Genomic DNA, 56,935 nt, shown 5'->3' with positions numbered 1-56,935 from the left:
GAGCAGCCTGCGATCAGACAGAAGGTGCATGCCAAGCACATCGTCGTGATGACGAGTCGCTTCTTGACTGACATAGGTCCCCTTTCTCTCTACTCCTTGTATGCGGATTCGGCTTCGGTTTGCATGGCCGGCCGTCTCAACCCGCTTCGTCCTGAACCCGTGGCGTCCGCCTCCTTTCCCCGTTGCTTTGTTTTGCGCCTATGGGTTGAATCTGATGGTATTCACGTTGGGCGACGCACGCCATCACCTAAAGGTCCGATTTGATAAATGCAGGTCATCGGTGCATCGGCCACTTTGGGCGATGTTCGGGTCCGCTGAACGACAGGGATGAATTTGCCTTCTTGGCGCCGTTTTATGATGCGCGGGGATGGGCAACGTGCCATAATGGTTTACGATGCGCGAGGCGGGTTGAGCTGCGGCGCGAGGGATGTGTTGGAAGGCGGGGAGTAACAGGCGAATGCGCATGCGCGGTGTGCATATGAATAGGTGTGCGGTGTTCGCGGCCGTTGGGTTGGGCCTCAATCTCGTGTGGTGTACGCTCATGGGCCACACGATGGGGTTCATGTCTTCGGCCGTCGGCATCGAAGCATGGGTCAATCCCCGTATATTCTTCTTGGCGGGCATTCTGGTTATTTCTGTCTTGTACGTGGTCGTTCCGCGCACCCTCAAACGGTCCGATCGGGTGCTGCGCTATGTGCTTCCGCTTCTTTCGGCATTCGGCACGGCCTGTTTCGGCCTCTCGTACCATCAGACGTTTTTCGATCCGAGCGCCCTTGCCGTGGGCGGCTTGTTCGTTGCAGGGATCGGGTATTTTTGGCTCGTCGCCCGCTACAACCTCATGCTCGCCCGCACGCAGGGGTTCTCGTGCGCGGTGTGGTCGGTCACGGGCGGCTTGATCGTCAAGCTCCCGATCCTGTTCGCGCTCAGTATGCTCATGGGTCCCGAGTGGCAGGTGGTCGTCGCCATTTCGCTGCCGATCATCTCGGCTCTGGTGTTCGAGGTCGCATGCGCGCTGGTCCGAACCGACGCAGAGCACGACGAGCACGCCGCCGGAAGCGAAGAAACGTCGAAGGTGCGCACCGTATACGGCGTACGCGCTAAACCGAAAACGGTCATGCCCGCATCGCAGACGTTTCGCCGCAACACCTACATCATGATGGCCGTATCGGCCATTCTGCTCGCCGTGATCAGATCGGTAAGCTATCTGGGCGTATGGGGGAACACCAATGCGAACATATCGCTCTCGACGCCATGGCTCATGGGCTTCATCGTGCCAGCGATCTTCCTTGTCGCATTCGCGTACTTTGCGCTCATCCGCATGGCGGACTTCACTCTGACCATGCGCTTTCAGCCGGCGATGCTGCTCATCTTGGTCGGCCTGTTCGTCGTCGCCCTGCAGGCGACGCCCGACAGCGAATCGCTGCCGTTTTTGACCGATGTCATCCAGATCGACGAGTTGTTCGCCCACCTGCTGTTCTGGACGGTCGTCATCACGGCGCTCGACGCCCTCGACACGCCCTCGTATCGGGTCATCGGCATCTCGGGCACGATATACGCGGCGGCGTCCATCGCGTGGGTCCTGATTCTCGGCAGCTCGGATATCATGAACAACATTTTCGTTCTGCTCGTCACCTATGTGGCTGTGATCGTCGCCATGTACGTGACGTGGCTCGGCGGCAAACGTCGCACGGGCGATTCTGCGGGGGCGTTTGCCGTCGAAGCTGCAGGAGCCGTTGCCGATGCCGCCCCCGGTGCTGCCGGCGGCGCGGGATTCGACGCTTCGCCTGCCGGTGCTTCGGCACGCCCGCCGCTCACGAAGACCGTAACCGACACCTGCCTGGCCATGGCGAGCCATTACGCGCTTTCGCCGCGCGAGACCGAGGTGTTCGTGCTGCTTGCCCAAGGGCGCACGCGTGCGTTCATCCAAGACGAGCTCGTGCTGTCGAGCAGCACGGTGAAGACGCACGTGAGCCACATCTACGCGAAGATGGAAGTCCATGACCGCCAGGAGATGATGGACCTCATCTGGCAAGGGGGCCGCACCTAAGCTTCTCGGTCGCTGTAGGCGGGGCTTCGCGCCATCGCAAGACTGCCGTTGGCGCGCCTCCTCGGGGCTCCTGGCGGCAGCTTGGCGCTTCGATGTTCGCTTCGCGATGCCGGGCGGTCGGGGCGTTCGGGCTGTTTACGAGACGGCTTCTTCGATGCGCTTGCGCAGCTCGTCGATGCCCGTGCCCTTCTCGGCGGAGCAGGGGATGACCACGTGGTCCTTTGGCAGGCGGAGCTGCTTGCGCAGCGCTGCGACCTGTTTGCCGCGCTGCATGTTGGAAAGCTTGTCGGCTTTGGTGAGCGCGATGATGAAGGGAAGTCCCGTCTCGCTCAAAAACTCGACCATGCCCACATCGAGATCGGTCGCGGGATGGCGGATGTCGATGAGCGAAACCACGAGGGCGAAGCGGCGCTCCTGGTTGAAGTATCCCTCGATGAGCTCCGACCAGCGCGCCTTTTCCGATTTGGCAACCTTGGCGAATCCGTATCCCGGCAAGTCGACGAAATCGACGTCGTCGACCGAGAAGAAATTGATAGTCGAGGTTTTGCCCGGCACCGAGGAGACCTTTGCGAGGGCCTTGCGGTTGAAGAGCTTGTTGAGAAGCGACGATTTGCCGACGTTCGAACGCCCCGCAAACGCCACTTCGGGATGCTCCGAGGGCGGCAGCTGCGAAGAGGTGCCGTAGGCGGCTTTGAATGCTGCGGTGTTGTAGTTCATGTAAAACCCTGTTCTGTCTGCGCGCTCTTGTGCTCGCCTCGACCGTTTGGCGGCCGTGTCCTGTACCGTGCTCTATGATACAGGATTTCGGGGTCGCATGCGCATCGGTTGCGTATCGTCGAAAAAGCGCGGATGGCGCGGGTTTCCGTTAACTTCGCTTCCCTTCTCGCGTTATCCGCGTGTGCTTGCAGCGCCAGTTTCTGCGCCGCACGTGTCGTCCGCATGTCGTCTCTTGCATTCCCGTATATCGGTGGTATACTTTGCAAGTTTCTAATTACACATGCGTATGCGACCCGGCACCGCCAGTGGCCACCTCGAAAAGGCTGCGGGACTGGGGATGACCATGCGCAGAGGACTAACGAATGGAGAGAACATGACTAAGGTCAGCATTAAATCGCTGCTTGATGCAGGCAGCCACTTCGGCCATCAGACGCGCCGTTGGAACCCCAAGATGAAGCCGTACATCTTCGGCAGCCGCGGGGATATCTACATCATCGATCTCAAGCAAACCCTCATCGGGCTCGACAGGGCCTACACCTTCATCTCCGAAACCGCGCGCAAGGGCGGCACCGTGCTGTTCGTCGGCACGAAGAAGCAGGCGCAAGAGGCTGTGGCCGATGCGGCGAACCGCTGCGGCATGCCGTATGTGAACGCCCGCTGGCTCGGCGGTATGCTCACCAACTTCGTGACCATCCGTTCCCGTGTGACCCGCATGGAGGAGCTTGAGGCCATGGAGGCCGACGGTCGCATGGAGCTTCTGCCCAAGAAAGAGCAGATCCTGCTTCGCAAGGAGCTTGCCAAGCTGCAGACCAACTTGAACGGCATCCGCAACATGAAGAAGGTCCCCGAGGCCGTGTTCGTCATCGACACCAACCGCGAAGCCATCGCGATCCACGAGGCCCGTCGTCTCGACATCCCGGTCGTGGGCACGCTCGATACCAACTGCGATCCCGATGACGTCGATTACGGCATCCCTGCCAACGACGACGCCATCCGTTCGGTCAGCCTGCTCGCCGAGTTCATTGCCGACGCGGTTATCGCCGGCGGCGTTGTGCCTGTGACCGTAGCCGACATGGCGGGCGACGCTCAGGGAGCTGCCGTTGAGGCCGAAGCCGTTGCAGCCATCGCCGAAACCGAGGCTGCGGCCGCAGTCGAAAAGGCCGCTGCCGACGCCGCCGTCGCCGAAGCCGCTGTCGAGGTTGCCGTCGAAGCCGAAGCTGCCGCCGAGGTTGCCGAGGAAAAGGCTGCCGAGTAACGCGCTTTGCACGACCGAAACGATACGACCAGAGCGCGGGCTCTACCCGCGCACCGTTTGATCGAGAAAGGAAACCACCATGGCTGAGATCACAGCATCTATGGTTAAAGAACTCCGCGAGATGACCGGCGCCGGCATGATGGAGTGCAAGAAGGCGCTCGTCGAGGCCGAGGGCGAAATCGAGAAAGCCGTCGACGTTCTGCGTACCCGCGGACTCGCTGCCGTTGCCAAGAAGGCCGGCCGCGCCACCAACGAGGGCACCGTTATGGCCATCGTCTCCGATGACTGCAAATCGGGTGCCGTTATCGAACTGAACTGCGAGACCGACTTCGTCGGCATCAACGACAAGTTCAAGGCCTATGCCGAGAAGATCGCCAAGGCCGCGCTTGCCGCCAAGCCCGCCGACCTCGACGCTCTCAAGGCCGCCGACGCCGAAGGCGAGACGGTGGAAGAAGTCGTCACCGACGCCATCCACACGCTCGGCGAGAACATCCAGCTTTCGCGCTTCGCGGTTGCCGAGGCCGGTGCCGTTTCGTCCTACATCCACGGCGGCGGCAAGATCGGCGTGCTCGTCGAGTTCGACGTCGAGGGCATCGATCCCACGTCGGCCGAGTTCGCCCAGTACGGCCGCGACGTCGCCATGCAGGTAGCGGCTGCGTGCCCCGTTGCCGCGAACCGCGACGCCGTCGACCCGGCCGTTGTGGAGCACGAGAAGTCCATCTACATGGCCCAAGCCGCCGAGTCCGGTAAGCCCGAGGCCATTCAGGAGAAGATGGCGACCGGCCGTCTGGAGAAGTTCTTCAAGGAGAACACGCTCACCGAGCAGGCTTACGTGAAGAACCCCGACCAGAGCGTGTCCGAGTACACTGCCGAGGTTGCCAAGAACCTGGGCGGCGAGATCAAGATCGTGAACTTCACCCGTTTCGTGCTCGGGGATGCCGAGTAGCTCTTAGGCGAAACGCAGCGCTTGAGCACCGTATGTCGATTCGAACGCCGGCGGCCGTTGTGCCGCCGGTTTTTTATTCCGATGGCGGATTACCGGATCGCCGGACCGTCGGACTGCGGGATCGCCGAATCGCCGGTTCGCTGGATCGCCGGATTGCCGGATCGCCGGATTGTCGGTGGCGATCCGTAGTGGTTTTCGGAAAATTCCGAAAATACGTCCGGTTCTGGTTGAGATTTACGATTCTGATCCGCTGAAGGTAAGATACGGTATTTCTGACCTGCGATTCTGCGCAGGCGCATACAATTATCGGTTTCGGATGCGTCTGAAAACCAGCTTTTGCGGGTCAGAATCGCAAATCTCAGCCAAAGTTAGGCGATTTTTCGAAATACACCTGTCGGCGACCGCCGAAGGAGCTGGCGACCGCCGAAGAGGCCGACGGCGGTGCAGCGCATCCGTCGAGTTTCGCGACCGTGCGCGTAGCCGTGCGGTCACGCGCAACTGCGCGTTGAAACCCTCTGCTTTCGTTGTGGATGTTCGATGGTAGGGCATGCGCATGCGCGTGCCTTCTTTTATGGTGGATACGGACTATTCCAAGCAGAAAGACGGGGTTATGCCAGAGGAAATCATCATCGTCAGGGGAAACTCAACGCTTGCGGGTACGGTTGCCGTATCCGGTGCCAAGAACTCGGCGCTCAAGCTCATTGCGGCGGCGATTCTCGGTCAAGGGGTTTCGGTGGTGCATAACGTGCCTCTCATCTCCGATATCAACATCATGGCCGACGTTATCAGACGTCTCGGCGCCACCGTCGAGCGCGACGGCCATACCCTCACCATCGATGCGACCGATATCGCGAAATACGAGACTCCCTACGAGCTCGTATCGAAGATGCGCGCAAGCATATCGGTGCTCGGCCCGCTCGTCGGGCGCTTCGGGCGCGCGCGAGTCGCCATGCCCGGCGGCTGCCAGATCGGAGCGCGTAAGATCGATATGCACATGATCGGCCTTGAGGCCCTCGGCGTGCATTTCGAGATCGAGCACGGATTTCTTGAGGCTACTACACCGAACGGCCTGCACGGTGCCCATGTCGTCCTCGAGTTCCCGAGCGTCGGCGCTACCGAGAACATGGTTATGGCGTCGGTCGTGGCCGAGGGAACCACGGTTATCGAAAACGCCGCGCGCGAGCCCGAGATCGTCGATCTGATGAACATGCTCAATGCGATGGGCGCGCGCATAAACGGAGCGGGCTCATCGATCATCGAGGTCGAGGGCGTACCGCTCTCGTCGATGCATCCGTGCGAGCACACCACCGTCGGCGACCGCATCGAAGCGGGCACGTTCCTTGCGGGCGCGGCGCTCGTCGGCGGTCCGGTTACGGTTACCGGTATCGATCCGTCGTTTCTGCGTATGGCTCTCATGAAACTCGAGGCCATGGGCTGCGATATCGAGGTAGACGGCGACGCCGTTACGGTTTCGCGCACGCGTCCCATCGGAGCCATCGATATCCAGACTTTGCCCCATCCCGGGTTTCCGACCGACCTGCAGGCGCAGTTCATGCTGCTCGCGGCGCTTGCCGAAGGAAACTCGGTCATATCGGAAAACGTATTCGAGAACCGGTTCATGTTCGCATCGGAGTTGGTCCGCATGGGTGCCGACATCACGATCGAAGGGCATCACGCGCTCGTCCGCGGCGTCGAACGGCTGCAGGGCGCTCCGGTTTCCTCGACCGACCTTCGTGCCGGTGCTGCGCTCGTGCTCGCGGGCATTGCGGCGGAGGGCGAAACCCATGTACACGAGATATCCCATATCGACCGAGGCTACGAAGACTACGTGGGCAAGCTGCGTTCGCTCGGAGCCGATGTCGTAAGGACGGTTCTTTCGTAAGAACCCGTCTGCCATAGACGTTAGGACCATCGTATGGCGTACAAGCCGAGGAAGGTTTCAGCTTCCCACTCGAACCGCACGTCGCGCAAGCTGCGCGATGCGACCATAGGCACTCACGTGCCGTCGGGCACCCGACGGACCGCCAACCGCGTTAACGGGGGAACGGTTCAGTTCTCGAACCCCCGCAAGTCAACGCGCGCCAAGCGGGGCGTCGTCGATCATGTGCTGCCCAGCACTTCGACGCGCGAGAGCGATTCCGCGTACTCGAAGCGCGTTTCGAGCCGGGGGTTCGCAGACGGTATACAGCGCCAGGCGCGCATCAGGGGCATTGCCATCGTAGTCGCCGTCGTACTGCTCGTTGTCTGCGTGGCGGGCGGCGTCGGCGTTGCCGCGTACTTCGGATCGGTATCGGACAAGATGGGACTCGGCGACTCGAACGCCAAAGGCGCACTTGTGTCTCCTGCAGAGGGGAAGGCGCCCTACGTGCTGCTCGTCGGCGAGTTCTCCAAGCCGGGGCAGGCTTACGACGGCCCCGATATGCTCATGCTCGCCCGCATCGACTCAGACAACAAGCAGGTTTCGCTCGTGTCGATACCCGCGAATGCGCAGGTATCCTTGAGCGACGGAAACGTGCACCGCATAGCCGAGGCGCAGCTTCTCGGCGGCGACGAGTACCTCGTGTCAACCGTTGCCGCCTATACGGGCGTGAGCGTTTCCCATCTCATCAAAACCGATGCCGATGGGCTCGGGGATCTGGTCGATGCCCTCGGCGGTTTGACGATCGACGTGAGCCAGGAGGTCGACGACCCGAACGCGGGCGACCTCTACATCCCCGCTGGCGAGCAAACGCTCGACGGCGATGCCGTGCTCACGCTGTGCCGCGCGCTCAACTTCGCGGAAGGTGACGAGACGCGTGCGGAGAACCAGCAGAAGGTCGTTCTTGCGCTTGCGGGCAAGCTGCTCGATACGAATGCATTCAGCATCGTTCCCACGCTCGATACGATTGCGGGAACGGTTCGCACCGATTATTCCGCCTCCGATGCCATGGGCCTCATCGATTCGCTGCGCGGCATCGACCTGACGCAGGTGCATGCGGTTCGCATGCCCGGATACCAGCTTACGAGCTCGTCGACGGGCCAGGAGTACTTCATCGCTTCCGACGACGAGTGGACGGCCATGCTCGCCGCCATCGAAGCGGGAGAGGATCCGACGCCGGCGGAGAGCGAGGGGCCGACGGTGGATCCCGCGAGTTTCACGGTCACCGTGCGAAACGGCTCGGGCATCACGGGTGGCGCGCAGCAGATGAGCGACGCGCTTGCCGAAGGCGGCTTCAACGTAACCGAAACCGGCAACGCCGACCAGTACGTGTACAACGAAACGTTGGTCGTCTACCAGGATAACAACTTCAAGGAAGCGGCGGAATCGATCGTGAATCATCTGGGGGCGGGCAGAGCCATCGCCTCGAACGGGTTCTACACGTTCGAGACCGATGTGCTCGTCGTACTCGGAAAGGATTGGCAGCCGCTGAATTGATCCGCTTGCCGCATCGCGAAGTGCAGCGCTTGCGGTATGCTACAATCGATCGGAACATTCTTCGAAGAAGGGATTTGCATCATGGTAGAGAAAAACGATGTGGCCGCAGTGCTCGAGCTCATCCGTCCGAGCCTCCAGGCCGATGGCGGGGATGTCTCGCTCGTCGACGTTGCGGAGGACGGCACCGTGACCGTCGAGCTGCAGGGTGCCTGCAAGGGCTGCCCCATGTCGCAGATGACGCTTGCCAACGGCGTCGAGCGCATCCTCAAGGAGCGCGTGCCGGGCGTAACCAAGGTAGTGCCCGCGATGTAGCCCGAAGGCTACCGCGAGCGATATAACGAGAAAGGTCGGCAGGAACATGGCTGTATGCTGGGAGATGCGGGGCTGCGACGACGAGATGCAATCGCGATGCCCTCACAACCAACCGGGCGAGCCGTGTCCTGCCGACTGCCATTATGCGGCATGCCATCGCGAGACGCATGCCGTAGCCACCGATTTCGAGCTTCTGCTCAATCCCGAACTCGACTACGAGGCCTCGGTCAAAGAGGTCTGCCGCTTCTGCGAGTTCTTCCTGTCGAGGGGTCCGGCGCTCGCCGACCGCGCGAGCGATGTTCCGCGTCAAGGAAATCCCAACCGTTTCCTTCTCTGAACGATCGTTCTGCTACAATGTGCTTGAGAGCACAGCACGCAGCGACGGCGAACGGGAGGAGCAGTGAGATCGATGACGGATAACCTGACCTGTCCCGCTTGCAAGGCAACCGATCTCGACGTATGCAAGTACGATTCCATGATGGTGCTGAGGAAGGATACGGCGCTGTTCTCGCTGCGCTGCCCTCATTGCGGCGCCTCGGTTTCTTCGGTTCATGCGATCCCCGCCCAGCTGCGCGAGGAGATCAGGTTCGCGGCCATCGAGGTGGGTGCTGGCATGGGCGCGGGGGAGTAGGACGTGCTCTTTTCGGCGTGATGCGCTTTGCGCGATACGCGTCGGCGAAACGGTGAAATGCGACGGCGCGCCGCTTGAGAGCGGCGCTTTTTCATGGAGGATGCATGCTCAACGACATCTATCAAAGCCTCGATCCGATAGCGTTCTCGTTCGGGCCCATCGTGGTCAGATGGTACGGGATAGCCTATGTGCTCGGCTTCGTATGCGCTGCGCTCGTGATGTACCGGGTCTCAAAGCGCTGGAAGGTCCGCATCGATGCCGATTCGCTCATTACGATTATGTTCTGCGTGATCATCGGCGTGATCATCGGCGGCAGGCTCGGATACGTGCTGTTTTACGGCAACGGCGAATACCTCAAGAACCCGCTTGAGATCCTTGCGTTCAGCCATGGCGGCATGAGCTTCCATGGGGGGCTTATCGGCGCGCTTGTCGCGGGCATCGTCGCAGCGAAGCTCACGAAGATCCCGTACCTGACGCTTGCCGATCTCGGGTGCATCGGAGCGCCGATCGGCCTGTTCTTCGGGAGGTGCGCGAACTTCATTAACGGCGAACTGTGGGGCGCGCCTACCGATGTTGCCTGGGGCGTGGTGTTCGGCGGCAGCGCGGGAACGATGCCCCGGCATCCGTCGCAGCTGTACGAAGCCCTGCTCGAGGGCGTGATCCTCTTTGCCGTACTCTATTTCCTGTCGCGCAAGCAGCCTCCTCGGCGCCGCGGCACGTTCCTCGGTCTGTTCCTCATTATGTACGGTTGTTTTCGGTTTGTCATCGAGTTCGTCCGCGAGCCCGATGTGCAGCTAGGATATCTGTGGGGCGGATGGCTCACCATGGGTCAACTGCTCTCGGTGCCCCTGATCCTTGTGGGTATCGGTGTGCTGGTTTATGCGATTAAGATGAAGCTGCCCCAGCAGGGACTTCCAGAATTGCTACCAGTAGAATAGCATATAAAGAAAGACGAAAACCACCGAGGAGGAAACCATGGACGTCAAGTTCTATCATTGCACCCATTGCGGAAACATCGCCGTGAAGCCGTTTGATTCGGGAGTACCGCTGGTCTGCTGTGGCGAGAAGATGGAAGAGCTCACCGCTAACACCGTCGACGCGGCGGTCGAGAAGCATGTGCCCGATGTGAAGATCGATGGTGTGAACGTTCATGTGCAGGTGGGAAGCGTGCTGCATCCCATGACCCCGGAGCACTACATCACCTTCATCTGCCTGGTGACCGAGAACGGCTACCAGATCGCCGAACTGACCCCCGAAAGCGCTCCCGTGGCCGATTTCGCCATCGCCGAGGGCGACAAGCCGCTCAAGGTGTACGAGTACTGCAACCTCCACGGTCTGTGGGTTGCCGAGGTGTAAGCAGCTCGATCCTGCTCGCTGCGGTGCTGCCGTAACGGGCGACAGGACGTCTGGCGAAAGCGCCGGACGAAATCGCGTGCATGAAAGCCGATGGCCTTCGGGCTGTCGGCTTTGCTATTCGAGGGAGCCTCGCCGCTCTGCGCCATACGCTGTATGCAGGCTTTGTGATGGAAGACGACGAATGGGCATCCGAGGGAAACGCTGAGCGCAATCGGTCGCGCTTGTGATATTATATGAAAGCTTGTCTTCGCCTTGGTCGGAAACCAAGGCCTGTAAAGGAGAAACCAATGAAACAGGGAATTCATCCGGATTATGTGGACTGCACGGTTACGTGCAGCTGCGGGAACACTTGGCAGACCCGCTCAACCAAGCCCGAGCTGAGGATCGACCTCTGCAACAAGTGCCACCCGTTCTTCACCGGTCAGCAGAAGTTCATCGATACCGGTGGACGCGTCCAGCGCTTCGCCGACAAGTTCGGTTCCGCCAAGGAAACCGTGGCAGCACGCGAGGCGGCAAAGAGGGCCGAGCGCCAGGCAGCTATCGAGGCAGCCGAGGCCGCCAAGAAGGCCGAGCGCGATGCGAAGGCAGCCGAAAAGGCCAAGCGCGCAGCCGAGTTTGCCAAGAAGGCCGAAGTTGACGCCGTCAAGGCAGAGCAGGAAGCCGTAGCTGGCGAGGTAGAGGCAGCCGAGGCCGCCATCGCCGAAGCCGAGGCAGCTCCCGCAGCTGAAGCCGCTCCTGCTGAGGAAGCCGCTGAGTAAGCGCGCTTCGACTGGTTCTTTCAAGCTCCAAGCTTGAAGGCCTCAGGTACTTAACGGTACACGAAAACGAACGCCGACGATTGAGTCCGTCGGCGTTCGTTGTTTCAGGGGCGAGCCCATGGTAGCGCGTCTCCGTGCAGGCGTAGGGCGAGAACACCCGTATCAGGTTCGAAATTGCGGGTGAGCGAAAAGGGTTGCGCGCGTGCGCGCAACCGATGGCCGACGGGATTTTCGTCAGGCGCGGCGCACCGTCATCATCTGCAGCGCTTCTCCGAACAGCTTGCCTGCCCCCGACATGACCGCAAAGCGCGTTTTCTCGGGGTCGGCAACGACGCTGCCCGCGAGGGCTTCCACGCCCCAGTCGAACAGGAAGGGCGAGGCTACGACGCTCGGGCCGACCATGACGGTTGCGGCGCTCTTCGTCAGATCGAGCAGCCTCGGCGCCGTCTTGTTGATGATCGTGACACCGGTGATGAACGCGAAATCGGTCGAGGGGAGCACGTATTCGCACGCAGGGTCGGGCGTATCGAGCGCTTGGGAGCAATTGCGTTCGAGCACGGTGAGCTCAGCGGTTTCGCCGATGCGCTCGACATGGGGAAAGTGCCCGATCACGGTAACCTTCTTGCCTTCCATGCGGGGAAGGTACACCTCGAAGGCGTCCATCTTGCGCGTGGTGCCGTCGGGCAGTTCGACCGCTTCGTCGTACACGGCACCGAGCGGGTCGAGCAATTCGGGACGCGAATACCATGCGTTGAGCGCGGCCACCCCGAGCGACGCCTCCTCGAAGCACCATGACTTCGAGAGTTCTGCTACGGCTTTGAGGGGCATTCCCCTCAAATCGCAGGTGTAGGAACGGCGTGCTCCTCCCTTGCAGGTAAAGCTTACGCCCATGCCGCACTCGGCTTCGACGTAGGACCAATGCGTGCCCAGGCAGTAGTCGGTAACGCGGATATCGTCGGGGATGCAAGCGATCAGATGGTTGTAGAACTTCCAAGGCGTGGCATGGTCGTAGGTGTCCGGAAAGGCGATATCGGTCTGGGTGGGGTTTGAGGCGCAGCAGTCTTTTTCGGGGCAGCCCATCGGTTTCTCCTGTCGTTTCGTTGTGCTGAGCGCCGGCATGAGCAAGGCGCATTGTATCCAATGCAGTATAATACTCCGAAAACGATGCGAGAGGAACTCTTCGATGCTCTTTATCCTGACGGGAGGCGTGCAAACCGGCAAGACCCGCTGGCTCGAACGCCTGGTTGCCGCCATGGCCGAGCAGGGCGTGCCCTGCTGCGGCGTGCTGGCTCCCGGCGTATGGCGGGTTGCCGATGCGGCGACGGAAACCGCGCTTGATGGCGGCGCGCCCGAGCGCGAGAAGATCGGGATCGACAACGTGCTGCTTCCCGGAGGCGATCGCGTGCGCTTTGCCATGCGGAGGGATTCGCTTGACCGCTCGCATAGCGGTGCGCTTCGGGCAGGGGTGGCCGACGATGCGGGGGCGGTGGGCGCTGCCGGTCTTTCGAAGGCCACCACGCAAAGCGACAAGGCTTCTCTGGGTTGGGCGATTTTCGATGACGCGCTCGCATGCGTCAACGCGCATTTCGAATCGTTGGCTTCGGAGTCCGAATTGATTGGGAGTGCGCCATCGGAATCGGCGGCGCCATGCGGTTTGCTCGTGGTCGACGAACTCGGCCGCCTTGAGCTGCAGGGTGGCCGGGGCGGTGGACTCGAAGCGGCCTTGCGCCGGCACGACAAGGGGCCGACGCCGCGGTTTCCCCACGCCCTCGTCGTAGTGCGCGACTGGCTCGTCGGCGAGGCCGAACGGCGTTTCGAACCCGTTTGGGGTGCACCGCGCGTCATCGTTCCCGATAAAGCTGGCCGCGCAGCCGTCGAGACGGCCTTTTCGATGCGCGCCTGCGGCTGGGGGCAAACTGCCGATCGGGGGTAGTTCGCCGGCTAACGTTGCCGGCTTTGTTGGCTCGCGGCAGCGGGATGGGCGGGCACCGAGGGGTCGGCGTCCTTTACGCCGACGAGCGGAATACCCGAACGCAGCAGTGCGAACCACGAGATTCCCGCGACGGCCATCGAGAGCACGATGATGGCGCCCACGCCGACGATGAAGTTCGGCCAGGGCAATACGGCGAGCACCATGCCGACGCACCCGATCGCCGTATGGGCGAAGTTGATGAGCGACGCTGCCGCACCCGTATCGCCTTCCTGTTGGGATAGGAGGATGTTCGTGCTGTACGGACGCACGCACGCTTCGGTGATGGCGAACACGAGGAACGTCGCGCAGAACAGGTACGGCGATAGCTCGCCGAGCGCAAGCATCGCAACACCGGAAACCAACGCGACGGCGATGATGATCGTCGTGAAGCGCCGCGTGCTCGTATAGCGCGACGCTTTGAGCCAGATGAGAGGTCCTGCGGCAGTGAGCAGGGCGGCGATTGCGAAGAAATAGCTGTACTCGAGTTCGCTCAACCCGAAGAACGTGATGTAGATATAGGAGCCTACGGCGATGTAGGCCATGAACGGCAGGTTGTACAGCCCGACGATGCACAGAAACGAAGTGAAGCCCTTGTTCTTGGCGACGGTGCCGAGCTGCGCGATGCTGCCGAAAACCGTACCTTGGTACCGCGCTTGCGCAGGAAGCGTTTCTCGGTAGAGCAGAGCGAGCACGGCGCACACGAGTCCGATTCCCGAGAGAACCCAAAACGTCATGTGCCAATCGGCAACCTGGAGGATCAGCGCGCCGATAACCGGTGCGAGCACGGGTCCGACCACGAACATAACCTGCACGATCGAGAGGATCGCTTCGCGTTTTTCGGGGATGATCGCGTCCTTGACGNGAGACCGGGTCCGACCACGACCATACCCGGCGCGATGGAGAGGATCGCTTCGCGTTTGTCGGGGATGATCGCGTCCTGGACGATGGCGGTCGAACCGGCGCTGCCCGCTCCCGCCCCGAGCGCCTGCACGACGCGCATGCCGATGAGCACCCAGATGTCGGGAGCCATTGCGCACAGGGCGCTCGCCGCCGTGTAGGCGACCATGCCGGCGACCAGCACGGGCTTGCGGCCGTAGCGGTCGCTTGTCGGCCCGAATACGAGCAGGCCGATTGCGAAGAAGAGGTAGTATCCCGCAAGCGTCAGGTTGACGGTGCCCGCGTCGGTTTCGAAGTACTCGGTCATATGGGGCACGGCGGGCGTGTACATGTCGAGCGAAAGGGGCGTCACGAGGCTTGTGACGACAAGCAGGGCGACGAGCCCGATGGGTCCGAGGTATTTTTGTGGTTGGACGAGCCACCGGTTCAGGTTCATAGAACATCTCCTCCTGTTCATAGAACGCGACCCGATTAGGGGATTACAAGGGAGGTACTTTAGCGAAACGTTGCGCCGACGCCGCGCAATCTGCCGATCACCATAAAGACACCATTTCTTCATGGGCGGTAAACGGGCAGATGAGAGACTTAGCACCTAAAGGAATATCTTCGGTTCGTGATAGAATAAACGACGGATTGCCGGCGGGCACGCAAGGGGGCGCAGCAGTGAAGAAACTCGGAATACTCGGTGGAATGGGTCCCGAATCGACGCTTATGTACTACAGGGAAATCGCCATGCGCTACAGGGAGCGTATGGGCGCCGACGAGTTTCCCCGCCTGACCATCGAGGCGCTCGACATGTACCGAGCCGTTGGTTTGTGCAAGTCCGATAGGCTTGACGAACTGGTCGAATACCTTGTCTCAGGGTTGGAGAGCCTCGAAGCGGCCGGAGCCGATTTTGCGGTGCTCGCGTCGAATACACCCCATGTGGTGTTCGATAGGCTGCAGGAACGCTCGTGCATTCCCCTCATCAGCATCGTCGAGACCGCATGTGACGCTGCGGCTTCTCAGCGGATCGGCAGGATCGCCTGGCTGGGCACGGGGTTCACGATGGCGCATCCCTATTTCGAAGAGGCGTTTCGCCGTCGTGGCATCGAAGTCGTGTCGCCGAACGAGGAGGATCGCATCCGCATCGACGGAATCATCGCCGACGAGCTCGAGTTCGGCATCGTGCGTGCTGAATCGAAGCGCGCGATCGACGCCGTACTCGAAGCCCTACGTGACGAGCGGGGCATCGAAGCGGCGGTTCTCGGATGCACGGAGCTTCCGCTCATGTACGACGGCGCATCGGCACCCGTCCCCCTGTTCGATACCGCACGGCTCCATATCGAGAGGATCATGGACGTTTTGTTCGAAGGGAATTGAAAGGACCAGCATGATTGACGTCAACGCGTTTCGCAGCATCTCCTATGGGCTCTATCTCATAGCTTCCCATGGCGACGGTGGACGAGCGGGGTGTACAGTGAACACGTTTGCCCAGGTTACCTCGGATCCTTTGCAGGTGAGCGTAGCGGTGAACAAGGATAACCACACCGCTTCGATCATCGAGCAGGCCGGCAGGTACACGGCGGTCAGCCTGTCTCGAGACGCGTCGATGGACCTTATCGGCAAATTCGGGTTCTTCTGCAGCCGCGATGTCGACAAGTTCGAGCCGTTCGCGGTCGAAACGGATGCCTCGGGCTGCCCATACATCGCCGAGCAGGCAGTGGCGCGCTTCTCGGTCGAGGTGACCGATTCGGTCGATCTCGGCACGCATATGCTGTTCATCGGAACCGTGGTCGAAGCGGAGCGGCTTTCCGACGACGAACCGATGACGTACGCGTACTACCATGCGGTCAAGGGCGGGAAAACGCCGCCGAAGGCATCGAGCTTCATAGCCGATCGCATCGAGGACGCCGTGCCCCCGTCTGCTTCCGGCGATGCCGACGCGCATGAGGACGCTCCGAAAACCCGCTACGGGTGGCGGTGCACCATCTGCGGCCACGTCGAAGAGGTCGACGAGCTGCCCGATGGTTTTTCCTGTCCGATCTGCGGGGTGGGCAAGGAGCTGTTCGAGAAAATCGAGCTGTAGACCGTCCGATCGAGCTGAAGATCGTCTGGAAAAGACAGGCCGCCTTCCGGGCGGCCTGCAAGCGGTCTGCATCTTATCGACGAGCGGTGTCCCATGCAAGAAACGCCCAGGTTACGATGCGCGTGCAATCGAGCTTGAACGGCTTTTGCGGCACGCCCTTCTTGTCGGGTTCGCCCGCCTCGGGATTGGCGACGAGGTGCTGTTCGGTCCATGTGCGAAGGCGGTCGAGCGCTGCGGAGGTTTCGGGCGACTCCTTGTCGGACACCGCGTCGAGCACCATGCGCGAAAAGCTGTCGTAGGCGTCGTCGAAGCTCTCGAACGTGTCGGTTCTCGTGCTTTTGATGTAGCTCACCTCGGGCATGATCCCTTCGCCGACGAGGATGTTGAACGCGTAGAGGAAATCGTTGCCGAACTCGTTTTTCACACCGATGTCAGAAAGGATGCGCTCGTCCATCCGCGGCGAAGAGCCGGTCGAGAGCGTGATGCACACGCGGCGGCGCGCTACCGAGGTCAGGCGCATGAGCGCGGCCTTCATGTCCGATACCGCGATCGAGCGCGATGCGATGGCCACATCGGCCATACCCTCGCGCACGCCGTGTGCCTCCCAGTCGTCCTCCCAGCTCATGAGTTTGGGGAACACGGTCGCAATGCCTTTCTCGGCGAGTTCTTCGTCGAGTATGTCGAGCATGCCCTGCGAGAAATCGGCGGCGACCACCTTATGGCCCTCGCGTCCGAGGGGGATGGAGAGCGCGCCTGTTCCGCATCCCATGTCGAACACCGTTTCGCCCGGTTCGATGCGGGCGAGTTCGAGGAAGCGGTTGACGTAAGCGTTCGGGGCGTCTTTGGTGGAGAACGTCTTCGAGCGTTTGTCCCAATACGCGGAGTTATCCGCTTTGCGTCGGGCGATCTGCAGGCGCTTCCATTCTTCGTTCCAGTCGGTCGTGGAAAGCAGAGGTGTGAAGTTTTGCGTCATGGGGTCCCTTTCGCCGTACGGAGCATCCAAGTTCAAGTACTATACTAGCAAACTGCGATTCGGTTCGCGCTCTCGGCGGCCGAACAATCTCTCGAACCGATTGGAGCGTACGAGCTAATGCAAGTCGAGCTTCTCTACCATACCCCCGATCCCGAGCGCGCCATCGCAACGGCGGCGCGGCTGTGCTATGCGCCTGTCGGCGCGTCGGAGCTCATGGAAACCATGCCCGAGGATCGGGTGAAAAGCGTGCTCTCGACGATCATGAAGAGCGGTCATTTCTCGACGCTCGAGCACGCCAGCTACACGTTCGCCGTTGACGGCGTGTCCCGTGCACTGACCCACCAGCTCGTGCGCCATCGTATCGCGAGCTTCAACCAGCAAAGCCAGCGCTACGTGAAGTACACCGAGGGCCTATCGGTTATCAAGCCCGAGAGCGTTGTTGCCGACGCTGCAACCGAGCGGGTTTTCGACGATGCCATCGCCGCGTCGCTTGAGGCCTATGCGACGCTGCTTGAAGCGGGCGTTCCCGCCGAGGACGCCCGCTACCTTCTGCCCAACGCCGCCGAGACGAAGATCGTCATCACCATGAACGTGCGCGAGCTTCTGCATTTCTTCGGCTTGCGCTGCTGCAACCGCGCGCAGTGGGAGATACGCGCGATGGCCGACGAGATGCTCGCGCTCGCGAAGCCGACCGCGCCCTACATCTTCATGGACGCCGGTGCGCCCTGCATCCGCGGAGCATGTCCCGAGGGTAAAATGACCTGCGGAAACCCCTATCCGCGCGTAACGAGGGATTAACATGGCCGAAAAGAAGAGCGATCTTTCGCGCGCGTTCAAGGAGGACGGCGCGCTCAAGACGCACGTGGGCGGCCAGGCGCTCATCGAGGGCATCATGATGCGCGGCAAGTACAATTGGTCGGTTGCTGTGCGCGAGCCGGGCGGCGACATCTACACCGAGGAGCACGATCTCAATTCGGGCAAGCAGAAGAACGGCTGGATGTACAAGCCGCTCGTGCGCGGGTGCCGCGCGCTCGTGGAGTCGCTCGTGCTCGGCTACAAGGCGCTCGAGATCGCCGCGCTCCACGCGTTCGCGGAGGAATCCGACGAGAAGGAAACCGACAAGGCGATGCTGGGCGACGAGTCTGCTCGGGCGGCGGAGCTCGCCGAAGCAGACGGGGAATCCTCGGGCACGGCGGCTGTCGATGGCGCCGTGGCGAAGGCGGATGCAGTATCCGATGCCGATGCCCCGCTCGGTGCCGACGGCGAAAAACCCTTCTCCTGGAAAGACGATTTCGGACGTCCCGATACGATGATCGACGCCTTGGGCGCGCAGGCCGAGCTCAAGGTCGAGCGTATCGAAGAGTCGGCTGGCGCGCGCGAAAAGCGCGCCGAGGAGATGGCCGCCGCCGAGGGCGCGCTGCTCGAAGGCGAGTTCTTTGAGTCCGATCGGGAGCAGAAGAAGTCGTTCATGGACGAGGAGGTCGAGTTCGGCAAGAAGGAGATGGCCATCTCGATGGTGCTCGGACTCGTGCTCGGCGTCGTGCTGTTTATCGTGGCCCCTGCTTTCATCACCAACCTCATCGTGGGCGAGTACGATCAGAACACGCTTCTGTGGAACGTGGTCGACGGCCTGCTGCGCGTGGCGGTGTTCGTGTTCTACATCTGGCTGATCGGTCGGATGGGGGAGATCAAGCGCATGTTCGGCTACCACGGCGCCGAGCACAAGACGATCCACTGCTATGAGCACGGCCTTCCCCTCACGCCTGAGAACGCGCGGAGCTTTCCGCGCCTGCACGTGCGCTGCGGCACGGCGTTTCTCATCATGGTCATGGTCATCGCGATCATCGTGTACACGATCACGCCCCTGAACGCGCTCATCGCTGCGCTCGGTGTACCCGACGGTGCGCCGAAGCTCATCCTGGTCATCTTCGTGCGCATTCTGCTTATGCCCGTGATCGCCGGCATCTCCTACGAGATCACGGTGAAATGGGCGGGCAGCCATCCCGACAATCCGCTCGTGAAGGTCATATTGTGGCCGGGCATGCAGATGCAGTACCTCACCACGAACGAGCCCGACGACGGTCAGATCGAATGCGCTATCGCGGCCATGCAGCTCGTGCTGGAGCGCGAGCGGGCCGAGGAAGCCGCGCTCAAGGGCGAGGCGGCGCCGAGCGAAAGCAAGCAGGCGGATGAAGCCGTTGCCGTGCGGGAGCCTGCCGAGGTTCGCGCCTGACATGCGGGTTCGCCCGATCCCGAGCGCGAGATGGCGGCGGACTGGGTGACCGAGGTTCGCGCCTGGCATGCGGGTTCGTTCCCGCGCAAAGCTCGCATGCGACGGTGAGCGTTTGCCTGCGGGAAAACCCGTGCGACGCGCGGGCTGCTGCGGAAGCGAGGGCTCGCGTCTGACGGCGTCCGTTACATGTACGAGGCGATCTTGCGCGCTTCGGCGAGGTCTTTCGCGAAGCGCGCCGCGTTCTTGGCGGGCAGCCCGTCGCGGTTGAGCCAGATGGGTTCGATGCCGAGCGAGGCGGGGCAGCGGTAGTCCCCGTCGACCGAATCGCCGATATGGACGACTTCGTAGGTCTTCAAACCGGTCTGATCGAGGGCGTAGCGGAATATCCGCGGGTCGGGCTTCGCGTAGCGCGCCTGCTCGCTGGTGAACACGCCCGCGCACGCGATGCCGTGGGCGGCCATTGCGGCTTTAACGTATTTGTCATCGCTGTTGGTGACGAGGTACACGGGCACATCGACGCTTTCGAGAAAGGGTTTCGCGTCGTCGTACAGCGGCGGTGCGCACCAGTGCTCCACCATGAGATCGCACAGTTCGGCGGGATCCTCGTCGGCATCGAAGCGCTCGACGGTCTCCTCGAAGCTCTTGAGCGCAAGCTCGTACTGCGGGCGGTAGGCGTCGCCCGAGAATTCGTCCATAAGCCGGTGGAACGAACGGTGCCAGTACCTGACGATGTCTTCGGCGCGCTCGGCGTTCCCGCTTTCGAAGACGCGGTTGATAACCTCGTAGGACTTCGGTCCGTTCTCGTGGACCAGCGTACCGTAGAAATCGCAGAACACCGCTTTAACCATTGCCATCCTTCCCTCGGTGCGACCTTTCGCATTGTACGATAAGGGCGCCGATCCGCAAAATCGACGCTGCGCGAGCTCGATCGGCGCTGCCGTCCGAGAGCGCCCGCCTATGCGGGGCAGCTGGTGGTTGGCTGGCGTTTTACTGCGTCGAACGGACGCGTGTCGGTTCTGGCTGTGCAGCAAAGGTGAATCTGGCAGAAAATTCGACCTGTGTCAATTATGGAACCAGCTACCATGCTATCGATACGGCAAATCTTCGAGAAATGCCTGGTCGCAAATTTTGCATGTCGTGAGCGGCAGATACTTACCCTATTATATTTTGACACAGGTCAAATTTTCTGCCAGATTCGGGCATCTCGCGGCTAAACCGCCATCGGAGTACGTCCTTTCGAAGCGCGAGATAGCTTTCGGGCGTTGCGGGGCCGTCGGCGGCGGTTTGCAACGGTGGGTGATTTTTCGAAAACCGCCGTCGCCGCGCGCCAACAAGGGCAGTATCGGCATTGGCTTAACGACGGGAGATCGACAACGGGAGCTAGCGAAGGGGTCCCTGAGCAGCGCCTGCATCGGGGGCGTCCCGATTCGGCAACGTAACCGTCAAGCCGCCGTTACCAAACGTGTTCCCTTGCAGCGCTACAATACGTCCATGCATTTTCGCTGTTTGGCGGCATGCCGCGTTTGGAGGCGGCTGCCGCGATTGCGGCGGTTTCGCCATACGGGCGTGTCGGACGAGTGTACGGGAGCAACCATGATATCAGTTCGCAACATTACGAAGAACTTCGGCAGGGTCGAGGCGCTCAAAGGCGTTTCGCTCGAGGTCGAAGAGGGGGAGAAGGTCGTCGTCATCGGCCCGTCCGGCTCGGGCAAGAGCGTTCTCATCCGCTGCATCAACGCTTTGGAGGTACCCGATTCCGGGGAGATCGTCGTCGACGGCATGAACCTTTCCGACCGCAAGGTGAATTCGCGCGCGCTGGCGCGCGAGGTCGCCATGGTGTTCCAAAGCTACAACCTCTATCCCCACAAGACCGTGCTCGAGAACGTAACGCTCGCGCCCGTGAAGGTGCTCAAGGTGGATAAGGCGGAGGCCGAGAAAACCGGTCGCGCCTACCTCGAGCGCGTGGGCCTTTCCGACAAGGTCGACAAGTACCCCGACCAGCTTTCGGGCGGCCAGCAACAGCGCGTGGCCATCGCCCGCGCCCTCAACATGCATCCCAAGATCATGCTGCTCGACGAGCCGACGAGTGCGCTCGACCCCGAGATGGTGCAAGAAGTGCTCGACGTCATCAAATCGCTCGCCGAAACGAACATGACCATCGTGATGGTCACCCACGAGATGGGGCTCGCGCGCGAGGCGGCCGACAAGGTCGTATTCATGGAGAACGGACTGGTCGTCGACCAGGGCACCCCCTCCCACATATTCGACGAGACAGGCAACGAGCGCATCCAGAGCTTCCTGTCGAAGATTCTCTAGGTGATGCGCATGCTGACCAGGAGAGATTTCATACGTTTTTCGGCGCTCGCCGCAGGAGCCATAGCCGTCGGCGGGGGCCTTGCGGGATGCGCGAGCGGTGACGTGCTGCGCGTGGGCACTAAGATCGACGTGCCGGGCTTCGGCTTCCAGAACCCCGAATCGGGCAACATCGAGGGCTTCGAGGTGGACATCGCCCGCGAGCTCGCCGCCCGCATCAAGGGCGACCCGAACAAGCTCGAAGTGACGGGCGTGAACGTGACCACCCGCGGCATCATGCTCGACAACGGCACGCTCGATGCGACGCTCGCCACCTTCACCATCACCGAGGCTCGCAAGAAGAGCTACAACTTCTCGCAGCCGTACTTCACCGACCACATCGGCGTGCTCGTGAAGAAGGATGCGGGCATTACCGAACTCGCCGACCTCGACGGCAAGACCGTCGGCGTGGCTTCGAGCGCGACGACGCGCGACAAGCTCACCCAGGCGGGCGACGAGATCGGCATCCACATGCAGTTCGCCGAGTACGCCACCTACCCCGAGATCAAGATCGCGCTCGTGACGGGGCGCGTCGACGCGTTTTCGGTCGACCGTTCGATACTCATGGGCTATCTCGACGATTCGACGATGCTGCTCGACGCGCAGTTCGCGCCGCAGGAGTACGGCATCGCCACCAAGAAGACCAACACCGAGCTGGCCGGGCAGATCGACGATGCGCTCCAGGACATGATGGACGACGGCACCCTTGCCGCCCTCGAAGAGAAATGGGGGCTCGAAGATGCTTGATGCGTTCGCACCGTTCAAATGGGAGGCGCTGTTCGCCCGTTGGCCCGAGATCCTCTCGGCCTTCGGCACGACGGTTCTCATATCGTTTTTCGCGCTCATCCTCGCGCTTGCGCTCGGCGTGATCTTCGGCGTGCTATCGGTTTCCCGCTTCGCGCCTTTGCGTGCCATCACGCGCGTCTACGTGGAAGTGGTCCAGAACGTGCCGTTGCTTCTGCAGGCGTTCGTGTTCTACGCGCTTCTGCCGCTCATCGGCATCAACATGACCACCATGTACATCGGCATCTTCGCCATCGGCATCTACCACGGCGGCTACATCTCCGAGGTTGTGAGAAGCGGTATCGGGTCGATCCATCGCGGGCAGTTCGAGGCGGCGAAGAGCCAGGGCTTCAGCTACTGGCAATCGATGTTCATCATCATCCTGCCCCAGGCCATGCGCATCATCCTGCCGCCTTTGGCCGTGCAGGCCGCCAACCTCGTGAAGAACACCTCGATTCTGGCGTTCTTCGTGGGCGGTGAGATCATGTACTTCTCCAACTCGTTCGCTGGATCGACGAGCTACTACGGCCCGGTGTATTTGGTGGCGGCGGTGCTGTACTTCATCATCTGCTTCCCGCTTTCGCGCTTGGCGCTGTACCTCGAGCGGCGCACTCGCTCGCACAAGCACGTGACCACGGGCGATGCGACCGAGCACTTGGCCACCGACCCCACCGAGGTTACGCCTGGCTCGCACGACATCACCGGCCATACGGCTGCCGAGAGCTTGGCGGCGGGCATCCAGACGATGCATGAGACCGTCGACATCGCGCCTGCGGTCGTGGCCCCCTCGCCGCGCCACCCGCTCCACGTGATCGTCGATCCGAACGACCCCGATTCGATCCGCCGCGCCTATCCGATCACCGGGCGGCGAGCTGCCGAGATCGCCGACGAGATCGGACGCGAGCTGCAGCAGCAGATCGAGGACGAGTGCGACGGCGACGAAGCGTGCATGCGCCGCAAGACNGCACGGCGGCGACGGCGGCTCCGCCTCGCGCGGCACCGACGGACGAGGGGAGGCGAGGTAGCTATGGCAGAGCTCTTTACCTGGATCAACATGCGGTTCTTGCTGCAGGGCCTCGGCATGACGCTCGTCATTTCGGCCATCGCGATCGTGTGCTCCATCGTGCTCGGCACGGTCATCTCGATCATGCGTACCTCGAACAACCGCGTGCTCTCAGCCATCGCGACGGTGTACATCGAGATTTTCAAGAACACGCCGTTGCTTCTGTGGATCATGTTCACGTTCTTCGTGGCCCAGCTGCCGCCGCTTGGGGCAGCGGTGCTCGCGTTCACGCTCTTCACGAGTGCGAGCGTTGCCGAGATCGTGCGCGGCGGCCTGGCGAGTGTGCCGTTCGGCCAGTACGAAGCGGCTAAGAGCCAGGGCTTCTCGATCGTGCAGACTTACGTGCTCATCATCCTGCCGCAGGCGCTGCGCAACATGATTCCCGCGCTGCTCTCGCAGTTCGTGACCACCATCAAGGACACGAGCTTCCTCTGGGGCGCGATGGCGGTCCAAGAGCTCATGGGTCGCGGCATGATCCTCATGAACAGCTACAACTCAACCGAGCAGATCTTCGCGATCTTCGGCATCATGGCCGTGCTGTACTTCATCGTGTGCTTCACGCTCTCCCAGATCGTGCGCGCCTACCAGCGCAAGCTCAAAAGGGAGCGCACGAGCTAGCCGCGCTGCCTGGAATCAAGCCAGTCGCCAAGCACCGCTCGGGCATTCCGGGCGGTGCTTGGCGTTTCTGCACGTATCCACCTACCGAGTGCGGGCTGGGCTTCGGCCGATGTCCGCGAAGGGCTTTCGTGCGATGTTTTCGAATGTGAAAACACCTTCTCTGACGGCATAAAGCCTGGTCGCGATTTTCGAAAGAGCGATTTTGCGTGCAAAATCGTCGCACGAAAGCCCTTCGCGGACAGCGAGCGGTGCGCGGCAGGCGGCTGGTGATGGGCGATGTGCAGCGAACGATGCGCTGCAGGTGATGCGCCGCGTCCGCCGCGTTGGGGTGACGATCGGGGCCTACGCCGCCTGGTCGAGGTACTGCTCGGCGTATTGCAGGTAGGGGAGGTAGGCCTGTGCCGTTTCGGGGATCTTCATGGTGACGTTTTGGCCGTAGGCGTTGACGGTGATGTACTCGGGGTCGTCGTAGTAGGTGATCGTGCCGTCGAGGCCGGCGTAGCTGCCCGAAAGCGAGCCCAGCTCCTCGGCGCTGTTCGGAAGCACGGCTGCCTCCCAGTTTTGGATGTCGAGGCTGTAGACGATCTGCGCGCAATCGGCCTCGCTCAAGCCAGTTGCCGCCGAGATGGTGTCGAGGTTGTCGTGAAGGGCGTTGGCTGCCTTGTCCTTGAGGCCGCTCATGTCGATGAAGGCGTTCATGCTGGCGGCCTTCACGCCGGCCAACGGGTCGTTCTCGTCGGACGAGGCCACCGAGGGAACGAACACGATGACGAGGATGCCGACGATGAGGAGCATGATAAGCCCGGTGAAAGCTGCGATGACTTTTTTCACGGTGTGCTCCTTTCGAGTCCGGCCCTGTACGGTTTCTGACGGGTGCCGCCGCTAGTGCATGTATGCGTCGTCGATGCTGCTGTTGTTTCCGGGATGCGTTCTGGCTGTGTTTGGCAGGTCGACGGCTTCCCGTGCGTCTAGGGTAATCCAAAATGGAGCGATCCACGAAATGTGCGCCGTATCTTCAACGGGTGCGGACAACATCTCTACGGATTAACCAAAACTACCCGATAAAAAACAATGCTGTCACACGGCTCGAAAATCGTGTATGCTAACAAACTGTTTTGGCTCCGCTGGTGTACCCGCCGTCCAGATTCGATCGGAATCGGCGTGTCCGGACCGAAGCGAGCACCATCCCCGCACACGTAAATAAACGAATGGGGCATCGTGTGGACGAGAGCGCCGGACGGTATCCGGCCGCAAGAACAGGAGGAACCGCGTGAAGCTGGTTGTAACGGAGAAGAACGACGCGGCCCAGAAAATCGCCGACTTGCTCGGTGCGAGCAAACCTAAAGCCGATAAGGTGTATTCGACGCCGGTCTATCGGTTCGAGCTCAACGGGGAGGAATGGGTGACGATCGGCCTGCGCGGCCATATCCTCGAACCCGATTTCGCGCCGTCGCTCGTGTACAAGAAAACCAAGGGCTGGCAGGGCGTGACCGAGGAAGGCGAGGTTATCCCCGCTGCGATTCCTGCGACGCTCGCCAAACCGCCCTTCAAGAAAAAGAAGCCCTTCACGACCGACGGCGTCGAGCTCAAGGCGTGGAAGATGGAGGCGTTGCCGTATCTGGTGTACGCACCCATCGAGAAGCTCCCCAAGGAAAAGGAAATCATCCGCAGCCTCAAGAACCTTGCGAAGAAGGCCGATTCCATCGTGATCGCCACCGACTTCGACCGCGAGGGCGAGCTGATCGGTTCGGATGCTCTCTCCTGCATCCAGGAGGTCAACTCGACCGCACCCGTCTCGCGCGCCCGCTATTCGGCGTTCACCAAAGAGGAGATCACCACCGCGTTTTCGAACCTCGTCGAGCTCGACACCGACCTCGCGTCGGCCGGTGCGTCGCGTCAGGACATCGATCTTATCTGGGGCGCCGTGCTCACGCGCTACCTCACGCTCGTGAAGTTCGCCGGCTACGGCAACGTGCGCTCGTCGGGTCGCGTGCAGACGCCCACGCTCGCCCTCATCGTGGCGAGGGAGCGGGAACGGCTCGCGTTCGTCCCCGAAGACTACTGGGTCATCAAGGGAGCGTTCGGCGAAGGCGACGATGCGTTCGAGGCGCCCCATGAAACCGCGCGCTTCAAGGTGGAGTCCGAGGCGCAGGCCGTCATGGCCCACATCGAGGGCAAGACCTCGGCGGTGGTGGCGTCCATCGAGAAGAAGAAGCGCACGGTTGCGCCGCCAGCCCCCTTCAACACCACCTCGCTCATGGCGGCGGCCTCCGCCGAGGGGCTCTCGCCCGCGCGCACGATGCGCATCGCCGAGAGCCTGTACATGGACGGCTACATTTCCTATCCCCGCGTCGACAACACGGTGTATCCCTCATCGCTCGATCTGGCTGAGACGGTGCAGAACCTTGTGGGCAACCCCGCCTACGCGCCGTACTGCAAGGAGCTGCTCGCCAAGGGCAAGCTCACGGCGACGCGCGGCAAGAAGGAAACGACCGACCATCCGCCGATCTACCCCACGAACTCGGCGACGCCCGACGATCTGCCGGCTGCGGAGTACAAGCTCTACAACCTCATCGCGCGGCGCTTTCTGGCCACGCTGTCCGAAGCCNCCCCACACGCCCCAAGAACGCACACCGCGCCCCCGCCCGCCACAGGCCGGCCCACCCCCCCCAGGGGGGGGGGCGTTTGGGGCCTGGAACCAAAACCGCCCCGCCACTCGATCATCGAGCGCCTCTACGCCGTCAAGTACATCATGAACGATCCGATCGAGCCGTCGCAGCTCGGTATGGCGGTCTGCGACGCGCTCGACAAGTTCGCGCCGCACATCACGCATCCCGAGATGACGGCCGAGCTCGAAAGCGAGATGGACAACATCGCAGCGGGCTCGACCTCGAAAGACGTGGTCGTCACCAACTCGCGCAACCTCCTCTCCGAGCAGCTCGGCGAGCTGATTCCCCATTCGGAAGAGGTCAAGGAGGCGCTCGCCGATGCGGTGGCTGCCGACGCCTACATTGGGAAATGCCCGAAATGCGGCAAGGATCTGCAGCTGCGCGCATCGCAGAAGACCCGTTCGATGTTCATCGGATGCTCGGGATGGCCCGATTGCGATGTGACCTACCCGGTGCCCAAGGGCAAGGTGGAGTCGGTCGAGGAGCCGTGCCCGACATGCGGTATGCCCCAGATCAAGGTGACCGCATTCCGTTCGAAGCCGCGGACGCTCTGCATCGATCCTGCGTGCGAGACCAACCAGGAGCCCGATGTCGAGGTGGGCGAGTGCCCTGCCTGCAAGGCGGCAGGCAAGACCGCGAAGCTCATCGCGCAGAAGAACCCGCGCACGCTGAAGCGCTTCATCCGCTGCGAGAACTACGAGGAGTGCAACACGGGCTATCCGCTGCCGCAGTACGGCAAGCTCACCGCCACCGACGAGGTGTGCGAGCACTGCGGCGCGCCGATGGTCATCGTCACGACGAACCGAGGCCCCTGGAAGCTCTGCCCGAACTTCGACTGCCCGGGCAAGGAGCAGGACAAGGACAAGGGTGCGAAAAAGGGCGCTTCGGCGAAAAAGGGCACGAAGAGGAGCACCGCGAAGAAGAAATAGCGGTACAATTCTGTATCGATAAGAACCGAAAGGCGGATGCTTTGGTGCTTCCGCCTTTCTCGTCATGGGCATGCGCCCTGACGGCTGTTGGCAACACGAACCCAGAGGAGCGATACAATATGCCCAAGGTAACCATTGTCGGAGCAGGCAACGTCGGAGCGACGGCGGCCCACATCATCGCGTCGAAGAACCTTGCCGACGTCGTGCTCGTCGACGTCGCGGAGGGCCTGCCCCAGGGTAAGGCGCTCGACATGATGCATATGCGCAGTGTCGAGAAGTTCACGGTTTCCGTTACCGGCACGAACGACTACGAGGCCACGAAGGATTCCGACGTGGTGGTCATCACCGCAGGCATCGCCCGCAAGCCCGGCATGACGCGCGAGGATCTGCTCGGCGTGAACGCCGGCATCATGTCCTCGGTCATCGACGCCGCGCTCGAGGCGTCTCCCGATGCCGTCTACATCTGCGTGACGAACCCGCTCGACGTGATGACGTACCTTGCGTACAAGAAGTCGGGCTTGCCCGTAAACCGCCTCATGGGCATGGGCGGCGTGCTCGACTCCTCGCGTCTTTCGTTCGCCGTGTGCGAGAAGCTCGGCTGCATGCCCGAAGACGTGGTCGCCTGGGCGCTCGGCGCGCACGGCGAGGGCATGGTGTGCTGGCCGCGCTACACGACGGTTGAGGGCACGCCCATCACCGAACTCATGAGCGAAGACGACGTGGAGGCTGTCGTCGAGCGCACGGTCAAGGGCGGTGCCGAGGTTGTGGCGCATCTCAAGACCGGCTCGGCCTACTATGCGCCCGGCGCCTCTATCGCCAAGATGGTCGAAGCCATCCTGACAGACAGCAAAGAGGTCATGAGCGTGTGCTCCTACATCGACGGTGAGTACGGCATCAAGGACCTCTACATGAACATCCCGACCCGCCTCGGCAAAAACGGCGTCGAGGAGATCGTCGAGTTCGATCTGACCGACGACGAGCTTGCGAGCCTGCAGGCTTCGGCCGAGAGCGTGCGCGCGGGCCTTGCGAACCTGCCCGAATAGGGAGCAGCACGTGGCCAGAACCATCACAGCGCACGAGGTGGCCGATGCGGTATACGCGGCCATCCCGCGCCTTGCATGCGTGCTGCCGCCCGATGTGCTCGCCGGTCTTGAGGCAGCGCGAGAGGCGGAAGGCGATCCGCGCGGGCGCATCGTGCTCGACCAGCTCGTGGAGAACGCCCGCATTGCAGAGCGCGACCAGGTGCCCCTTTGCCAGGATACAGGAACGGTGTGGGCGAGCCTTGAGATCGGCCCCGACGTGCTCGTCGCAGGCGACGTGCTCGCGGGCGTCGACGATGCGGTCGCCCGTGCTTACGACGAGGCCCTGCTTCGCAAGTCGGTTGTCGGAAACGCGATCTTCGATCGGACGAACTCGGGCGACAACACCCCGGCGTTCACCGATATCCATCCGGTTTCCGAACCCGGCGTCGCACGGCTGCACATCATGCTCAAGGGCGGCGGTTCGGACAACGCGAGTCGCGTGGTCATGCTCGTTCCCGGGGCGGGCAGGGCGGGCATCGTCGACGCGCTTGTGGACTGCGTGCGGGAGAAGGCGGCCAACGCCTGCCCGCCGCTCGTTATCGGTATCGGCATCGGCGCGACGTTCGACAAGGTGGCGGGGCTCGCGAAGCGCGCGCTCATGAGGCCGATCGATGCGGACGCCCCCGACGAGGAGACGAGGGCTCTCGAAGGGGGGCTGCTTGCCGCCGTCAACGCGACCGGCATCGGAGCCGCCGCGCTCGGCGGTGCGCATGCGGCGCTCGCCGTACGCGTGGAGACGGCTCCCTGCCACATTGCAGCGCTGCCCCTTGCGATCAACATGGGGTGCTCGGCTATGCGGAGGTGCACCGTTGATCTGTAGGAACCTGCCGTGCGGCGGCGTGCATATCTTCAAAAGCCCGTTATGCGGAGGTGCGTATGAACTATAGGAACCTGACGCTGCCGCTTGCTCGCGAAGACGCTGCAAGCTTGAACGCGGGCGATGCCTGCAAGCTGTCCGGCCCGATGTACACGCTGCGCGACGCCGGCCACATCCGCCTTATCGCCGAACTCGAGGAACGGGGATCGCTTCCCTACGGGCTTTCCGGCCAGACGATCTTCTATGCGGGCCCCACGCCGCCGGCTGCGGGCAGGCCGTTCGGTGCCGTGGGACCGACAACCGCTTCGCGTATGGACTTTGCGGCTCCCGACCTGCATCGGGCGGGAATCGTGGCTACCGTTGGCAAGGGCGTGCGCTCGGCGGCGGTACATGAAGCCTGCAAAGAGACCGGTTCCGTTTATTTTGTGGCGTGCGGCGGCGCTGCCGCGTTTCTGGCGCGCTGCGTGGAAAGTTCGGAAACCATAAGCTATGATGAACTTGGTACGGAGGCGCTTCGCCGCATCGTGGTGAAGGACTTCCCGGTATTCGTGGGCATCGACGTCCACGGCAACGATATCTACTCGCTGTAATCAGCGGTTTACAAGAGGAACGCATTCGTGGAGCAAGGGAAACGACATGACGGGGCGCATGCCCCCGGTATCTTCATAACGTTCGAGGGAGGCGAAGGCGCCGGCAAATCGACGCACATCCGCTTTTTGGCCGAAGCGCTCGAGGAGCACGGCCGCGAAGTGCTGTGCCTGCGCGAACCCGGCGGCACGGCGGTCGGCGAACAGCTCCGCTCCATCGTGCTCGACCCCGAAAACGCCGCGCTGTCCGACGAGGCGGAGCTGCTGATCTACGAGGCGGCCCGCGCTCAGATCGTCTCGGAGGTGATCGCTCCTGCGCTTGCGCGGGGCGCCGTGGTGCTGTGCGATCGGTTCTACGATTCGACGATCGCCTACCAGGTGTTCGGCCGTGGGCTCGACCGTTCGTTTGTGGAATCGGCCAACGAGTTCGCCTGCCAGGGCGTCCATCCCGATCGTACCATCCTGCTCACCGTGGGGGATTCTGCCGAGAAAGGCTTGGAGCGCGCTACGCACCAAAGCGCAGCCGATCGACTCGAGCTCGAAGGCGGAGCGTTCCATTCCGAGGTCAATGCGGGCTTCATGGAGATAGCCGCCTCCGAACCCGATCGCATCCGCATCGTGGTTTCGGCTGACAGGAAGTCGGATACGGCACGCAAGGTGTTCTCGGAGCTGTCCGACATCTTTGCATGGATGGCCGATCCCGCAGTGGCCGATGCGGCGTTCTTCAGCAAAATCGACAAGGGCTATTACGGCAATAAGAAAGCATCCGCGTCCCCTGCTCGCGAAGCCGAGCGGACCTGCGGGCGGTGATCGGATATGGCTGACGCGTTCGAGAACATACTCGGCCAGCCCCAGGTGCGCGAGTTTCTGCGCGCCACGATAGCGGGCGGCAAGGTGAGCCATGCCTACCTGTTCACCGGTCCCGCCGGATCGAACAAGACGCTTGCGGCCTATGCGTTCGCCCAATCGATACTCTGCAGCCAAACGGGGTGCGGCGAATGCGACTGCTGCCAGCGGGTCATGCGCAAGAAGCATCCCGACGTGCGCTATTTCGCCCCGGGGGGTGCAGGCGGCTACCTGGTCGATCAGATTCGCGATATCGTGGCCGATACGTCGCTCGCGCCGATCCGCGCGCATAAGAAGGTCTACATTCTCGACCGCGTCGATCTGCTGGGATCCTCCTCGGCCAACGCGTTCCTCAAAACGCTCGAAGAGCCTCCCGACGACGTGGTGCTCATCCTCTTGGGCCGTACGCGCGAAAGCGTGCTTCCGACCATCGTGTCGCGCTGCCAGGTCGTGCCATTTCGCCACATTCCGGCAACGGAGGCTGCGGGCATCCTCATGCAGAACACCGGCTCGACGAAGATGGCCGCCGAGATCGCGATACAGGCCTGCGACGGCTCGATCACCAAGGCGATCGAGTTTCTGAAATCGAACGAGCGCATGACGTTTCGGTCCCGTATCCTCGAGGTCCTCTCGTCGCTTGCGCTTGCCGACGATTGGGACGTTCTCACCTACGCCGAGGATCTTGTGGTCCGTGCGAAGGCGCCGCTCGACGTGGTGCGCGCCTCTCAGGAGGAGGAGCTCGCCGAATCCGCCGACTTCCTTGCGAAATCGGCGATCCGGCAGATCGAAGCGCGCAACAAGCGGGCTCTCACCGCGAAGAGCTTCGAATCGCTCCGCCAGATGACCGCAATCATACGCTCGTGGCTCCGCGATGTGCTGGCGGTATGCGCGGGCGTGCCCGAACTTGTCATCAACGCCGACGTGCGGGCAAGCATCGAAGAGGCCGCTGCGAGGACCGACGAGGCTCGTGCTGCGGCGGCGCTTGCGGCCTGCGTCGAAGCCGACAGGGCGTTGACGTATAATGTATCACCTGAAACATGCCTCGATGCGTTGCTGTTCGAGATAAGGAGTACCCTCTATGGTACGGGTAGCACCCATAAAGCTGCAGTATAATCCGAGGACCCTGTGGTTCGATCCGCAGAACCTCGAGATCGGCAAAGGCGACCCGGTCGTTGTGAAAACGGCTCGCGGCACCGAATTCGGCCATGCCGCCGACGACATCATCGAAGTCGAGGAAGCCGATATCAAGAAGCTCAAAAGCGAGCTCAAGCCCGTGGTGAGAATCGCAAGCCCCGAAGACGAGTCGAAGGCCGCTGAGATGCAGCGGAAATCCGACGAGGCCCTGCCCGTGTTCAAGGAGATGGCCGCCGAGGCGAGCGAGGACATGCATCCGGTGTCAGTCGAGTACCTGCTCGACGGCGATAAGGCCGTATTCTATTTCGAAGCCGAAGAACGCGTGGACTTCCGCGACCTCGTGCGCAAGCTCGCCTCGCATTTTCATGTGCGCGTCGACATGCGCCAGATCGGCGTGCGCGACGAAGCCCGCATGGTGGGCGGCTTGGGCCATTGCGGCCAGGAGCTGTGCTGCAAGCGGCTCGGCGGCGAGTTCTGCCCTGTCTCGATCCGCATGGCCAAGGAGCAGGACCTCTCGCTGAACCCCCAGAAGATATCCGGCGTATGCGGCCGCCTCATGTGCTGTTTGCGCTACGAGTTCGATGCGTACAAGGAGTTCAAGTCGCGTGCTCCCAAACAGAACGCGATGATCGAAACACCCGAGGGGCCGGCGAAGGTCGTCGAGCTCGATATGCCCAAGGAACTTGTGAGCCTGCGTACCCAGGAGGGTAAAACCGTCAAGATCCCGCTTGCCGAGATGGATACGATCGACGGCGCTACGAGGCCCAACTCGGTGAGCGCCGACGTATTCGACGCGTACGCGAACCGCACGGTGCTCGATGCGCTTACCGATTCGCTGCTCATCACACCGCACTTCACGGGCGAGGACAAGCTCGGCGATGCGAAGGCGCGCAAATCGTCGAAGGGTTCCAAGAGCCGCTCGGGCGCATCGAAGCAACGCAAGGGTTCCGAGCCGGCACCCGAAACGCGCAAGCCGCGCCGCAGACGTTCGACGACGGTGGGCGCCGATGGCGAATCTTCGGCGGGCGAAGCCAAGAAGCAGAGCGGGTCGGGACAGCAGAAGAAGCGTTCGGGTCAGAGAAAGAAGCAGGGCCAGGGGCGCGGACAGAACCAGAGCCAGAACCAAAATCAGAACCAGAGCCAAGGGCAAAGCCAGAACAAGGGGCAGCAACCCAAGAAGCAAGGCCAGCGCCAAGCGAACAAGCAGGGCCAGCGCCAGGGCCAGGGTCCCCGTCCCGGCCAGAAGTCCTCGGGCCTGCGCAACGCCGAAGGCGCGCAGGCCAAGAATGCGCCCAAGCAGCAACCGCGCACTCATTCGGACGGGGGCGAAGGAGCCCATCGCAAGACGAGGCGGCGCAGCCACAAGGCCGGAAGCGGCGAGGGAGGAAACCCTGCGGGAGGCGGCAATGAATAGCGGCGAATCCTACGAATACGCGCTTCTGACCGACCTCTATCAGCTGACGATGGCGCAGGGCTACTGGGAGTCCGGCAAAACCGACGACATGGCCTGCTTCCATATGTACTTCCGCGAAAACCCGTTCAAGGGCGGGTTCGCGATAGCGTGCGGTATGGCTCAGCTCGCCGAAATGGTGGAGACGTTCTCGTTTTCGGATGACGATATCGAATACCTCGCATCGCTGCCGGCTCCGGGCACCGGGATGCTCTTCGACCCCGCGTTTCTCGAGTACGTGCGCGCGCTCGAGCTCGATGTGGACATCGATGCGGTGCACGAGGGTACGGTCGTGTTCGCGGGCGAGCCGCTCGTGCGCGTCATGGGCCCCANTTGCGCCGCCAGCCCCCTTCAACACCACCTCGCTCATGGCGGCGGCCTCCGCCGAGGGGCTCTCGCCCGCGCGCACGATGCGCATCGCCGAGAGCCTGTACATGGACGGCTACATTTCCTATCCCCGCGTCGACAACACGGTGTATCCCTCATCGCTCGATCTGGCTGAGACGGTGCAGAACCTTGTGGGCAACCCCGCCTACGCGCCGTACTGCAAGGAGCTGCTCGCCAAGGGCAAGCTCACGGCGACGCGCGGCAAGAAGGAAACGACCGACCATCCGCCGATCTACCCCACGAACTCGGCGACGCCCGACGATCTGCCGGCTGCGGAGTACAAGCTCTACAACCTCATCGCGCGGCGCTTTCTGGCCACGCTGTCCGAAGCCGCCGTCGTCGAGGGTACCAAGGTGGGCCTCGAGGTCGGGGGAGAGATGTTCGTCGGCCGCGGCGATGTGCTCGTGAAACAGGGCTTCCGCGCCATCTACCCCTATGGCCTCAAGAAGGACGAGCAGATGCCCGCGCTCGCGGAGGGCCAGTCGATCGCGTTCGGNGTCGCCTGGGCGCTCGGCGCGCACGGCGAGGGCATGGTGTGCTGGCCGCGCTACACGACGGTTGAGGGCACGCCCATCACCGAACTCATGAGCGAAGACGACGTGGAGGCTGTCGTCGAGCGCACGGTCAAGGGCGGTGCCGAGGTTGTGGCGCATCTCAAGACCGGCTCGGCCTACTATGCGCCCGGCGCCTCTATCGCCAAGATGGTCGAAGCCATCCTGACAGACAGCAAAGAGGTCATGAGCGTGTGCTCCTACATCGACGGTGAGTACGGCATCAAGGACCTCTACATGAACATCCCGACCCGCCTCGGCAAAAACGGCGTCGAGGAGATCGTCGAGTTCGATCTGACCGACGACGAGCTTGCGAGCCTGCAGGCTTCGGCCGAGAGCGTGCGCGCGGGCCTTGCGAACCTGCCCGAATAGGGAGCAGCACGTGGCCAGAACCATCACAGCGCACGAGGTGGCCGATGCGGTATACGCGGCCATCCCGCGCCTTGCNTCCAAAGTTGACGACAGCATCCTGTTTCTGGAAAGCTTTATCGGCCCCGTTATCGGCAGTCATGTCGGCCCGGGGATGATCGCCGTGGTATTCTGGGGATACGATCAACGCGAGGAAATGTCGGTTGCCGATAAGATCGCGCGTAGGGTTAAGGGAAACTAACGCTCGGCTATCGGGTCGAAGCGATGTAAGGGGTGCGATGATGGGCAAGACGTTTGTGTTCGCGGGCGATACCGCTATCGGGGCCGTGCTGGCCGACAACTTGGTGAAAGCCGGATACGAGGCCGCTTGCGATGTCTCCTCCGCCGACGTGGTTTTCACGTTCTGCGCTTCGCAGACCGATCTCGAGGACGTGTACTTCGATTCCGAAGGACTTGTGCAGATCGCGGGGAAAGGGGCCTGGCTCGTTGATTTGAGCCCCTCGACGCCCGGTTTCGCACGTGAGCTCAACGCCGTTGCCATCGTGAGCGAACTGCATGCCATCGAAGCGCCGCTCGCCGTGCGCGATGCGACTATCGAGCGCGCCTACTCCGACGCCGCGAACCTCATCTGCTTCGTCGCATCCGAAGACGAAGCAGAGATCGCCGAAATCACACCGATGCTTAAGGCGCTTGCCGGCACGGTCGAGCCGACCGGTACGCCCGGGTCGGCGCAGCTAGCCCGCGCGACGCTCACGCTCAATACCGCATCCCAGCTCGTTTCGGTCATGGAGGCCGATGCGCTGTGCCGCGCCTCGGGCGCGCAGAGCTCGGGCGCATTCCGTTTCGCCCGAGAGCAGGGATTCATCACCGAGGCGGCGGCGCGGCTCTACGGCGCCGTAGTCGAAAAGCGCTTCATGGGCGAGTATTCGGTGCGCATCTGCATGGCGGAGCTTTCCGCCGCGCTCATGGCTGCCGACGATATCGATCTTATCCTGCCGGGAGCCGAGGCCGGCTTGCACCTGCTCGAGCTGTTGGCGGTCATCGGCGGTACCGATATGGCGGTTTCGACGCTCAGCCTCGTGTACGGCGAGGAAGCGGCCTGCGCAGCGCAGGGCCTCGATTGGACGCGAGCCGAGCAGGCGTACGGCGATANTGCCCGAACTTGTCATCAACGCCGACGTGCGGGCAAGCATCGAAGAGGCCGCTGCGAGGACCGACGAGGCTCGTGCTGCGGCGGCGCTTGCGGCCTGCGTCGAAGCCGACAGGGCGTTGACGTATAATGTATCACCTGAAACATGCCTCGATGCGTTGCTGTTCGAGATAAGGAGTACCCTCTATGGTACGGGTAGCACCCATAAAGCTGCAGTATAATCCGAGGACCCTGTGGTTCGATCCGCAGAACCTCGAGATCGGCAAAGGCGACCCGGTCGTTGTGAAAACGGCTCGCGGCACCGAATTCGGCCATGCCGCCGACGACATCATCGAAGTCGAGGAAGCCGATATCAAGAAGCTCAAAAGCGAGCTCAAGCCCGTGGTGAGAATCGCAAGCCCCGAAGACGAGTCGAAGGCCGCTGAGATGCAGCGGAAATCCGACGAGGCCCTGCCCGTGTTCAAGGAGATGGCCGCCGAGGCGAGCGAGGACATGCATCCGGTGTCAGTCGAGTACCTGCTCGACGGCGATAAGGCCGTATTCTATTTCGAAGCCGAAGAACGCGTGGACTTCCGCGACCTCGTGCGCAAGCTCGCCTCGCATTTTCATGTGCGCGTCGACATGCGCCAGATCGGCGTGCGCGACGAAGCCCGCATGGTGGGCGGCTTGGGCCATTGCGGCCAGGAGCTGTGCTGCAAGCGGCTCGGCGGCGAGTTCTGCCCTGTCTCGATCCGCATGGCCAAGGAGCAGGACCTCTCGCTGAACCCCCAGAAGATATCCGGCGTATGCGGCCGCCTCATGTGCTGTTTGCGCTACGAGTTCGATGCGTACAAGGAGTTCAAGTCGCGTGCTCCCAAACAGAACGCGATGATCGAAACACCCGAGGGGCCGGCGAAGGTCGTCGAGCTCGATATGCCCAAGGAACTTGTGAGCCTGCGTACCCAGGAGGGTAAAACCGTCAAGATCCCGCTTGCCGAGATGGATACGATCGACGGCGCTACGAGGCCCAACTCGGTGAGCGCCGACGTATTCGACGCGTACGCGAACCGCACGGTGCTCGATGCGCTTACCGATTCGCTGCTCATCACACCGCACTTCACGGGCGAGGACAAGCTCGGCGATGCGAAGGCGCGCAAATCGTCGAAGGGTTCCAAGAGCCGCTCGGGCGCATCGAAGCAACGCAAGGGTTCCGAGCCGGCACCCGAAACGCGCAAGCCGCGCCGCAGACGTTCGACGACGGTGGGCGCCGATGGCGAATCTTCGGCGGGCGAAGCCAAGAAGCAGAGCGGGTCGGGACAGCAGAAGAAGCGTTCGGGTCAGAGAAAGAAGCAGGGCCAGGGGCGCGGACAGAACCAGAGCCAGAACCAAAATCAGAACCAGAGCCAAGGGCAAAGCCAGAACAAGGGGCAGCAACCCAAGAAGCAAGGCCAGCGCCAAGCGAACAAGCAGGGCCAGCGCCAGGGCCAGGGTCCCCGTCCCGGCCAGAAGTCCTCGGGCCTGCGCAACGCCGAAGGCGCGCAGGCCAAGAATGCGCCCAAGCAGCAACCGCGCACTCATTCGGACGGGGGCGAAGGAGCCCATCGCAAGACGAGGCGGCGCAGCCACAAGGCCGGAAGCGGCGAGGGAGGAAACCCTGCGGGAGGCGGCAATGAATAGCGGCGAATCCTACGAATACGCGCTTCTGACCGACCTCTATCAGCTGACGATGGCGCAGGGCTACTGGGAGTCCGGCAAAACCGACGACATGGCCTGCTTCCATATGTACTTCCGCGAAAACCCGTTCAAGGGCGGGTTCGCGATAGCGTGCGGTATGGCTCAGCTCGCCGAAATGGTGGAGACGTTCTCGTTTTCGGATGACGATATCGAATACCTCGCATCGCTGCCGGCTCCGGGCACCGGGATGCTCTTCGACCCCGCGTTTCTCGAGTACGTGCGCGCGCTCGAGCTCGATGTGGACATCGATGCGGTGCACGAGGGTACGGTCGTGTTCGCGGGCGAGCCGCTCGTGCGCGTCATGGGCCCCATCATGCATTGCCAGTTGCTCGAGACGGCCCTGTTGAATTGCGTGAACTTCCAAACGCTTATCGCAACGAAAGCGGCTCGCGTCTGCCTTGCGGCGGGCGATGCGCCGGTGGCGGAGTTCGGGCTGCGCCGCGCCCAAGGTGCGGGCGGCGGCCTTTGGGCGAGCAGGGCTGCCGTTGTGGGCGGCTGCGCTTCGACGAGCAACGTGCTTGCGGGCAAGCTCTACGGCATCCCCGTTTCGGGTACGCACGCCCATTCGTGGGTCATGTCGTTCTCGTCCGAGCTCGAGGCGTTTCGAGCCTATGCGAAAGCGATGCCCGAGAACTGCGTGCTGCTCGTGGATACCTACGATGTGAAGCAAGGGATCGAAAACGCCGTAACGGTGGGTCTCGAGATGCGGGAGCGAGGCGATAGGCTCGCCGGCATCCGCATCGATTCGGGCGACCTTGCGTGGCTTTCCAAGATGGCGCGCGCCCGCCTCGACGAAGCGGGCCTGTCCGACTGCGGCATCGTGCTTTCCAACGATCTCGACGAGTATACGATCCAATCGCTGCGCGACCAGGGTGCGAGTGTTACGTCGTACGGCGTGGGCACCAAGTTGGCGACCGCCTACGATCAACCGACGCTCGGGGGCGTGTACAAGCTGTCTGCTACGAAGAACGCAGGCGAGGCCGTATGGCGCGATCGCATCAAGATCACCGAGCAGGCGGCCAAGCTCACCGTTCCCGGCGTACTCGACGTACGGCGCTACTACCATGAAGACGGGCGCCTTGCGGGCGATATGGTATTCGACGCGAACCATGGCGTTTCCGAACGGGAGCTCATCGTCGACCCCTCTGATAGCCTGCGACGCAAGGTTCTTTCGGGCAAGCGCTTCGAAACGCTGCTTGCGCCCCTCGCGCGCTCGGGGAAGGCCGTGCTCGAGGCGGGCGACCGCGATGCCATGAGCGCTCGCGAGCGCGCGTTCGCCCAAGTGGCCACGCTCGATGAGAGCCAGAAGCGCATGCTCAACCCGCATTCTTGCCCCGTCGGTCTGGAATGTGGTCTTTTTGAGCGTCGAAACAATCTGGTTGTGCAATTGCGGGGCTTTGAGTAGTTTTAGGGGAAGCGCTTGCGCATCGGATCGGACCCCGGTCCGAGGTTCGATGGGCGGTTGCAGACGAAGACGAGAGGACACCATGATCAAGATCATCACCGACTCGGTAGCATCGATACCCTCTGACATGCTTGCTGGCAAGCCGGTCGAGGTTGTGACGCTCTACGTCAACAGGGACGGCGTCGAGTACGCCGATGCCGCGATGGACCTCGACGAGTTCTACGCCGACATCTACGATATGATCGACAGCATTCCCACTTCGAGCCAGCCTTCGCAGCACACGCTCGAAGAGGTGTTCGAGCGCGCCGCTTCGTCGGGCGACGAAGTCTTGGGCATCTTCATCTCGTCGCATCTTTCGGGTACGTTCGACGGCGCTCTGCGCGCCGCCCGTGCCGTCAAAGCGCGCAATATCGATTTCACCTATCGCATCGTGGACTCCACCTCGTGCGGCTTCGACGAAGGCTGGGCGGTTCTCGCCGCAGCGGACGCTGCGGCGGCGGGAGGGGATCTCGATGCGTGCACCGCTTCGGCGCTCTCCTCGATGCAGGCGAGCCGCTTCCTCTTCACTCCCGAAACGCTTACGTTCTTGCAGAAGGGCGGTCGCATCGGCGGTGCGGCGGCTTTGCTCGGCAACCTCATCCAGCTCTCGCCGGTACTTACCGTGCGCGACGGGAGCGCCACGACGTTCGCGAAGGTGCGCACGCGTAAGAAGGCGCTCGAGAAGATCGTCCAGACGTTTCTCGACGATGTCGAGGCGCACGGGCTCAAGAACGTGGTCGTCCACTACATCGGCGACAAAACGCCTGCCTTGGAGTGGGCGAAAAACGTTATCGAGCCGCTCGTCGGCTCGTCGGTGCGCGTGCTTCCCGTGAGTCCCGTCATCGGATTGCATGTGGGTCCTGCCGTAGGCATCGCCTACGAATGCAAGCAGGCTTTGCAGAGCAAAATCAACGGTTCCGTCCAGTCGCTGTGCGTACAATAGGAGAATGCGATGTGTAGCATGCAGCACCAATGCAATCTGATCATCGATTCATGCTGCGATCTTCCCTTCGAGGTGGTGGACCGCGAAGGCATCGACCTCATCGAGTTTCCCTACATCATGAGCGACGGGGAGCATGCCGACGATCTGTACCAGACCACGAGCGCACACGATTTCTTCCAGGCGATGAGGGACGGGGAAACCCCCTCGACTGCCCAGATATCCGTGGCGACGCTACAGAAGGCGTTCGGGCGCGCCGTCGAAAGCGGTATCCCGACTGTGTTTTTGAGCTTCTCGAGCGGTCTTTCGGGCAGCTTCGACGTTGCTGCTATGGTGATGGATCAGGTGAAGGCCGAAAATCCCGATGCCGAGCTCTACATCGTCGATACGAGGCTCGCTTCGGTTGCCGAGGGTCTGCTCGTCTACGAAGCCATACGGCAGCGCGACAAGGGGCTGACGGCCAAGGAGCTTGCCCAGTGGGCCGAAGAGGCTTTGAACTACGTGGATGCCGAGTTCATGGTCGACGATCTCGAATCGCTCAGACGCGGCGGGCGCATACCGGGTTCGGTAGCCTATGCAGGCTCGAAGCTCGACGTGAAACCGCTGTTGACCATCGACTGCGAAGGCAAGTTGACCCTGTCGGGCGTCGCCCGTGGGCGCAAGAAGGGCATCAAGCAGCTCGTCGATTACTATGAGAAGCGCGTAGCATCGAAAAGCCCCGGCCAATGCGTGGTCATAGCGCATTCGGACTGCCCCAAAGATGCCGAGCGGCTCAAAGACATGCTATCCAAAGTTGACGACAGCATCCTGTTTCTGGAAAGCTTTATCGGCCCCGTTATCGGCAGTCATGTCGGCCCGGGGATGATCGCCGTGGTATTCTGGGGATACGATCAACGCGAGGAAATGTCGGTTGCCGATAAGATCGCGCGTAGGGTTAAGGGAAACTAACGCTCGGCTATCGGGTCGAAGCGATGTAAGGGGTGCGATGATGGGCAAGACGTTTGTGTTCGCGGGCGATACCGCTATCGGGGCCGTGCTGGCCGACAACTTGGTGAAAGCCGGATACGAGGCCGCTTGCGATGTCTCCTCCGCCGACGTGGTTTTCACGTTCTGCGCTTCGCAGACCGATCTCGAGGACGTGTACTTCGATTCCGAAGGACTTGTGCAGATCGCGGGGAAAGGGGCCTGGCTCGTTGATTTGAGCCCCTCGACGCCCGGTTTCGCACGTGAGCTCAACGCCGTTGCCATCGTGAGCGAACTGCATGCCATCGAAGCGCCGCTCGCCGTGCGCGATGCGACTATCGAGCGCGCCTACTCCGACGCCGCGAANCAGGACGAAGGTGCGCTCAACATCAACCTGGTTACGCCGACCCATTACCTTCCCCAGATCAAGTACGCCATCGATGCGGCGCGCGAGCGGGGGCTCGCGCTTCCGATCGTATACAATACCTCGGGCTACGAAACGGTGGCCGCCGTGAGGTCGCTTGCCGGTTACGTCGACGTCTATCTGACCGATTTCAAGTACTGGTCGAGCGGGGCGGCCCGCGCCTATTCCCATGCGCCCGAATACCGCGATGCCGCCGCTTCCGCCCTCGACGAAATGGTCGCGCAGGCGGGGGCGCCCGAATACCGCGAGGTTGCGGGGGAGGACGGCCCCGTTCTGGCGAGCGGGGTGGTGGTGCGGCACATGATGCTGCCCGGCCTTCTTGACGATTCGCGGCATCTCGTGGCGTTTCTCGCCGAGCGCTACGGCGCATCGATCGCGCTCAGCCTCATGAACCAATATACGCCCCTGCGCACGTTTCCCGATCATCCCGAGTTGAACGAGCGGGTGGGCGATGCCGATTACGAGGCGCTGCTCGACTTCGCCGACGAGCTCGGCATCGAGGAGTATTTCTGGCAGGAAGGCGAAGCCGCCCTCGAGAGCTTCGTTCCCGCGTTCGACGGGAGCGGGGTGTAGGGTCCTAGCGCCGCGATCCCGCGATTTCCCTTCCCGGCAGCGTTTCCTTCATCTCGGTGATGTTCCTCCAGAAGCGCTTGGGCATGAACTGGCGGCGCAGCTCGGGGTTGTAGCGCGCTTCGACGGCGACGGTGTCGTAGAAGCGCTTCCAGGCCGCCTGCATTGCGCGTTCCTCGGCGGAGCGCTCGGGCAGCACGAGCTCGTCGGTTTTGACGAGGTACCAATCCTTTCCCTCGTAGACGCCCGCGATGCGGTGCACCTCGTCGTAGATCATGAACGCCTGGGTGTTGAACCTGCCTGCGAACCAATCCATGAGAAGCGGCACGACCGAGGCCAGGGGGTTGCACTGCGCGAACCATACGTCGCCTTCCATATGCTCGAAGCGCAAGAACTGCATCATGCGGTGCCGCTCGTTATAGACCGTGCGGTTGAGCTCGTGAAACGGCGCGACCGACGGATGGGCGATGTCGTTCAAGGCGCTGTTCTTCTGCCCGCGCGTGCACAGTCCCCCGCAGCGCATCTTCCGTGTACATCCTGCGCAGTCGTGCGGCTTGTGCTTGGCCATGGCGTAGCGTACGAAGCGGTAGACGATGCTTCCCGTAGCGGGATCGTCGGAAAGCGAGGTGCTCTTCACGGCATCGAACGCGATGGGTCCGCAGGTTCGGCAGATGCCCTTCTGCACGCGCAGGGCGAACTCCATGCTCGTCTCCACGTCGCGCACCTCTTGGCCGAGCCGTGGTTGGAGATTTTCGGCACGGGCGATATCGCTCGGGTCTTCCTTGTTTGCGTATGCGGTGAAGATGGCGCTCAAAAGGCCCTCGAGCGACCCGTCGTAGGTGTAGGCAATATCGGTCATGCGCGCACGCTCGCGACGATGCGCTCGCGGCCGGCGAAACCCTGCGTGGCGATGCTGCCGGAATCCCACCGAGGCGAGGCGATACGGGAGGGCGATGCGTCCGGCTTCGGCTGGCGCGATACCGCCGGAGCGAACCATTCCGGGATCGAGGTGGCGAAGGGGTCTGCCGAAGCCTGCGGGAGCGCCCGTGCTTCTGTGGGGCTTGCTGCGGACATCGGGGTGTCGGCAAGGTTCGGCGCGTCCGTCGACGCTGCGAGCCTTTGGTACTCGCCCGGTCGCATGATCTTCGGCTTCGTCGTGTCGACCTGTTCGAACAGGCTCAGCTGTCCGGGGATCGCCTTGTCGGCGCGGCGACCGTGACGCCCCCCTTGGATGGGTGCGGCCAACTGCGCACGCAGCCCCTCGCGCGAAAAATCGGCGCCGGTGCCTGCGTAGCTGCCGTTGCAGGTGATGAAGTAGCGCGCCCGCTTGTAGGCGATGCCGAGCTTGCGGAGTTCGGGCTCGCGCAAAGTCGATCGCTTGCGGGCCCGAACGATCGACTTCGCGCCCCGCACGCCGATGCCCGGAACGCGCAGAAGCATCTCGTAGGGGGCGGTGTTCACCTCGACGGGGAAGCTGTCGAGGTTGTTGATGGCCCAGTTCGCCTTGGGGTCGAGCAGCGGATCGAGAAACGGATGCTTTTCGTCGATGATCTCGTTCACGTCGAATCGGTAGAAGCGCAGAAGCCAATCGGCCTGGTAGAGCCGATGTTCGCGGTTGAGCTCGATCGCATCTTTGACGGGAAGGCGCGCATCTTCGTTCACGGGCAGATACGCGCTGAAGAACACCCGCTTGAGCGAGAGCGTGCGGTACAGCGATGCCGAAAGGTTGAGGATGTGGTAATCGCTTTCGGGGGTGGCGCCGATGATCATCTGGGTGCTCTGCCCGGCCGGTACGAATGCGCGGGTTTTCTTCTTCGGTTTGTTCTCGGCCATGTACGTGGTGCATTTTCGCGCGATGGCGCGCGTATCCTTGTCCTCGGCGATGTTCTCCTTGATCTGCTTCATGGGGGCGAGTATGTTCTGCTTGTTCTTCTCGGGGGCCAGAAGCTGCAGGCTCTGGCTCGACGGCAGTTCCATGTTGACGCTCATGCGATCGGCGAGATGGCCCAGATGATCGATTAGTTCGGGCGAGGTTCCGGGCACGGCTTTCGCATGGATGTAGCCGCGAAAGCCATGTTCGAAGCGCAGGATCTCAAGCGTCTGGATCATGAGTTCGGTGGTGTAATCGGGGCTTCTGATGACACCCGAGCTGAGGAACAGACCCTCGATGTAGTTGCGGCGGTAGAACCCGATGGTGAGATCGGCCAGCTCGTGCGGTTTGAACGCCGCGCGGGCCACTTCGTTGGAGCAACGGTTCACGCAGTACGCGCAATCGAACACGCACACGTTTGTCATGAGCACCTTCAGAAGCGTGATGCAGCGCCCGTCGGCGGAGAAGCTGTGGCAGATGCCCGCCGCAAGCGTGTTTCCGAGTTTGCCTTTCTGCGCATCGCGGTCGATGCCCGAGGAAGTGCAGGCGACGTCGTATTTCGCCGCATCGGCGAGTATCTCCAGTTTGTCTGCGATATCCATAGAGCTCCCTGAAACGAATGTTTGTTCGTGTTATGGTATGCAAACGAATGTTCGTTGTCAAGGTTTCCCCGCCTGCTTTCATGCAACTTGCGCGCGTCTTCGTGCAGGATGCGCAGATCCGCTTGCCCGGTACGGCGTCGGCCGCGATACTGGATTGTGCCGCTCGGAGCTCGAACGGCGCATGCGATCGGATCGAAAGGCGGAAACCGTGCAGGTATCCATAAACGAAGAGCGGGAACTCGATGACATCCATGTCGACATCCGCTGCCCGCGCGTGGACGAACGCGTCGGACGCATCGTCGCGAACCTCGAGGCGTTCGACAAGCGGCTCGTGGGAAAACGCGACGGAAGCACCCATCTGCTCGACGCGACGCAGGTCCTTTACGCCGAAGCGGTCGATCGTCGGGTGTTCGTCTATACCGCCGAGGGCGTGTACGAAACGGCTCTGCGCCTCTACGAGATCGAAGACGGGCTTTCTGCGCTCGATTTCGTGCGCATTTCCAAGCAGACGATCGTGAACTTCTCGAAGGTACGCGCGATAAAACCCGACTTCAATGCGAGGTTGCAGCTTGTGCTGGACAACGGCGAAGCGGTGATCGTATCGCGCCAGTACTCGGGCGCCATCAAGCAGAAGATCGGCGCATTCTAGCCGCGTGAAAGGAGCAATGCAATGAAACGGTTTTTCGGGAGGGTCGTCGCTACCGCCTGCGTGGTGTTCACGGCGATCATGGTTGCAAGCCTGCCGTTCGCCTATGCGTTCGCAGGTCCGAGCGAAGGCCTCGACATGAGCGTCGGCATGCTGGTTGCAGCGTTCGCTGCAGCGTTGCTGCAGGGGTTCTGGTTCAGCGGCCATATCCTCAAGCGGATGCGGTATGCGGTGCGGCTGGCGGGGTTCGCACTGACTGCAGCACCTGCGATCTATCTGTGCGGGTGGTTTGCGGGTTGGTTTCCCCGGGATATCGAGTACGCGGTATCGTTTTTCGCCATCTTCCTCGTCCTGTTCGCGGTGATATCGATAGGCTATACTATCTACTTCAAGAGAGTCGCGGGGGGCTACCAAGAGGCGCTCGAGGCCTATCGGCGCCGGGCGGCGGATGAGAAGCGGTGAGCTTGCCTGCCTTAGGCGAGAAAGACGCGTCGGTGCATCGAACTTGACGGGATTGGTTGCATGAGGAAGATGGCGGTTCTTTGCAGCGTGTTGATGAGCATAGCTTGTCTGACGGCATGCTCGGATGCGGGCCCCATGCTCCCGATGCGAATGGTGGAAACGAAAAGGCCATCACCCTGGAATTGGATCGGGACTATGATAAGGTCGATCCCTTCGTTAACGAAAAACTGTTCTGCGTCTCTGAGGATCTCGATGCCTTAACCGCTGAAGGCACGTTGGAGGCGAATGGCGGCAGCGTGGTTTTAGAGATAAAGAACAACAGGACGAACGAAGTCCTATGGAGCAACGCCTGGCGGGGCGACGTTGAATCGGAAACCTTTTCCGTGACGCTTGAAGACCTCAGGGCGGCAGACGAATACGTCGTTTGCCTTATCGGGAGAGAGATGCACCATGCTACGCTGGGGATCGCCTTCGACGGCGCCTTCGTTCGGGAAAGAGCGATGCCTCTGCGATAAAACCGGTGCGTCTGCGTTCCGCGTGCGCCTCGTCGGGTATCATGTTCAGCGTTATTCCGTTTTCGAGCGGGAGCCGAAAGGAACCGATGAATCGCGCCTACCTCTCATATTTCGCCGCCCTCGTGCTGTTCGGTACGAACGGCATCGTTGCGAGCATGATCGATCTGCCGAGTTACGAGATCGTGCTCGCCCGTACGCTCGTTGGCGCTTTGTTCCTTGCGGTCGTGTTCGCCGTGAGCCGCAAGAAGATGCAGATTGTGCGCGTCGGCGGCAAGCAGGTTGCCTGCCTTGTGGTTTCGGGCGTTGCCATGGGTGCGAGCTGGATGCTCCTGTTCGAGGCCTACCGGCTTGTCGGCGTGAGCGTCTCGACGCTTTTGTACTACTGCGGCCCCGTTATCGTCATGGCGCTTGCCCCTGTGGTGTTCAAAGAGCGGATGAGCCTTGCCCTGGTTGCGGGGTTCGCCGCCGTGCTCGGAGGCATGGTGTGCGTGAACGGGTTTGCGCCGCCTTCGGCGGAATCGTCATGGGGTTTTGCGTGCGGCGTCCTTTCGGCGATCATGTACGCCGTCATGGTGATAGCGAACAAGCTGGCCGCAGGCGTGACCGGCATCGAGAACTCCCTGTGGCAGCTCGTGTTCGCCTGCGTGTCGGTTTTCGTGTTCACAGTGGCGAACCATACGGGCGAGATCTCGATCCCTGCCGAGAGCATCGCACCGATCCTGTTTCTCGGAGTGGTGAACACCGGCCTCGGCTGCTATTGGTACTTCTCCTCCATCAAGCATCTGTCCGCGCAGACCGTTTCGATTTTCGGGTACCTCGAGCCCTTGTCGGCGCTTGCGTTCTCGGCGGTGTTCCTCGGCGAGCAGCTCGCCCTCGTGCAGGTTGTCGGTGCCGCCCTCATCCTCGGGGGAGCGGCGTTCGGCGAGCTCGTTGGCAGGAAGAAGCGAATCGACGCCGCGCCGGATGCCGGCTCTGCGAAGTAGGATATCTTCCCTCGCTCATATCGAACCGCCAGCCGGCTTGCATCACTGCGTTCGCGACGGCACCGATGCGTCACCGCCAATTGTTGCTCAAAATCGTATTCAGGCAATTGAACAGCGCATATGCAAATACCCCCCAGAGGGGTGTACTGCTTTTCCCCATACAGGGCTAGGCTCTTTTCGTCAATGCACAAGCCGCGGCATGCGGCCGCGAAAGGAGTGATCGCAATGGGAGGAAAAGCTTCGATGGGAATCAGCCGCCGTACGTTTATCGGTGCGGCAACGGTGGCGGGTGTTCAATTCGCCGTGTTCGGCCTTGCCGGCTGCGCGCCGAGCGCCCAGGGGGAGAGCGGCAAGGCGGGTGGATTCACTGCGGGCACGTATACGGGCGAAGCCGAAGGCAAGTTCGACGCCATCGTCGTCGAGACCGATTTCACGGAGGATTCCATCGCCGAAATCCGCATCGTGAAAAACGGCGATACGGCGCGCATCGCGCAACCTGCTCTCGAGAAGATGCCCGAGCGGATTCTCGAAGCCCAGGGGCTGGGAGTCGATACGGTTACGGGGTCGACGCTTACGAGCATGGGCATCGTGGGTGCGGTTGCCTCGTGCGCAGAGCAGGCGGGCGGCAACGTATCCGCCCTCAAGAAAAAGGGGGCGCCCGAGCCGAGCAGCGAGCACGTCGACCTTGAAACCGATGTCGTCGTCATCGGCGCGGGAGCCGCCGGCATGGGCGGCGCCATTGCGGCAGCGCGGGGCGGCAAGCGCATTGTCGTGCTGGAGAAGAATTCGAACATCGGCGGCAACTGCCTCGTGTCGGGCGGATACCTCGAGTATTTGGCGGCCCCCGATGACGCTCGCCCCGACATGACGCCCGAGCTCGAGCGTTACGTGGCCGACGTTCTTGCGAGCGACATCGCGGCGTCGTCGAACCCCGAAGTGGTGCAGGCCGTACGCGACGAGTTCGAGGCGCATCAGGCGTCGGGCGCAACGAAATTGTTCGATTCGCCGAACTACTATGCGCTCGATTTCGCGGTTACGGCAGGTGAGGGTCTTCCCGTCGAGTCGTACCTTCCCGTGGGGCGCAATATCTCGGCGCTCAACGAGTGGATGACCGAAAACGGATTCGAGTGGATCACCCCCACGTTCGCGATCACGGGATACCAGTATCCGCGTTGGTCGGGTCCTGCCGAGGGCGTCAACGGCGAAGGCTACTTCGATTTCTACGACAAGGTCATTTCGAACGGCACTATGGATGTCGAGATATACCTTGCCGTGGCCGCAACCGACCTGATCGTCGAGAACGGCGCCGTTGTCGGGGTAGAGGCGACCGCCGAGGACGGATCGACCTACACCGTCAAGGCGGAAAGCGTGCTTCTTGCATCGGGCGGGTTCTCGGGCAATTCCGCTATGCTCAAGGAATACAATACCGAGTGGCCCTATCCCGAGAGCACCATTCCGACCACCAACGTCAACGGGCACACCGGCGACGGCATCGCGATGGCGACCAAGCTCGGCGCAGGCGTGGTGGACATGGGCAACCAGATGCTCTTCCCGTTCAACGATCCGGTGAACTTCTCGTTCGAGGATATCATGGGCTCGTTCGGCGACAGCCCGGTGGTCAACCAGAGCGGAAACCGCTTCGTCGACGAAACTACCGACCGCTTCACGATCTCGGCGGCGATGATGGAGCAGACCGACAACCTCGGATTCTTCGTCTGCGATAAGAAGTGCAGCGATTATCCTTCCGAAGAGCGGCAGGAAACGCTGCTGCGCCGCGGCCTGCTCTACAAGGCGGACACGCTCGAGGATCTGGCGGAGCAGATGGGCTGCGACAAGGCGACGTTCGTCAAGACCATCGAGACGTTCAACGAGGCCGTGCACGCGGGCGAGGACGAGGAATTCGGCCGCTACCTCTTCACCGAACTGAGCTCGGTCGAGGAGCCGCCGTTCTTTGCGTCGCCGGTAACGTGGGCCGCCCATATCACGATCGGCGGCCTGTCCACCGACGAGAGCACGCACGAGGTTCTCGATGAGGCCGGGTCGCCCATNGCGGGTTCGCCGCGCGCGGTGCGTCCGAGCTGCGCGCGGCGTGCAAACAACGGCTGGAGGCTGGCACCCGACGGCTGGGGGAAGCGGGGCGAGGCGGAGACCCATGCGGAGACCGCACGGAAACTCGCGCGCCGGATCGCGTACCGATGGCTCGTGCAGAAAAAACTTGCACCGACCCCCGGGTTTTTTCTGCACGAAGCGTTTTCGACCCTGAGAATCCGGGCTTCTCACGCGGCAGCTCCTTTAGTTGACAAGTAAACTTGGCACGAGCTATACTCCATTATGTCAAGAAAACTTGGCAGAATGCACCGGTCGAGCACGAGCCCGCGGTGCAGGGATCGGAGGCGTTCATGGATAAGGAAGAGATCCTCGAGAAGAGCCGCAAGGAGTACGGCATTGCCGATGAGCGCGAGAGGCAGAACGAGACCCGGGCGGCATCGGTCGGAATGTGGGTCACGTTCGCGATTTCGGTCGTATACGCTCAGGTGAAATCGTTTTTACTCGGCCAGCCTGCAAACGACATCATGGGCCTGGCGTTTTTCGGCGCTTCGGCGACGTTTCTCATGTACTTCCGCTATTCGCGCTATCGCGCGCATCTGGCAGGTGGAATTATCTTTGCCCTCGGCGGGCTGCTGTTCCTGGTTGCCTATATCCTGCGTTTGAACGGGATCGATATCTGATGGACGACAAGCTCATCCTCAAGAACAACCTGCCTGCCGCACGCAAGGAGGCGGGGTACTCGCAGCTCGAATTCGCCCGGCTCATCGGCGTGTCGCGCCAAACGATCTCTTCGATCGAGACGGGGCAGTTCAACCCGACGGCCAAGCTCGCGCTCATAATCTGCATCGCGCTCGACAAGAAGTTCGAAGAGCTGTTCTACTTCGATTGATCCCCTGTGCCCGAAACGTGAGAACGGCGGCCCGCGCGGTCGCCGTTCCCTGCATTCTTATCGCGATAGGTCCGGCGCATCACCGGTCGGTACGGGTGGCGTTGTCGGGGTCGATCGACATGCTCTGGAAACGGTGCTCCATAAAGCTGTTGTCAAAATGATCGGCGAAGAACTGCTCGATCGGGGTATCGGGGGTTCTGCCCGCTTCCCGTTCGTACCAGCAGTCGAGCGACATGAGCGTCATGGCTCCGTCCACGATCATGAGCGCCGCAGCCACCGTCGTCACAGCATAGCGCCAGTTCCATGGAATCAGATTCACGACTTTGAGCATCTGCGGCAGCAGCAGCTTGATCCATGCCACGCCGAGGATGCCCCACATGATCATGAACATGCCGTTCGTGCGGCCGTCGATCGAAAGCCAGCTTCCCGTGTAATCCCAGGCGACGATGCCGAAGGCGAACTGCATGAACCAGCTCGTCAGATACTCGAACGCGCCGCCGATGACCGCGCTCACCAAGAAGATCAGGATGATCGGCTTATCGTGGAAGCGGTTCAGGGCAACGGTCATGAGCACGGCGCCGAACCCGTAGATGGGCGAGAACGGACCGAACAGAAGGCCTGCGCGGTCTTCGTACCCGCCGAACAGCATGAAGTGGTAGATCGTTTCGAGGATGAGGCCGAGCACGCAGCACACGACGAAAATCCAGAAGACGTTGAAGAAGTTCAGGGTGATGAAGCCCTTGCCGGAAAGATCGCGGCCGGCTTGGTCGCCGAGCTCTGCCTGCGAGCGGTCTTCCATGAGGCGGAGTTTGCGCTGCAGCTCTCGCTCCTCGGCGAGCGAGGGATCGACGTAGCTCGAAAGCGCGATGAGTACGACGAGGACCACGGCGTAGAAGATATCGTCTTCGTTCAGGCCGAAGAGCATCATGTCGCACAGTACGATGAGGATCGTAAGCACGATGAGCGCTTCGGCGGTCTGGCGCGCTCCGCGCCGCTTGTTGCGCAGGAGCCTCGCTCCGAGCACGATGAACAGCACGGTAAGCGCCGCCATGAAACCTATCTGGGCGAAGAACAGGATGTTCGAGACGATGGAGTCGTCGGAGAACGCGCCCTCTTGAAACGCTTCGACCATCACGAAGCAGACCAGGCCGATGATCGGCAGAACCGCGATACCGCCAAGAAGGCAGAGGACGCCGAATATCTTCATCGGAATGGGGATCTTCTTGCTGTCGAGCGGGGCATCGGGATCGGGCGGGACGTTGTCGGTTTCGGGTTCGAGGTCGTGTTCGCTCGGAAGTTGAGCGTCGTGATCCTGCATTTGGTGCTCCTGTCGATGACTGCATAGTCAAAACGGCCGATCGACCGTTTTGCGTTCGTCGCGTGTGTTCTTTTCTGCAAGAGGTAACTTAAATCCTGAAAACTGTATCACGGCAGTGCTGTTTTGCCAACCGAAACACGGCAAAGCGCATGCTCCGCGCAGCTCGCGGATCGCGCTTCCGCAGTGGGATCGTACCTCGGCAGAAGTACGGAAGAGCGAATCGGTGGAGGTTCTCTGGAACGCATGGCGCGTGCGAAGATCATGGGTTTCCCGACGGTAAGGTGTGTCTTGTCAAAATTACTAGTAAATAACTAGGAATTAAGATACGCCGCCGCGGGAGATTCGGGCTCGAGGGTTTCTGGTCCTTAAAGCATCGGGTTTTTAGCTATGAGCAGCTCGGACGAGCCGGGCGGTACCGATACATCTCGCCGGGAGACGATCGAGCGATCATGCGTCCCGGCATGACCTTTTGGAGGAAACCCCATGAAAGGAATAATTCAGAAAGCGTCTCTGGTCGGCTGCGCCGCCGTGCTGGCTCTTGCGGTTGCGGGCTGCTCCTCGGGAAGCGAAACCGAAGGCAAGTCCGATGCGGCGGGCGCCCTTGGACAAACGGAATCCGCCCAGGGATCCGCAGGACAGCAGGAAGAAACTAAAAACGAGGTGGTCGTCGTCGAATCGGGCTGGTCGGTCGACGATCAGGGTTACGTGCATTACGGGATCGTCCTCGAAAACGAGGGAGATATGGCAGCGATGTTCCCTGCCGTCAAGATAACCGGCAAAGATGCCGACGGCAACGTCGTTTCTTCCGACGAGCAGATACTGATGGGGCTCAAGCCCGGTCAGCGCGTGGCATGGGCGGGGCAGGCCGGTACCGGCACGGCTCCCGCAACCGTCGAGTTCGGCGTAAACGTTTCGGAAAGCAGCTGGCAGAAGGCCGAAGCCGCAGAGGATGCGTTCGAGATCAGCGGGACGACGGCGCAGGAGAGCGGCTTCGGCACGGTCAACTTCGTCGGTGAGATCACGAGCCTTCTCGAGGATGGAGATCTCGGCATGGTTGCGGTGAGCGTCTTGCTTCGCGACGGCTCCGGTGCGATCGTGGGCGGGTATTCCGGTTTCGTGAACAACCTTGCCGCCGGATCGACGACCTCGTTCGACGTTTTGGGCTACGGGGTCCCTGCGTACGAGACGTTCGAGGTGTTCGCCCAGTCTTGGACATAGGCCCGTAAGGCGCATTCGGAGCAATCGGCTCCGTGCGAGCAAAGGCCAGCCGCATCAATCGGCTGGCCTTTTTCTCCGTGGAGCCAGTGACAGGATTCGAACCTGCAACCCGCAGTTTACAAAACTGCTGCGCTACCGTTGCGCCACACTGGCACGTCCGAGGACGCGAAAGCGTATTGTACGACAAACCGGCCGAAAGAAAAAGCGGAAACGCCTGATGCCTGCGCAGGATTGCGCACATGAATGGCACCCATTCCGTTTGGGAATGATTCCCATAGGGTTCCGGTTCGAGCGGCGAAGCGAATCGGAAGCCGTCCTATGCCGCCCCTGCGCTATCGGGCGCGCACATTTGACTTTTTCGTATGCCCCCTTTCCCCTATACAATCGCTGCCCAGCGAGGTTGATCGGCCGTCGGCGCCGCGCTTTTCGAGATGCGTGCAGGCGGTAGGACGGCTTGGGACGAGAGAAGGGAGTGTTGATGAGAAAAGGAATGAATCCTGATCTCTATCGCGAAGAGTGGCAATGGCAAGAGGGGGATGTAACCGTCACGCGCAGCTGCCAGTGGTCGGGCCCTGGTTGCCATCAGGGATGCAACGTTTTGTTCTACACGAAAGACGACAAGCTCGTGAAGATCGAGGGCGATCCTCGTTCACCGGTGAACGAGGGCAGGCTGTGCATGCGCTGCTTGGCCATGGTCGAGGCGGTCAATCATCCCGACCGCATCCTCCATCCGCTCAGGCGCGTGGGGGAGCGCGGCGAGAACATGTGGGAAGAGATCACGATGGACGAGGCGTACGCTATCATCGCCGAGAAGGCCCGCGAAGTTACCGAGGAATACGGCCCGAAGTCCATCGTCACCGGCATCGGCACGGGACGCAACGCCACCTGGCAGACGTCCTCGCTCGCATTCGCCGGATTCCAGACCCCCAACGATACGGCGGGCATGCTTTCGGGAGACTGCTGCTATACGCCGCGCCTGCAGGCCATGAACGCCATCTTCGGCTCCGATTTCATCGCCGACTGCGCCCAGCTTTCCGCCGAGCGCTTCGACGATCCCGAATACCGTCGGCCCGACGTGGTTCTCAACTGGGCGTGCAATCCCGTCGTTTCCAACGCCGACGGGTTCTTCGGGCACTGGATCGTCGATTGCATGCAGCACGGAACGAAACTGTTCGTCGTCGACACGCGCGTCACGTGGATGGCTGCGCACGCCGACATCTTCTTGCAGCTTCGCCCCGGCACCGATGCCGCTGTGGCCCTTGGCATCTGCCACGTCATGCTCGAAGAGGATCTCTACGATAAAGAGTTCTGCGACAGGTGGGTGTACGGCATGGAGGCTTTGGCCGAACGCGCTGCCGCCTACACCCCCGAGGTCGTTGAGAAGATCTCGTGGGTGCCCGCGGAGAAGATCGTCGAAGCAGCCCGCTATCTGGGCAGCGCCGGCACGGTAGCCCTGCAGTGGGGTCTGCCGCTCGATCAGACGAAGTGGGCCGTAGGCGCCTCGCTCGCCGTTGCGGCCGTCGAGGTCTTGACGGGCTCCATCGACGTTCCCGGCGGTTTCGTGAACGTGAAGTACGGCCACGTGCAGTCCGACATCCGCGAGAACATCTGCAAGGGCATGGGCAAGCAGGTACGCGAGGGGCGGCTCGGTGACGGCAAGTACGCGCTGCGCACGGTCGGATTCGGCCCGCACTCCATGGGCGACGACATTCTGCTGGCCATGGAGACCGGCGAGCCCTATCCCATCAAGATGGGCTTTCTCTGCTCCACCAACAGCTTCATCAACATGGCGGGAGAATCCAAGCGCGTCTACGAGGCGTGGCAGAAGGTTCCCTTCGTGGTCGTATGCGATCTGTTCATGACGCCGACGGCTGCGGGCTGCGCCGATATCGTGCTGCCCATCGCCATGGGCTGCGAGCGTTGGGGCATCCGCGCCTGGTTCACGCCGCTTCGGGCCATCAACAAGATCCTCCAGGCGGGCGATGCGCGCGGCGACGAGCAGATCATGCTCGAGCTCGGCCAGATCCTGAACCCCGACATGTTCTTCTGGGATACGGTTCCCGAGATGAACGAGTACGTCATGAAGAACCTCTCCTCGATGCCGTTCGACATCACGTGGGAGGAGCTGCAGGAAAAGACGCTCGTGTATCCGAAGTTCCAGTACCGCAAGTACGAAACGGGCGACATGCGATTCGACAAGCAGCCGGGCTTCAACACGACCACGGGGCGCATCGAGCTGTACTGCACCATGTACGATTCGGCGGGCATCGATCCTCTGCCGAGCTTCAAGGAGCCCACGTGCAGCCCGATCTCCGCTCCCGAGGAGGCGAAGGAATACCCCTTCGTGCTCACGACGGGCCGTCGCAGCTGGGAGTTCTTCCACTCTGAGCACCGTCAGCTCAAATCGATGCGCGAGTTCCACCCCTGGCCTCTGTGCGAGATCAACACCCAGGATGCCGAAGAGCTGGGCATTCGCGACGGCGATTGGGTGTATCTGGAGAACCAATGGGGCAAGATCATGCAGAAGGCCGAGGTGTCGGACGCCATCTTGCGCGGCACGATCATGGCCGAGCACGGATGGTGGTTCCCCGAGCGCTCCGGCAAGCTCGAAGATGGCCTGTACGGCGCGTTCGATTCGAACATCAACTGCCTGACCATCCAAAACGATATGGCGACAGCCGGCTACGGATCGTCCTATAAGACGCAGATCTGCAAGGTCTACAAGGTTGAAGACGGAACCGAGCCCAAGGGCGACATGCCCGAAAACGTCGGACGAAACCAGTTCGAAGTCGTGAATCGATAGAAGGGAGGAAGAGGCATGTTGAACGGTTTGCTTATCAATTACAACTTTTGCACGGGATGCCATAGCTGCGAGATGGCGTGCAAGGTGGAGCACGGATACCAGGAAGGCGAATGGGGCATCAAGCTTACCCAGCAGGGTCCCGACCTCGTTAAGGAGGACACCTGGGAGTTCAACTTCATCCCCACGCCGACCGATCGTTGCGACTTGTGCGCCGACCGCGTGAGGGAAGGCCGCCTGCCAACGTGCGTGCACCACTGCCAGGGCCTCTGCATGCAATACGGCCCGGTGGACGAGCTGGCGAAGCAGATGACGTCGTCGCACATGGTGTTGTTCGTTCCGTGCGAGGAATAGGGGAAGACATGAACAGGGAAGACGTTGCAGAGAAGTACGGCGAGCTTGTGAGCGACTGGTATTGCGTTGAGGCCTACCTCAAGGACGGTGCGCTGTACTACCGCTACGATGCGGCCGATCCGGTCACCGAGCCGGGGCAGATCACCTTCAACAAGATCACCGACGATGCGGGCGAGCCCGTTCAGGTGACCACGGTCGAGTTCCACGAGGCGCAAAAGGGCGACAAGCTGAAGTAGACGAGGGGTTGCGCCCGAAGTCCTTCGGCCGAGGGCGCGGCTTCGCCGATGGTATGGCTGGATCGAGTGCCCTTGCCGGTTGACTCCAACCGGCAAGGCGGGAAAGGGGCTGTGATGGAGCTTCAGGAGATCAAGGAGAGGTACGCCGATCTGCTCGCCGCCGAATCGACGGTGGAGGCGTATCTGCTCGACGGTGCATTGTACTACCGCTACGAGTGGCTCAACGAGGTGGAGATGATGCCCGAGATCGTGTACTACCGCCTCGTCGGCGATGAGGATCCCGCCGAGAGGGGAGAGATCGTTCCTTTGGGCAGGTACTACAAAGCCCAGAAGAACGGGGAGAAAGTCAAGTAGGTGCTCGAGAGGCCGCAGGGCGGTGCGAGCAGGTGCGAGTAAGGAGCAACTTCTATGTGTTTTAGACCGGCTGATGCGCAAACAGCAACGAAGCAGTGCCCGAAGTGCGGGGCTGAGAACAGCTACTTCGATACGGAATGCAAGCAATGCGGTACCGAACTCTCTTCGGGCGGGCCGCGCCCTATGGGTGCCCCCGGCCGCCCTCCCGCACCCAGCGC

Annotated in this window: 55 protein-coding genes, 1 tRNA gene and 2 pseudogenes (1 of these 58 only partly in view); 46 read left to right on the top strand and 12 right to left on the bottom strand. The window is 61.8% G+C overall.

Features of this window, described 5'->3' with window-relative positions:
• A protein-coding gene (locus C1722_RS06790) for a molybdopterin-dependent oxidoreductase (protein ID WP_102378566.1) crosses the window boundary here: on the bottom strand, nt 1-74 show its 5' portion. Its footprint begins 1,732 nt before the window's first position; only the first 74 of its 1,806 coding nucleotides appear in the window; its start codon is at nt 72-74; the stop codon falls past the left edge of the window.
• A gap of 404 nt (nt 75-478) precedes the next feature.
• On the opposite strand from C1722_RS06790, the gene C1722_RS06785 reads away from it, so the two are divergent.
• Entirely contained in the window at nt 479-2,047 is a 1,569-nt protein-coding gene (locus C1722_RS06785; RefSeq protein ID WP_244902471.1) for a helix-turn-helix transcriptional regulator, read from the top strand.
• A 135-nt stretch (nt 2,048-2,182) separates the two neighbouring features.
• Here C1722_RS06785 and yihA read toward each other — a convergent pair whose 3' ends face one another.
• Nucleotides 2,183-2,764: a ribosome biogenesis GTP-binding protein YihA/YsxC gene (gene yihA, locus C1722_RS06780; protein ID WP_102378564.1), complete on the bottom strand. Its 582-nt coding sequence runs from the start codon at nt 2,762-2,764 to the stop codon at nt 2,183-2,185.
• Between the two features lie 373 nt (nt 2,765-3,137).
• On the opposite strand from yihA, the gene rpsB reads away from it, so the two are divergent.
• From rpsB to rpmE, 10 genes are all read left to right on the top strand, one after another.
• The gene (gene rpsB, locus C1722_RS06775) at nt 3,138-4,019 is read left to right on the top strand and encodes a 30S ribosomal protein S2 (RefSeq protein WP_102378563.1); all 882 of its coding nucleotides are present in this window, start codon (nt 3,138-3,140) and stop codon (nt 4,017-4,019) included.
• Between the two features lie 79 nt (nt 4,020-4,098).
• Nucleotides 4,099-4,965: a translation elongation factor Ts gene (gene tsf, locus C1722_RS06770; protein ID WP_102378562.1), complete on the top strand. Its 867-nt coding sequence runs from the start codon at nt 4,099-4,101 to the stop codon at nt 4,963-4,965.
• 610 nt (nt 4,966-5,575) lie between these two features.
• Entirely contained in the window at nt 5,576-6,847 is a 1,272-nt protein-coding gene (gene murA / locus C1722_RS06765) for a UDP-N-acetylglucosamine 1-carboxyvinyltransferase (RefSeq protein WP_102378561.1), read from the top strand.
• Nucleotides 6,848-6,880: 33 nt separating this feature from the next.
• On the top strand, nt 6,881-8,380 hold the full coding sequence (locus C1722_RS06760; protein WP_102378560.1) for an LCP family protein: 1,500 nt from the start codon (nt 6,881-6,883) through the stop codon (nt 8,378-8,380).
• A gap of 81 nt (nt 8,381-8,461) precedes the next feature.
• Nucleotides 8,462-8,692, top strand: a complete 231-nt coding sequence (locus tag C1722_RS06755; protein ID WP_102378559.1) for a NifU family protein — start codon at nt 8,462-8,464, stop codon at nt 8,690-8,692.
• 46 nt (nt 8,693-8,738) lie between these two features.
• A complete protein-coding gene (locus C1722_RS06750; RefSeq protein ID WP_102378558.1) occupies nt 8,739-9,029 on the top strand; it encodes a hypothetical protein in 291 nt (96 codons plus the stop codon).
• Nucleotides 9,030-9,101: 72 nt separating this feature from the next.
• The gene (locus C1722_RS06745; protein ID WP_102378557.1) at nt 9,102-9,323 is read left to right on the top strand and encodes a UDP-N-acetylmuramoylalanyl-D-glutamate--2,6-diaminopimelate ligase; all 222 of its coding nucleotides are present in this window, start codon (nt 9,102-9,104) and stop codon (nt 9,321-9,323) included.
• Nucleotides 9,324-9,427: 104 nt separating this feature from the next.
• On the top strand, nt 9,428-10,261 hold the full coding sequence (lgt, locus tag C1722_RS06740; RefSeq protein ID WP_102378556.1) for a prolipoprotein diacylglyceryl transferase: 834 nt from the start codon (nt 9,428-9,430) through the stop codon (nt 10,259-10,261).
• Between the two features lie 37 nt (nt 10,262-10,298).
• A complete protein-coding gene (locus C1722_RS06735) occupies nt 10,299-10,679 on the top strand; it encodes a desulfoferrodoxin family protein (RefSeq protein ID WP_102378555.1) in 381 nt (126 codons plus the stop codon).
• Between the two features lie 287 nt (nt 10,680-10,966).
• Entirely contained in the window at nt 10,967-11,437 is a 471-nt protein-coding gene (gene rpmE, locus C1722_RS06730) for a 50S ribosomal protein L31 (protein ID WP_102378554.1), read from the top strand.
• 234 nt (nt 11,438-11,671) lie between these two features.
• On the opposite strand, the gene C1722_RS06725 is transcribed toward rpmE, so the two are convergent.
• On the bottom strand, nt 11,672-12,517 hold the full coding sequence (locus C1722_RS06725) for a DUF364 domain-containing protein (protein WP_102378553.1): 846 nt from the start codon (nt 12,515-12,517) through the stop codon (nt 11,672-11,674).
• Nucleotides 12,518-12,620: 103 nt separating this feature from the next.
• Here C1722_RS06725 and C1722_RS06720 point away from each other — a divergent pair, with 103 nt between their 5' ends.
• Entirely contained in the window at nt 12,621-13,370 is a 750-nt protein-coding gene (locus tag C1722_RS06720) for a hypothetical protein (protein WP_102378552.1), read from the top strand.
• Between the two features lie 8 nt (nt 13,371-13,378).
• Here the strand turns inward: C1722_RS06720 and C1722_RS06715 are convergent, their stop codons facing one another.
• Both C1722_RS06715 and C1722_RS17580 read right to left on the bottom strand, forming a co-directional pair.
• The gene (locus C1722_RS06715; RefSeq protein WP_280522936.1) at nt 13,379-14,212 is read right to left on the bottom strand and encodes an MFS transporter; all 834 of its coding nucleotides are present in this window, start codon (nt 14,210-14,212) and stop codon (nt 13,379-13,381) included.
• Nucleotides 14,167-14,613, bottom strand: a complete 447-nt coding sequence (locus C1722_RS17580) for an MFS transporter (RefSeq protein WP_425319369.1) — start codon at nt 14,611-14,613, stop codon at nt 14,167-14,169. The genes C1722_RS06715 and C1722_RS17580 overlap by 46 nt, the downstream gene beginning before the upstream one ends.
• Nucleotides 14,614-14,969: 356 nt before the next feature.
• On the opposite strand from C1722_RS17580, the gene C1722_RS06710 reads away from it, so the two are divergent.
• Both C1722_RS06710 and C1722_RS06705 read left to right on the top strand, forming a co-directional pair.
• Nucleotides 14,970-15,668: an aspartate/glutamate racemase family protein gene (locus C1722_RS06710; protein ID WP_102379567.1), complete on the top strand. Its 699-nt coding sequence runs from the start codon at nt 14,970-14,972 to the stop codon at nt 15,666-15,668.
• Nucleotides 15,669-15,678: 10 nt separating this feature from the next.
• Nucleotides 15,679-16,374: a flavin reductase gene (locus tag C1722_RS06705; protein WP_102378551.1), complete on the top strand. Its 696-nt coding sequence runs from the start codon at nt 15,679-15,681 to the stop codon at nt 16,372-16,374.
• 73 nt (nt 16,375-16,447) lie between these two features.
• Here C1722_RS06705 and C1722_RS06700 read toward each other — a convergent pair whose 3' ends face one another.
• Nucleotides 16,448-17,347, bottom strand: a complete 900-nt coding sequence (locus C1722_RS06700) for a class I SAM-dependent methyltransferase (RefSeq protein ID WP_102378550.1) — start codon at nt 17,345-17,347, stop codon at nt 16,448-16,450.
• 117 nt (nt 17,348-17,464) lie between these two features.
• On the opposite strand from C1722_RS06700, the gene thyX reads away from it, so the two are divergent.
• Entirely contained in the window at nt 17,465-18,145 is a 681-nt protein-coding gene (gene thyX / locus C1722_RS06695) for an FAD-dependent thymidylate synthase (protein WP_102378549.1), read from the top strand.
• Nucleotide 18,146: 1 nt separating this feature from the next.
• Nucleotides 18,147-19,580 (top strand): DUF1385 domain-containing protein, encoded by a 1,434-nt coding sequence (locus C1722_RS06690; protein ID WP_102378548.1) that lies wholly within the window; start codon nt 18,147-18,149, stop codon nt 19,578-19,580.
• 182 nt (nt 19,581-19,762) lie between these two features.
• Here the strand turns inward: C1722_RS06690 and C1722_RS06685 are convergent, their stop codons facing one another.
• On the bottom strand, nt 19,763-20,428 hold the full coding sequence (locus C1722_RS06685) for an HAD family hydrolase (protein ID WP_180995068.1): 666 nt from the start codon (nt 20,426-20,428) through the stop codon (nt 19,763-19,765).
• 745 nt (nt 20,429-21,173) lie between these two features.
• Here C1722_RS06685 and C1722_RS06680 point away from each other — a divergent pair.
• The 3 genes from C1722_RS06680 to C1722_RS17350 are packed head-to-tail and all read left to right on the top strand — an operon-like array spanning nt 21,174 to nt 24,396.
• Complete coding sequence (locus tag C1722_RS06680; protein ID WP_102378546.1) at nt 21,174-21,896, top strand: amino acid ABC transporter ATP-binding protein; 723 nt, start codon at nt 21,174-21,176, stop codon at nt 21,894-21,896.
• Nucleotides 21,897-21,905: 9 nt separating this feature from the next.
• The gene (locus C1722_RS06675) at nt 21,906-22,679 is read left to right on the top strand and encodes a transporter substrate-binding domain-containing protein (RefSeq protein ID WP_102379566.1); all 774 of its coding nucleotides are present in this window, start codon (nt 21,906-21,908) and stop codon (nt 22,677-22,679) included.
• Nucleotides 22,672-24,396 (top strand): amino acid ABC transporter permease, encoded by a 1,725-nt coding sequence (locus C1722_RS17350; protein ID WP_244902470.1) that lies wholly within the window; start codon nt 22,672-22,674, stop codon nt 24,394-24,396. Before C1722_RS06675 ends, C1722_RS17350 begins: the two co-directional genes overlap by 8 nt.
• Before the next feature lie 342 nt (nt 24,397-24,738).
• Here C1722_RS17350 and C1722_RS06660 read toward each other — a convergent pair whose 3' ends face one another.
• A complete protein-coding gene (locus C1722_RS06660; RefSeq protein ID WP_102378545.1) occupies nt 24,739-25,227 on the bottom strand; it encodes a hypothetical protein in 489 nt (162 codons plus the stop codon).
• Between the two features lie 439 nt (nt 25,228-25,666).
• On the opposite strand from C1722_RS06660, the gene C1722_RS06655 reads away from it, so the two are divergent.
• The 15 genes and pseudogenes from C1722_RS06655 (at nt 25,667) to C1722_RS17340 (ending at nt 42,424) form a co-directional block, all read left to right on the top strand.
• On the top strand, nt 25,667-27,994 hold the full coding sequence (locus C1722_RS06655) for a DNA topoisomerase (protein WP_102378544.1): 2,328 nt from the start codon (nt 25,667-25,669) through the stop codon (nt 27,992-27,994).
• Nucleotides 27,995-28,113: 119 nt separating this feature from the next.
• Nucleotides 28,114-29,037 (top strand): malate dehydrogenase, encoded by a 924-nt coding sequence (mdh, locus tag C1722_RS06650; RefSeq protein ID WP_102378543.1) that lies wholly within the window; start codon nt 28,114-28,116, stop codon nt 29,035-29,037.
• 10 nt (nt 29,038-29,047) lie between these two features.
• A complete protein-coding gene (locus tag C1722_RS06645; RefSeq protein WP_102378542.1) occupies nt 29,048-29,896 on the top strand; it encodes a fumarate hydratase in 849 nt (282 codons plus the stop codon).
• 56 nt (nt 29,897-29,952) lie between these two features.
• The gene (locus C1722_RS06640) at nt 29,953-30,483 is read left to right on the top strand and encodes a fumarate hydratase C-terminal domain-containing protein (protein WP_102378541.1); all 531 of its coding nucleotides are present in this window, start codon (nt 29,953-29,955) and stop codon (nt 30,481-30,483) included.
• 27 nt (nt 30,484-30,510) lie between these two features.
• Entirely contained in the window at nt 30,511-31,290 is a 780-nt protein-coding gene (gene tmk, locus C1722_RS06635) for a dTMP kinase (RefSeq protein ID WP_102378540.1), read from the top strand.
• A 6-nt stretch (nt 31,291-31,296) separates the two neighbouring features.
• Nucleotides 31,297-32,439, top strand: a complete 1,143-nt coding sequence (locus C1722_RS06630) for a DNA polymerase III subunit (protein WP_102378539.1) — start codon at nt 31,297-31,299, stop codon at nt 32,437-32,439.
• Nucleotides 32,405-33,874: a regulatory iron-sulfur-containing complex subunit RicT gene (locus tag C1722_RS06625; protein ID WP_102378537.1), complete on the top strand. Its 1,470-nt coding sequence runs from the start codon at nt 32,405-32,407 to the stop codon at nt 33,872-33,874. Before C1722_RS06630 ends, C1722_RS06625 begins: the two co-directional genes overlap by 35 nt.
• A pseudogene (locus tag C1722_RS06620) lies at nt 33,867-34,187 on the top strand (nicotinate phosphoribosyltransferase); the annotation flags it as partial. The gene C1722_RS06625 and the pseudogene C1722_RS06620, both read left to right, overlap by 8 nt.
• A gap of 58 nt (nt 34,188-34,245) precedes the next feature.
• Nucleotides 34,246-35,220, top strand: a pseudogene (locus tag C1722_RS17825) (DNA topoisomerase); the annotation flags it as partial.
• A gap of 275 nt (nt 35,221-35,495) precedes the next feature.
• The gene (locus tag C1722_RS06600) at nt 35,496-36,497 is read left to right on the top strand and encodes an NAD(P)-binding domain-containing protein (RefSeq protein ID WP_102378538.1); all 1,002 of its coding nucleotides are present in this window, start codon (nt 35,496-35,498) and stop codon (nt 36,495-36,497) included.
• Between the two features lie 56 nt (nt 36,498-36,553).
• Entirely contained in the window at nt 36,554-38,023 is a 1,470-nt protein-coding gene (locus C1722_RS06590) for a regulatory iron-sulfur-containing complex subunit RicT (protein ID WP_102378537.1), read from the top strand.
• Complete coding sequence (locus C1722_RS06585; protein WP_102378536.1) at nt 38,016-39,485, top strand: nicotinate phosphoribosyltransferase; 1,470 nt, start codon at nt 38,016-38,018, stop codon at nt 39,483-39,485. The genes C1722_RS06590 and C1722_RS06585 overlap by 8 nt, the downstream gene beginning before the upstream one ends.
• A gap of 82 nt (nt 39,486-39,567) precedes the next feature.
• Nucleotides 39,568-40,467, top strand: a complete 900-nt coding sequence (locus C1722_RS06580; protein ID WP_102378535.1) for a DegV family protein — start codon at nt 39,568-39,570, stop codon at nt 40,465-40,467.
• 18 nt (nt 40,468-40,485) lie between these two features.
• Nucleotides 40,486-41,412 carry a DegV family protein gene (locus tag C1722_RS06575; RefSeq protein ID WP_102378534.1) on the top strand — a complete coding sequence of 309 codons (927 nt, stop codon included), beginning with the start codon at nt 40,486-40,488 and terminating at the stop codon, nt 41,410-41,412.
• 37 nt (nt 41,413-41,449) lie between these two features.
• A complete protein-coding gene (locus C1722_RS17340; protein WP_102378533.1) occupies nt 41,450-42,424 on the top strand; it encodes an NAD(P)-binding domain-containing protein in 975 nt (324 codons plus the stop codon).
• A 4-nt stretch (nt 42,425-42,428) separates the two neighbouring features.
• Here the strand turns inward: C1722_RS17340 and C1722_RS06565 are convergent, their stop codons facing one another.
• Both C1722_RS06565 and C1722_RS06560 read right to left on the bottom strand, forming a co-directional pair.
• Complete coding sequence (locus C1722_RS06565) at nt 42,429-43,280, bottom strand: TIGR03915 family putative DNA repair protein (RefSeq protein ID WP_102378532.1); 852 nt, start codon at nt 43,278-43,280, stop codon at nt 42,429-42,431.
• Nucleotides 43,277-44,893, bottom strand: a complete 1,617-nt coding sequence (locus tag C1722_RS06560; RefSeq protein WP_244902468.1) for a putative DNA modification/repair radical SAM protein — start codon at nt 44,891-44,893, stop codon at nt 43,277-43,279. The genes C1722_RS06565 and C1722_RS06560 overlap by 4 nt, the downstream gene beginning before the upstream one ends.
• A gap of 208 nt (nt 44,894-45,101) precedes the next feature.
• Between C1722_RS06560 and C1722_RS06555 the strand changes: the two genes are divergently transcribed.
• The 7 genes from C1722_RS06555 (at nt 45,102) to C1722_RS06525 (ending at nt 50,437) form a co-directional block, all read left to right on the top strand.
• Nucleotides 45,102-45,542 (top strand): LytTR family DNA-binding domain-containing protein, encoded by a 441-nt coding sequence (locus C1722_RS06555; protein WP_102379564.1) that lies wholly within the window; start codon nt 45,102-45,104, stop codon nt 45,540-45,542.
• 21 nt (nt 45,543-45,563) lie between these two features.
• Nucleotides 45,564-46,001: a DUF3021 family protein gene (locus tag C1722_RS06550; RefSeq protein ID WP_102378531.1), complete on the top strand. Its 438-nt coding sequence runs from the start codon at nt 45,564-45,566 to the stop codon at nt 45,999-46,001.
• A 56-nt stretch (nt 46,002-46,057) separates the two neighbouring features.
• Nucleotides 46,058-46,516, top strand: coding sequence for a DUF4624 family lipoprotein (locus C1722_RS06545; RefSeq protein ID WP_102378530.1), 459 nt, complete (start codon nt 46,058-46,060; stop codon nt 46,514-46,516).
• Between the two features lie 86 nt (nt 46,517-46,602).
• The gene (locus tag C1722_RS06540; protein ID WP_102378529.1) at nt 46,603-47,499 is read left to right on the top strand and encodes a DMT family transporter; all 897 of its coding nucleotides are present in this window, start codon (nt 46,603-46,605) and stop codon (nt 47,497-47,499) included.
• A 120-nt stretch (nt 47,500-47,619) separates the two neighbouring features.
• Complete coding sequence (locus C1722_RS06535; protein ID WP_102378528.1) at nt 47,620-49,806, top strand: FAD-dependent oxidoreductase; 2,187 nt, start codon at nt 47,620-47,622, stop codon at nt 49,804-49,806.
• Between the two features lie 92 nt (nt 49,807-49,898).
• Nucleotides 49,899-50,228, top strand: a complete 330-nt coding sequence (locus C1722_RS06530) for a DUF6442 family protein (RefSeq protein WP_146040615.1) — start codon at nt 49,899-49,901, stop codon at nt 50,226-50,228.
• Entirely contained in the window at nt 50,228-50,437 is a 210-nt protein-coding gene (locus tag C1722_RS06525; protein ID WP_102378526.1) for a helix-turn-helix transcriptional regulator, read from the top strand. Before C1722_RS06530 ends, C1722_RS06525 begins: the two co-directional genes overlap by 1 nt.
• A gap of 79 nt (nt 50,438-50,516) precedes the next feature.
• Here C1722_RS06525 and C1722_RS06520 read toward each other — a convergent pair whose 3' ends face one another.
• Nucleotides 50,517-51,755, bottom strand: coding sequence for a putative ABC transporter permease (locus tag C1722_RS06520; RefSeq protein ID WP_102378525.1), 1,239 nt, complete (start codon nt 51,753-51,755; stop codon nt 50,517-50,519).
• A gap of 483 nt (nt 51,756-52,238) precedes the next feature.
• Here C1722_RS06520 and C1722_RS06515 point away from each other — a divergent pair, with 483 nt between their 5' ends.
• The gene (locus tag C1722_RS06515) at nt 52,239-52,973 is read left to right on the top strand and encodes a hypothetical protein (protein ID WP_102378524.1); all 735 of its coding nucleotides are present in this window, start codon (nt 52,239-52,241) and stop codon (nt 52,971-52,973) included.
• Between the two features lie 78 nt (nt 52,974-53,051).
• Here C1722_RS06515 and C1722_RS06510 read toward each other — a convergent pair.
• Nucleotides 53,052-53,126, bottom strand: a tRNA-Thr gene (locus tag C1722_RS06510).
• A gap of 325 nt (nt 53,127-53,451) precedes the next feature.
• On the opposite strand from C1722_RS06510, the gene C1722_RS06505 reads away from it, so the two are divergent.
• The 4 genes from C1722_RS06505 to C1722_RS06490 all read left to right on the top strand — a co-directional run bounded on the left by C1722_RS06505 (nt 53,452) and on the right by C1722_RS06490 (nt 56,717).
• Complete coding sequence (locus tag C1722_RS06505; RefSeq protein WP_102378523.1) at nt 53,452-55,776, top strand: molybdopterin-dependent oxidoreductase; 2,325 nt, start codon at nt 53,452-53,454, stop codon at nt 55,774-55,776.
• A 15-nt stretch (nt 55,777-55,791) separates the two neighbouring features.
• Nucleotides 55,792-56,127 carry a 4Fe-4S dicluster domain-containing protein gene (locus tag C1722_RS06500; protein WP_102378522.1) on the top strand — a complete coding sequence of 112 codons (336 nt, stop codon included), beginning with the start codon at nt 55,792-55,794 and terminating at the stop codon, nt 56,125-56,127.
• Nucleotides 56,128-56,135: 8 nt separating this feature from the next.
• Complete coding sequence (locus tag C1722_RS06495) at nt 56,136-56,363, top strand: hypothetical protein (RefSeq protein ID WP_102378521.1); 228 nt, start codon at nt 56,136-56,138, stop codon at nt 56,361-56,363.
• Nucleotides 56,364-56,477: 114 nt separating this feature from the next.
• A complete protein-coding gene (locus tag C1722_RS06490) occupies nt 56,478-56,717 on the top strand; it encodes a hypothetical protein (protein ID WP_102378520.1) in 240 nt (79 codons plus the stop codon).
• Nucleotides 56,718-56,935: the final 218 nt, after the last annotated feature.

Origin of the sequence: Raoultibacter timonensis, assembly GCF_900240215.1 — a bacterium.
GTDB lineage: Bacteria > Actinomycetota > Coriobacteriia > Coriobacteriales > Eggerthellaceae > Raoultibacter > Raoultibacter timonensis.
The sequence above is the reverse complement of the archived record's forward strand: the minus strand, read 5'-3'. Positions and strand labels throughout refer to the sequence as shown.

Bases quoted from the DNA above. Each gene is read 5' to 3' on its own strand.
- C1722_RS06785 (WP_244902471.1), top strand. From the start codon at position 479: ATGAATAGGTGTGCGGTGTTCGCGGCCGTTGGGTTGGGCCTCAATCTC.
- yihA (WP_102378564.1), bottom strand. From the start codon at position 2,764: ATGAACTACAACACCGCAGCATTCAAAGCCGCCTACGGCACCTCTTCG.
- rpsB (WP_102378563.1), top strand. From the start codon at position 3,138: ATGACTAAGGTCAGCATTAAATCGCTGCTTGATGCAGGCAGCCACTTC.
- tsf (WP_102378562.1), top strand. From the start codon at position 4,099: ATGGCTGAGATCACAGCATCTATGGTTAAAGAACTCCGCGAGATGACC.
- murA (WP_102378561.1), top strand. From the start codon at position 5,576: ATGCCAGAGGAAATCATCATCGTCAGGGGAAACTCAACGCTTGCGGGT.
- C1722_RS06760 (WP_102378560.1), top strand. From the start codon at position 6,881: ATGGCGTACAAGCCGAGGAAGGTTTCAGCTTCCCACTCGAACCGCACG.
- C1722_RS06755 (WP_102378559.1), top strand. From the start codon at position 8,462: ATGGTAGAGAAAAACGATGTGGCCGCAGTGCTCGAGCTCATCCGTCCG.
- C1722_RS06750 (WP_102378558.1), top strand. From the start codon at position 8,739: ATGGCTGTATGCTGGGAGATGCGGGGCTGCGACGACGAGATGCAATCG.
- C1722_RS06745 (WP_102378557.1), top strand. From the start codon at position 9,102: ATGACGGATAACCTGACCTGTCCCGCTTGCAAGGCAACCGATCTCGAC.
- lgt (WP_102378556.1), top strand. From the start codon at position 9,428: ATGCTCAACGACATCTATCAAAGCCTCGATCCGATAGCGTTCTCGTTC.
- C1722_RS06735 (WP_102378555.1), top strand. From the start codon at position 10,299: ATGGACGTCAAGTTCTATCATTGCACCCATTGCGGAAACATCGCCGTG.
- rpmE (WP_102378554.1), top strand. From the start codon at position 10,967: ATGAAACAGGGAATTCATCCGGATTATGTGGACTGCACGGTTACGTGC.
- C1722_RS06725 (WP_102378553.1), bottom strand. From the start codon at position 12,517: ATGGGCTGCCCCGAAAAAGACTGCTGCGCCTCAAACCCCACCCAGACC.
- C1722_RS06720 (WP_102378552.1), top strand. From the start codon at position 12,621: ATGCTCTTTATCCTGACGGGAGGCGTGCAAACCGGCAAGACCCGCTGG.
- C1722_RS06715 (WP_280522936.1), bottom strand. From the start codon at position 14,212: ATGTTCGTGGTCGGACCCGTGCTCGCACCGGTTATCGGCGCGCTGATC.
- C1722_RS06705 (WP_102378551.1), top strand. From the start codon at position 15,679: ATGATTGACGTCAACGCGTTTCGCAGCATCTCCTATGGGCTCTATCTC.
- C1722_RS06700 (WP_102378550.1), bottom strand. From the start codon at position 17,347: ATGACGCAAAACTTCACACCTCTGCTTTCCACGACCGACTGGAACGAA.
- thyX (WP_102378549.1), top strand. From the start codon at position 17,465: ATGCAAGTCGAGCTTCTCTACCATACCCCCGATCCCGAGCGCGCCATC.
- C1722_RS06690 (WP_102378548.1), top strand. From the start codon at position 18,147: ATGGCCGAAAAGAAGAGCGATCTTTCGCGCGCGTTCAAGGAGGACGGC.
- C1722_RS06685 (WP_180995068.1), bottom strand. From the start codon at position 20,428: ATGGTTAAAGCGGTGTTCTGCGATTTCTACGGTACGCTGGTCCACGAG.
- C1722_RS06680 (WP_102378546.1), top strand. From the start codon at position 21,174: ATGATATCAGTTCGCAACATTACGAAGAACTTCGGCAGGGTCGAGGCG.
- C1722_RS06675 (WP_102379566.1), top strand. From the start codon at position 21,906: ATGCTGACCAGGAGAGATTTCATACGTTTTTCGGCGCTCGCCGCAGGA.
- mdh (WP_102378543.1), top strand. From the start codon at position 28,114: ATGCCCAAGGTAACCATTGTCGGAGCAGGCAACGTCGGAGCGACGGCG.
- C1722_RS06640 (WP_102378541.1), top strand. From the start codon at position 29,953: ATGAACTATAGGAACCTGACGCTGCCGCTTGCTCGCGAAGACGCTGCA.
- C1722_RS06630 (WP_102378539.1), top strand. From the start codon at position 31,297: ATGGCTGACGCGTTCGAGAACATACTCGGCCAGCCCCAGGTGCGCGAG.
- C1722_RS06625 (WP_102378537.1), top strand. From the start codon at position 32,405: ATGGTACGGGTAGCACCCATAAAGCTGCAGTATAATCCGAGGACCCTG.
- C1722_RS06590 (WP_102378537.1), top strand. From the start codon at position 36,554: ATGGTACGGGTAGCACCCATAAAGCTGCAGTATAATCCGAGGACCCTG.
- C1722_RS06585 (WP_102378536.1), top strand. From the start codon at position 38,016: ATGAATAGCGGCGAATCCTACGAATACGCGCTTCTGACCGACCTCTAT.
- C1722_RS06580 (WP_102378535.1), top strand. From the start codon at position 39,568: ATGATCAAGATCATCACCGACTCGGTAGCATCGATACCCTCTGACATG.
- C1722_RS06575 (WP_102378534.1), top strand. From the start codon at position 40,486: ATGCAGCACCAATGCAATCTGATCATCGATTCATGCTGCGATCTTCCC.
- C1722_RS06565 (WP_102378532.1), bottom strand. From the start codon at position 43,280: ATGACCGATATTGCCTACACCTACGACGGGTCGCTCGAGGGCCTTTTG.
- C1722_RS06560 (WP_244902468.1), bottom strand. From the start codon at position 44,893: ATGGATATCGCAGACAAACTGGAGATACTCGCCGATGCGGCGAAATAC.
- C1722_RS06550 (WP_102378531.1), top strand. From the start codon at position 45,564: ATGAAACGGTTTTTCGGGAGGGTCGTCGCTACCGCCTGCGTGGTGTTC.
- C1722_RS06540 (WP_102378529.1), top strand. From the start codon at position 46,603: ATGAATCGCGCCTACCTCTCATATTTCGCCGCCCTCGTGCTGTTCGGT.
- C1722_RS06530 (WP_146040615.1), top strand. From the start codon at position 49,899: ATGGATAAGGAAGAGATCCTCGAGAAGAGCCGCAAGGAGTACGGCATT.
- C1722_RS06525 (WP_102378526.1), top strand. From the start codon at position 50,228: ATGGACGACAAGCTCATCCTCAAGAACAACCTGCCTGCCGCACGCAAG.
- C1722_RS06520 (WP_102378525.1), bottom strand. From the start codon at position 51,755: ATGCAGGATCACGACGCTCAACTTCCGAGCGAACACGACCTCGAACCC.
- C1722_RS06515 (WP_102378524.1), top strand. From the start codon at position 52,239: ATGAAAGGAATAATTCAGAAAGCGTCTCTGGTCGGCTGCGCCGCCGTG.
- C1722_RS06505 (WP_102378523.1), top strand. From the start codon at position 53,452: ATGAGAAAAGGAATGAATCCTGATCTCTATCGCGAAGAGTGGCAATGG.
- C1722_RS06500 (WP_102378522.1), top strand. From the start codon at position 55,792: ATGTTGAACGGTTTGCTTATCAATTACAACTTTTGCACGGGATGCCAT.
- C1722_RS06495 (WP_102378521.1), top strand. From the start codon at position 56,136: ATGAACAGGGAAGACGTTGCAGAGAAGTACGGCGAGCTTGTGAGCGAC.
- C1722_RS06490 (WP_102378520.1), top strand. From the start codon at position 56,478: ATGGAGCTTCAGGAGATCAAGGAGAGGTACGCCGATCTGCTCGCCGCC.